46 protein-coding genes are annotated in these 48151 nt (G+C 63.8%); 29 read left to right on the top strand and 17 right to left on the bottom strand.

Annotated features, from left to right (window positions below; translation table 11 throughout):
* Window positions 1–149: 149 nt before the first annotated feature.
* From mreD to GTP55_RS26830, 6 genes are read left to right on the top strand one after another with little or no spacing between them, the layout of a single operon-like run.
* The gene (gene mreD, locus GTP55_RS26855) at window positions 150–662 is read left to right on the top strand and encodes a rod shape-determining protein MreD (RefSeq protein WP_110847477.1); all 513 of its coding nucleotides are present in this window, start codon (window positions 150–152) and stop codon (window positions 660–662) included.
* A gap of 15 nt (window positions 663–677) precedes the next feature.
* On the top strand, window positions 678–2726 hold the full coding sequence (gene mrdA, locus GTP55_RS26850; protein ID WP_161047854.1) for a penicillin-binding protein 2: 2049 nt from the start codon (window positions 678–680) through the stop codon (window positions 2724–2726).
* 13 nt (window positions 2727–2739) lie between these two features.
* On the top strand, window positions 2740–3852 hold the full coding sequence (gene rodA, locus GTP55_RS26845; RefSeq protein ID WP_110847475.1) for a rod shape-determining protein RodA: 1113 nt from the start codon (window positions 2740–2742) through the stop codon (window positions 3850–3852).
* A 37-nt stretch (window positions 3853–3889) separates the two neighbouring features.
* Window positions 3890–5002 (top strand): rod shape-determining protein RodA, encoded by a 1113-nt coding sequence (rodA, locus tag GTP55_RS26840; protein WP_161047853.1) that lies wholly within the window; start codon window positions 3890–3892, stop codon window positions 5000–5002.
* Window positions 4999–6918: a penicillin-binding protein 2 gene (gene mrdA / locus GTP55_RS26835; protein ID WP_161047852.1), complete on the top strand. Its 1920-nt coding sequence runs from the start codon at window positions 4999–5001 to the stop codon at window positions 6916–6918. The genes rodA (GTP55_RS26840) and mrdA (GTP55_RS26835) overlap by 4 nt, the downstream gene beginning before the upstream one ends.
* Window positions 6902–8068 carry a septal ring lytic transglycosylase RlpA family protein gene (locus GTP55_RS26830; protein WP_161047851.1) on the top strand — a complete coding sequence of 389 codons (1167 nt, stop codon included), beginning with the start codon at window positions 6902–6904 and terminating at the stop codon, window positions 8066–8068. The genes mrdA (GTP55_RS26835) and GTP55_RS26830 overlap by 17 nt, the downstream gene beginning before the upstream one ends.
* Window positions 8069–8082: 14 nt before the next feature.
* Here GTP55_RS26830 and GTP55_RS26825 read toward each other — a convergent pair whose 3' ends face one another.
* The 8 genes from GTP55_RS26825 to GTP55_RS26790 all read right to left on the bottom strand — a co-directional run bounded on the left by GTP55_RS26825 (window position 8083) and on the right by GTP55_RS26790 (window position 14648).
* Window positions 8083–8769 (bottom strand): SPOR domain-containing protein, encoded by a 687-nt coding sequence (locus tag GTP55_RS26825; protein WP_161047850.1) that lies wholly within the window; start codon window positions 8767–8769, stop codon window positions 8083–8085.
* Between the two features lie 10 nt (window positions 8770–8779).
* Window positions 8780–9532, bottom strand: coding sequence for a type III pantothenate kinase (locus GTP55_RS26820; protein WP_161047849.1), 753 nt, complete (start codon window positions 9530–9532; stop codon window positions 8780–8782).
* On the bottom strand, window positions 9529–10332 hold the full coding sequence (locus GTP55_RS26815) for a biotin--[acetyl-CoA-carboxylase] ligase (protein WP_161047848.1): 804 nt from the start codon (window positions 10330–10332) through the stop codon (window positions 9529–9531). The genes GTP55_RS26820 and GTP55_RS26815 overlap by 4 nt, the downstream gene beginning before the upstream one ends.
* Complete coding sequence (locus GTP55_RS26810; protein WP_161047847.1) at window positions 10329–11114, bottom strand: SDR family oxidoreductase; 786 nt, start codon at window positions 11112–11114, stop codon at window positions 10329–10331. Before GTP55_RS26810 ends, GTP55_RS26815 begins: the two co-directional genes overlap by 4 nt.
* A 2-nt stretch (window positions 11115–11116) precedes the next feature.
* Window positions 11117–11782 (bottom strand): thiol:disulfide interchange protein DsbA/DsbL, encoded by a 666-nt coding sequence (locus GTP55_RS26805; RefSeq protein ID WP_161047846.1) that lies wholly within the window; start codon window positions 11780–11782, stop codon window positions 11117–11119.
* Window positions 11783–11793: 11 nt separating this feature from the next.
* Entirely contained in the window at window positions 11794–12483 is a 690-nt protein-coding gene (locus GTP55_RS26800) for an SPOR domain-containing protein (RefSeq protein ID WP_161047845.1), read from the bottom strand.
* A 21-nt stretch (window positions 12484–12504) separates the two neighbouring features.
* Window positions 12505–14214 (bottom strand): arginine--tRNA ligase, encoded by a 1710-nt coding sequence (argS, locus tag GTP55_RS26795; protein WP_161047844.1) that lies wholly within the window; start codon window positions 14212–14214, stop codon window positions 12505–12507.
* Between the two features lie 116 nt (window positions 14215–14330).
* Window positions 14331–14648, bottom strand: a complete 318-nt coding sequence (locus tag GTP55_RS26790) for a hypothetical protein (protein ID WP_161047843.1) — start codon at window positions 14646–14648, stop codon at window positions 14331–14333.
* Window positions 14649–14775: 127 nt separating this feature from the next.
* Between GTP55_RS26790 and rsmB the strand changes: the two genes are divergently transcribed.
* From rsmB to GTP55_RS26735, 11 genes are all read left to right on the top strand, one after another.
* On the top strand, window positions 14776–16182 hold the full coding sequence (rsmB, locus tag GTP55_RS26785) for a 16S rRNA (cytosine(967)-C(5))-methyltransferase RsmB (RefSeq protein ID WP_161047842.1): 1407 nt from the start codon (window positions 14776–14778) through the stop codon (window positions 16180–16182).
* A complete protein-coding gene (locus GTP55_RS26780) occupies window positions 16175–16783 on the top strand; it encodes a DUF4390 domain-containing protein (RefSeq protein WP_161047841.1) in 609 nt (202 codons plus the stop codon). Before rsmB ends, GTP55_RS26780 begins: the two co-directional genes overlap by 8 nt.
* Window positions 16784–19078: a sensor histidine kinase gene (locus GTP55_RS26775; RefSeq protein ID WP_161047840.1), complete on the top strand. Its 2295-nt coding sequence runs from the start codon at window positions 16784–16786 to the stop codon at window positions 19076–19078.
* Between the two features lie 61 nt (window positions 19079–19139).
* The gene (locus GTP55_RS26770) at window positions 19140–19856 is read left to right on the top strand and encodes a response regulator (protein WP_161047839.1); all 717 of its coding nucleotides are present in this window, start codon (window positions 19140–19142) and stop codon (window positions 19854–19856) included.
* Between the two features lie 2 nt (window positions 19857–19858).
* Window positions 19859–20278, top strand: a complete 420-nt coding sequence (locus GTP55_RS26765) for a GTPase (RefSeq protein ID WP_161047838.1) — start codon at window positions 19859–19861, stop codon at window positions 20276–20278.
* Window positions 20279–20378: 100 nt separating this feature from the next.
* Window positions 20379–20636: a BTH_I0359 family protein gene (locus tag GTP55_RS26760; RefSeq protein WP_110847458.1), complete on the top strand. Its 258-nt coding sequence runs from the start codon at window positions 20379–20381 to the stop codon at window positions 20634–20636.
* Window positions 20637–20670: 34 nt separating this feature from the next.
* Window positions 20671–21435: a class II glutamine amidotransferase gene (locus GTP55_RS26755; RefSeq protein WP_161047837.1), complete on the top strand. Its 765-nt coding sequence runs from the start codon at window positions 20671–20673 to the stop codon at window positions 21433–21435.
* Window positions 21436–21577: 142 nt separating this feature from the next.
* Complete coding sequence (locus tag GTP55_RS26750; RefSeq protein WP_161047836.1) at window positions 21578–22174, top strand: type VI secretion system amidase effector protein Tae4; 597 nt, start codon at window positions 21578–21580, stop codon at window positions 22172–22174.
* Window positions 22174–22836: a WG repeat-containing protein gene (locus GTP55_RS26745; RefSeq protein WP_161047835.1), complete on the top strand. Its 663-nt coding sequence runs from the start codon at window positions 22174–22176 to the stop codon at window positions 22834–22836. The genes GTP55_RS26750 and GTP55_RS26745 overlap by 1 nt, the downstream gene beginning before the upstream one ends.
* Window positions 22826–23497 carry a PAAR domain-containing protein gene (locus GTP55_RS29670; protein ID WP_202423881.1) on the top strand — a complete coding sequence of 224 codons (672 nt, stop codon included), beginning with the start codon at window positions 22826–22828 and terminating at the stop codon, window positions 23495–23497. The genes GTP55_RS26745 and GTP55_RS29670 overlap by 11 nt, the downstream gene beginning before the upstream one ends.
* An 80-nt stretch (window positions 23498–23577) precedes the next feature.
* Window positions 23578–24858 carry an EAL and HDOD domain-containing protein gene (locus GTP55_RS26735; protein ID WP_161047834.1) on the top strand — a complete coding sequence of 427 codons (1281 nt, stop codon included), beginning with the start codon at window positions 23578–23580 and terminating at the stop codon, window positions 24856–24858.
* Between the two features lie 18 nt (window positions 24859–24876).
* On the opposite strand, the gene GTP55_RS26730 is transcribed toward GTP55_RS26735, so the two are convergent.
* Entirely contained in the window at window positions 24877–25254 is a 378-nt protein-coding gene (locus tag GTP55_RS26730) for an SPW repeat protein (RefSeq protein WP_161047833.1), read from the bottom strand.
* 140 nt (window positions 25255–25394) lie between these two features.
* Here GTP55_RS26730 and GTP55_RS26725 point away from each other — a divergent pair, with 140 nt between their 5' ends.
* Both GTP55_RS26725 and GTP55_RS26720 read left to right on the top strand, forming a co-directional pair.
* On the top strand, window positions 25395–26327 hold the full coding sequence (locus GTP55_RS26725) for an ABC transporter ATP-binding protein (RefSeq protein ID WP_371868454.1): 933 nt from the start codon (window positions 25395–25397) through the stop codon (window positions 26325–26327).
* Between the two features lie 11 nt (window positions 26328–26338).
* On the top strand, window positions 26339–27679 hold the full coding sequence (locus GTP55_RS26720; RefSeq protein ID WP_161047831.1) for an ABC transporter permease: 1341 nt from the start codon (window positions 26339–26341) through the stop codon (window positions 27677–27679).
* An 89-nt stretch (window positions 27680–27768) separates the two neighbouring features.
* On the opposite strand, the gene metH is transcribed toward GTP55_RS26720, so the two are convergent.
* Window positions 27769–31530 (bottom strand): methionine synthase, encoded by a 3762-nt coding sequence (gene metH / locus GTP55_RS26715; RefSeq protein WP_161047855.1) that lies wholly within the window; start codon window positions 31528–31530, stop codon window positions 27769–27771.
* Between the two features lie 143 nt (window positions 31531–31673).
* Window positions 31674–32261 carry a 2-hydroxychromene-2-carboxylate isomerase gene (locus GTP55_RS26710; RefSeq protein ID WP_161047830.1) on the bottom strand — a complete coding sequence of 196 codons (588 nt, stop codon included), beginning with the start codon at window positions 32259–32261 and terminating at the stop codon, window positions 31674–31676.
* Between the two features lie 47 nt (window positions 32262–32308).
* On the opposite strand from GTP55_RS26710, the gene GTP55_RS26705 reads away from it, so the two are divergent.
* Both GTP55_RS26705 and GTP55_RS26700 read left to right on the top strand, forming a co-directional pair.
* Window positions 32309–32767 (top strand): hypothetical protein, encoded by a 459-nt coding sequence (locus GTP55_RS26705; RefSeq protein ID WP_161047829.1) that lies wholly within the window; start codon window positions 32309–32311, stop codon window positions 32765–32767.
* Window positions 32767–33669, top strand: a complete 903-nt coding sequence (locus tag GTP55_RS26700; protein WP_161047828.1) for a DUF2145 domain-containing protein — start codon at window positions 32767–32769, stop codon at window positions 33667–33669. Before GTP55_RS26705 ends, GTP55_RS26700 begins: the two co-directional genes overlap by 1 nt.
* On the opposite strand, the gene GTP55_RS26695 is transcribed toward GTP55_RS26700, so the two are convergent.
* The 4 genes from GTP55_RS26695 to GTP55_RS26680 all read right to left on the bottom strand — a co-directional run bounded on the left by GTP55_RS26695 (window position 33659) and on the right by GTP55_RS26680 (window position 37377).
* Window positions 33659–34339: an FkbM family methyltransferase gene (locus GTP55_RS26695; RefSeq protein WP_161047827.1), complete on the bottom strand. Its 681-nt coding sequence runs from the start codon at window positions 34337–34339 to the stop codon at window positions 33659–33661. The genes GTP55_RS26700 and GTP55_RS26695 overlap by 11 nt on opposite strands.
* A 10-nt stretch (window positions 34340–34349) precedes the next feature.
* Window positions 34350–35648, bottom strand: a complete 1299-nt coding sequence (locus GTP55_RS26690) for a hypothetical protein (protein ID WP_161047826.1) — start codon at window positions 35646–35648, stop codon at window positions 34350–34352.
* On the bottom strand, window positions 35645–36607 hold the full coding sequence (locus GTP55_RS26685) for a hypothetical protein (protein ID WP_161047825.1): 963 nt from the start codon (window positions 36605–36607) through the stop codon (window positions 35645–35647). Before GTP55_RS26685 ends, GTP55_RS26690 begins: the two co-directional genes overlap by 4 nt.
* A 131-nt stretch (window positions 36608–36738) precedes the next feature.
* Window positions 36739–37377 (bottom strand): NAD(P)H-dependent oxidoreductase, encoded by a 639-nt coding sequence (locus GTP55_RS26680; protein ID WP_161047824.1) that lies wholly within the window; start codon window positions 37375–37377, stop codon window positions 36739–36741.
* Between the two features lie 94 nt (window positions 37378–37471).
* Between GTP55_RS26680 and GTP55_RS26675 the strand changes: the two genes are divergently transcribed.
* Window positions 37472–37852 (top strand): MerR family transcriptional regulator, encoded by a 381-nt coding sequence (locus GTP55_RS26675; protein WP_161047823.1) that lies wholly within the window; start codon window positions 37472–37474, stop codon window positions 37850–37852.
* Here GTP55_RS26675 and fmt read toward each other — a convergent pair whose 3' ends face one another.
* Complete coding sequence (gene fmt, locus GTP55_RS26670; protein ID WP_161047822.1) at window positions 37853–38803, bottom strand: methionyl-tRNA formyltransferase; 951 nt, start codon at window positions 38801–38803, stop codon at window positions 37853–37855.
* Window positions 38804–38816: 13 nt separating this feature from the next.
* Complete coding sequence (gene def, locus GTP55_RS26665; protein ID WP_110847440.1) at window positions 38817–39359, bottom strand: peptide deformylase; 543 nt, start codon at window positions 39357–39359, stop codon at window positions 38817–38819.
* Between the two features lie 173 nt (window positions 39360–39532).
* Here def and GTP55_RS26660 point away from each other — a divergent pair, with 173 nt between their 5' ends.
* The 7 genes from GTP55_RS26660 (at window position 39533) to GTP55_RS26630 (ending at window position 48024) form a co-directional block, all read left to right on the top strand.
* Window positions 39533–40636 (top strand): LysM peptidoglycan-binding domain-containing protein, encoded by a 1104-nt coding sequence (locus GTP55_RS26660; protein WP_161047821.1) that lies wholly within the window; start codon window positions 39533–39535, stop codon window positions 40634–40636.
* Between the two features lie 8 nt (window positions 40637–40644).
* The gene (dprA, locus tag GTP55_RS26655) at window positions 40645–41763 is read left to right on the top strand and encodes a DNA-processing protein DprA (RefSeq protein ID WP_161047820.1); all 1119 of its coding nucleotides are present in this window, start codon (window positions 40645–40647) and stop codon (window positions 41761–41763) included.
* Between the two features lie 43 nt (window positions 41764–41806).
* Window positions 41807–42271 carry a Smg family protein gene (locus GTP55_RS26650; RefSeq protein WP_110847437.1) on the top strand — a complete coding sequence of 155 codons (465 nt, stop codon included), beginning with the start codon at window positions 41807–41809 and terminating at the stop codon, window positions 42269–42271.
* A gap of 187 nt (window positions 42272–42458) precedes the next feature.
* A complete protein-coding gene (locus tag GTP55_RS26645) occupies window positions 42459–45119 on the top strand; it encodes a DNA topoisomerase III (protein ID WP_161047819.1) in 2661 nt (886 codons plus the stop codon).
* A 167-nt stretch (window positions 45120–45286) separates the two neighbouring features.
* Window positions 45287–45769: a hypothetical protein gene (locus tag GTP55_RS26640; protein ID WP_161047818.1), complete on the top strand. Its 483-nt coding sequence runs from the start codon at window positions 45287–45289 to the stop codon at window positions 45767–45769.
* Between the two features lie 90 nt (window positions 45770–45859).
* Entirely contained in the window at window positions 45860–46348 is a 489-nt protein-coding gene (locus GTP55_RS26635; RefSeq protein ID WP_161047817.1) for a hypothetical protein, read from the top strand.
* A gap of 137 nt (window positions 46349–46485) precedes the next feature.
* Window positions 46486–48024, top strand: coding sequence for a methyl-accepting chemotaxis protein (locus GTP55_RS26630; RefSeq protein ID WP_161047816.1), 1539 nt, complete (start codon window positions 46486–46488; stop codon window positions 48022–48024).
* The last annotated feature ends 127 nt before the right edge of the window (window positions 48025–48151 follow it).

Genomic DNA, 48151 nt, shown 5'->3' with positions numbered 1-48151 from the left:
ACGGCGACCGCGCCTGCCGCTGCCGGAACGCGTCCTGCTGCCGGGACGCATTCTGCCGCGACGCCGACGACCGCCGTCGCGCCGACCGCGCCTGCTGCTGCGCGCACGACCGCGCCGGCCGCCGCTACCCAACCTAAGGAGCCGGCACGATGAATCGTCCGCACTATATTCTGCTGCCGGTCAGCCCGATATTCATCGCCTTCAGCCTGTTCTGCGCCTTCCTGCTGAACCTGCTGCCGTGGGGCCAGTTCGTCGGCGTGCCGGATTTCGTCGCGCTGCTGCTGGTATTCTGGGGCGTGCACCAGCCGCGCAAGGTCGGCATCGGCACCGCCTTCTTCCTCGGCCTGATGATGGACGTCCACGACTCCACGCTGCTGGGCGAAAACGCGCTGGCCTACACGCTGCTGTCCTACTTCGCCATCATGCTGCACCGCCGGGTGCTGTGGTTCCCGATCTGGACCCAGGCTATCCACGTGTTCCCGCTGCTGGTGATGGCGCAAACGGTGCAGCTGCTGGTGCGCTTTTGCGTGTCCGGCAAAACGCCGGGCTGGTTCTACTTCGTTGAAAGCATGATCGCCGTCGTCCTGTGGCCAGTGGTCACCTGGATGCTGCTGGCGCCACAGCGCCGCGCGGTCGACCGCGATCACACGCGCCCCATCTGACGCAGCGGTTCCGGCATGACTGAAATTAAGGACAACCAGCGCGAACTCCAGCAGTTCCGCCTGCGCCTGACGGTGCTGGGCGGGATGGTGTTCTTCTGCTTCGCGCTGCTGCTGCTGCGCTTTGTCTGGCTGCAGATCGTCAAATACAGCGACTTCGCCGTCAAGGCCGAAGAGAACCGCATCGCTATCGTCCCCATCGTGCCGAACCGGGGCCTGATTTTGGACCGCAACGGCGCGGTCCTGGCGCGCAACTACTCGGCCTTCACGCTGGAGATCACGCCGTCCAAGCTGAATGCCACGCTGGACGAAACCATCGACGAGCTGTCCAAACTGGTCAGCGTCGATATCAAGGACCGCAAGCGCTTCAAGAAACTGCTGGACGAATCCAAGGGCTTCGAGAGTGTGCCGCTGCGCACCCGCCTGACCGAAGAAGAAGTGGCGCGCTTCAGCGCCCAGCGCTTCCGCTTCCCCGGCGTGGAAGTGCAGGCGCGCCTGTTCCGCCAGTACCCGCTGGGCGAAACCGCCTCGCACGTGATCGGCTTCATTGGCCGCATCAACCAGTCGGAGGTCAAGGCCATCGAAGGCACCGACGACGGCCCTAACTACAAGGGCACCGACCATATCGGCAAGGAAGGCCTGGAAAAGAGCTACGAGAAGCAGCTGCACGGCCAGACCGGCTACGAGGAAGTGGAAGTGTCGGCCGGCGGCCGCGCCATCCGCACGCTGTCGCGCACTCCCGCCACCCCGGGTAATAACCTGATCCTGTCGATCGACATCGAACTGCAAAAAGTGGTGGAAGAAGCCTTTGGCGAATGGCGCGGCGCGTTCGTCGCCATCGAACCGGAGACCGGCGACATCCTGGCCTACGTTTCGCGCCCCGGCTATGACCCCAACCTGTTCGTCGACGGCATCGACGCGCAAAGCTGGAATGACCTGAATACTTCGCTCGACCGGCCGATGGTCAACCGGCCGCTGTCCGGCACCTATGCGCCAGGTTCCACCTTCAAGCCTTTCATGGCGCTGGCTGCGCTGGAACTGGGCAAGCGCAATCCGGCCACCGCGTATCCTGATCCGGGCTTCTTCTACCTCGGCGGCCACAAATTCCGCGACGATAAAGTCGGCGGCCACGGTAACGTTGACCTGCGCCGCTCGATCATCGTGTCCTGCAATACCTATTACTACCAGCTGGGTAACGACATGGGCATCGACGCCATCACCCAGTTCATGCAGCCGTTCGGTTTTGGCCAGAAGACCGGCATCGACCTCGATAACGAAAAGACCGGCGTGCTGCCGTCCAAGGAATGGAAGCGCAGCCGCTTCAAGGGCAATGCCGGACGCTGGGTCGGCGGCGACACCATCTCGGTGTCCAACGGTTCGGGCTACAACTCGTACACGCCGCTGCAGATCGCCCACGCCATGGCCAACCTGGCCAACGACGGCGTGGTGATGAAGCCGCACCTGGTCAAGATCGTGGAAGACGGCGCCACCCGCGCGCGCAAGCTCACGGTACCGAAGGAAAGCTACCGCATTCCGCTCAAGCAGGAAAACATCGACATCATCAAGAGCGCGATGGTGGGCGTGAACAGCGAAGCAGGCGGCACTGCGTTCCGCGCCTTCGCCAACGCCGGCTATACCTCGGGCGGCAAGACCGGTACCGCGCAGGTTGTCGGCATCAAGGCCAATGAGAAGTACAACAAGTCGGCGCTGGCCGAACGTCTGCGTGACAACGCGCTGTACACCGCGTTTGCGCCGGCCGACAAGCCGAAGATCGTGATCGCCATGGTGGTGGAAAATGCCGGCTGGGGCGCGGAAATCGCCGCGCCGATCGCCCGCAAGGCGCTCGACTTCTACCTGCTCGGCAAGCGCCCGACCGACAAGGAAACCACCAAGGTGCCGAAGGAAGACGCGGCCGAAATCGTGCCGATCGAAGATCCGGAGGCCGCCGAGGCCGCAGCCGCTGCGGCGGAATCGCGCCGCGAGCCAGCGCCGACTCCCGCGCCGCCGCCAACGCCAGCCGCCACGCCGGCGCCGCAGCCGCTGGCGCCGGCGCGCAAGAAACAATAAGGACCAGACCATCATGCGCATCCACGAGAGACGTTCGCTGTGGCGTCGAATGCGGCCATACTTCACCGTCTTCGACGGCCCGCTGACCATTATCATCATGATGCTGCTGACGGTCAGCCTGGTGACGCTGTATTCGGCCAGTATCGGCATCCCCGGCAAGATGGAAGACCAGGTGCGTAACATCTTCCTGTCGTTCTTCATCATGTGGGTGGTGGCGAATATCTCGCCGCAGATGATGATGCGGATCGCGGTGCCGGCCTACGCCATCGGCGTGTTCCTGCTGGTGTGCGTGGCGCTGTTCGGCACCATCAAACTGGGGGCGCGGCGCTGGCTGCATGTGGGCATCGACATCCAGCCGTCCGAATTCATGAAGATCGTCATGCCGCTGATGCTGGCGTGGTTCTTCCAGAGCCGCTCCGGCCACCTGACCTGGCAATCGTATGCGATTGCCGCGCTGCTGCTGGCGGTGCCGGTGGGCCTGATCGTGCGCCAGCCCGACCTGGGCACGGCGCTGCTGGTGGTGGCGGCCGGCTTCTGCGTGATCTTTTTGGCGGGCCTGGCGTGGAAGGCGCTGATCGGCCTGATCGTGGCCGGCGCGGCGGCGCTGCCGATTATCTGGTCGGTACTGCACGACTACCAGCGCGAGCGTGTCATGACGCTGATCGATCCCACCACCGACCCGCTGGGCAAGGGTTTCCACATCATCCAGTCCACCATTGCGGTGGGTTCGGGTGGAATCACCGGCAAGGGCTGGACCCACGGCACCCAGGCCCACCTGGAATTTATCCCGGAGCGCACCACCGACTTTATCTTCGCCGTCTACTCGGAGGAGTTTGGCCTGGTCGGTAACCTGATCCTGATGGTGCTGTACCTGCTGCTGATCGGCCGCGGCCTGATGATCGCCGGGAACGCGCCCAACTTCTTCACCCGCCTGCTGGCCGGCGCGATCACCATGATTTACTTCACCTACGCCTTTGTCAACATGGGCATGGTCAGCGGCATCCTGCCGGTGGTGGGCGTACCGCTGCCGTTCATGAGCTACGGCGGCACGGCGCTGCTGACGCTGGGCCTGGGCGGCGGCATCCTGATGAGCATACAGCGGCACCGCAAACTGGTGCAGACCTGATGAGCATACAGCGGCACCGCAAACTGGTGCAGACCTGATGGGCCTTGCGGGCGGACGTCCGTGGTGGCAGCGCCTGCGGCCCTATGTGATGGTGTTTGACGCGCCGCTGGCGTTGATCATCGTCGCGCTGCTGTCGGTTGGCCTGGTCACGCTGTACTCGGCCGGCATCGCGATTCCCGGCAAGGTGTGGGACCAGCTGCGCAATATCGCGGCGGCGGTGCTGGTGCTGTGGTTCGTGGCGAACATCCCGCCGCAGATGATGATGCGGCTGGCCGTGCCGGCCTATGTGATCGGCGTGGCGCTGCTGGTGGCGGTGGCGCTGTTTGGCGTCATCAAGGGCGGCTCGCGCCGCTGGCTGTATGTCGGCACGCAGATCCAGCCTTCCGAATTGATGAAGATCGCCATGCCGCTGATGCTGGCCTGGTTCTTCCAGCGCGAGCAGGGACATGTTAGCTGGCGCAGCTACATCATCGCTGCGGTGCTGCTGACGATACCGGCCGGCCTGATCGCGCGCCAGCCGGATCTGGGCACGGCGATGCTGGTGTCCATGGCCGGCGCCTGCGTGATCTTCCTCGGCGGCCTGTCGTGGAAAGCGCTGGGCGCCCTGTTCGCCGCCGGCGCCGCCTCGTTGCCGGTGCTGTGGACCTTCATGCACGACTACCAGCGCGACCGCGTGCTGACGCTGATCGATCCGTATCACGACCCGCTGGGCAAAGGTTTTCACATCATCCAGTCGATGATCGCCATCGGCTCCGGCGGCGTGACCGGCAAGGGCTGGACCCACGGTACCCAGGCGCACCTGGAATTCATCCCCGAACGCACCACCGACTTTATCTTCGCCGTATTTTCCGAAGAATTTGGACTGCTCGGCATCATGCTGCTGATGGTGCTGTACCTGCTGCTGATCTGGCGTGGCCTGAGCATCACGCTGAGCGCGCCGACGCTGTTCACCCGCCTGCTGGCCGGCGCCATCACGATGATTTACTTTACCTACGCCTTCGTCAACATGGGCATGGTGAGCGGCATCATCCCAGTGGTGGGCGTGCCGCTGCCGTTCATGAGTTATGGCGGCACTGCGCTGATGACGCTCGGTCTGGGCGGTGGCATCTTGATGAGCATCCAGCGCCATGCCCGAGAGGTCAGGGGATGACCGAATTCAAAGACACCGAAGTCGAGATGCGCGAATTCCGTCTGCGTGTGACGGCGCTGGGCGGACTGGTATTCCTGTGCTTCGTGCTATTGCTGGCGCGCTTCGTCTGGCTGCAGATCGTCAAGCACAATGATTTCGCCGTGAAGGCGGAAGAGAACCGTATTTCGCTGCTGCCGGTGGTGCCGAATCGCGGCCTGATTTTGGACCGCAACGGCGTAGTCCTGGCGCGCAATTACTCGGCCTACACGCTGGAGATCACGCCGTCCAAGCTGGAGGCGCCGCTGGATGACACCATCGCCGAGCTGTCCAAGCTGGTGACGGTGGAGGTCAAGGACCGCCGCCGCTTCAAGAAGCTGCTGGACGACTCCAAAGGTTTCGAGAGCGTGCCGCTGCGCACCCATCTCACCGACGACGAAGTAGCCCGCTTCAGCGCACAGCACTTCCGCTTTCCCGGCGTGGAAGTGCAGGCGCGCCTGTTCCGCCAGTATCCGCTGGGCGAAAGCGCCTCGCACGTCATCGGCTACATGGGCCGCGTAAGCCGCGCTGAAGCCGATGCGCTGGACGACAGCGACGATGCCGCCAACTATCGCGGCACCGATCATATCGGCAAGGAAGGTCTGGAGAAGAGCTACGAGAAGCTGCTGCATGGCCAGGCTGGTTTCGAGGAAGTGGAGAAGACTTCCGGCGGCCGCGCCGTGCGGACCTTGTCGCGCACACCGGCCAAGGCGGGCAGCAACCTGATACTGTCGATCGACATCGAGCTGCAAAAAATCGTGGAGGAAGCCTTTGGCGACCGGCGCGGCGCGCTGGTGGCGATTGAGCCGGAGACAGGCGACGTGCTGGCCTTCGTTTCGCGGCCCGGCTACGATCCCAACCTGTTCGTTGACGGCGTCGACACGCAAAGCTGGGACGAGCTGAATACCTCGGCGGACAAGCCGATGGTCAACCGGCCGCTGTCCGGCACCTACGCGCCGGGTTCCACCTTCAAGCCCTTCATGGCGCTGGCAGCGCTGGAACTGGGCAAGCGCACGCCGTCGCAGGTGACCTATGATCCCGGCTACTTCATGCTGGGCGGGCACCGCTTCAATGACGACGTGGCGGGCGGGCATGGCTCGGTCGACATGCGCAAGTCCATCATCGTCTCCTGCAATACCTACTACTATTCGCTCGGTCACGACATGGGTATCAACGCGATTCACGACTTCATGCAGCCGTTTGGCTTTGGCCAGCAGACCGGCATCGACCTCGATAACGAAAAGACCGGCGCGCTGCCGTCGCCGGAGTGGAAGGCCAGGCGCTTCAAAGGTGCGGCGGGACGCTGGGTGGGTGGTGATACTATCTCGGTCAGCAATGGTTCGGGCCTGAATGCCTACACGCCGTTACAGATCGCGCACGCTGTGGCCAATCTGGCAAACAACGGGGTGGTGATGAAGCCGCACCTGGTGAAGATCGTGGAAGACAGCACGACCCACGCGCGCAAGCTGACGGTGGCGCAGCAAAGCTATCGCATCCCGCTCAAGCAGGAGAACATCGACTTTATCAAGAACGCGATGGTGGGTGTGACCAGCGAGCCGGGTGGCACGGCGTACCGCGTGTTTGCCAACGCCGGTTACACGGTGGGCGGCAAGACCGGCACCGCGCAGGTCATCACGATTAAAAAAGGCGAGAAGTACAACGCCGCCAGACTGGCCGAACGCCTGCGCGACAATGCGCTGTTTACCGCTTTTGCGCCGGTGGACAAGCCGCGCATCGTGCTGGCCATGGTGGTGGAAAACGCGGGGCATGGTGGCGAAGCCGCCGCGCCAATCGCGCGCAAAGCGCTGGATTATTACCTGCTGGGCAAACGCCCGGCGGAGAAGGACAAGAGCAAAGTGGAAAAACAAGATACGGAGAACGGCGATGCGCCTGCAACGTAACCATCTCCTGCATCTGACGGCCATGACGTCGGCGCTGGTGCTGGTCGGCTGCGGCACGGCGCCGGTGGCGACCGAGCGCACACCACGCCCGGTGCAGTCGCAAGGCCCGGTGATCAAGGCGCCGTCCACCACCAAGCCCGACCCGACGCTGCCGGTGCTGCCGCCGGCGAATTCGGGACGCGGCGGCTACTATCAGGACGACGGTCCCGGTGAATCGCCGCCGCCCAATCTGATGGATACGCCGGATGCCGATGTCCGCAACGATCCGTTGCTGCCGCGTTCCAATCGTCCTTACGTCGTCTTTGGCAAGACCTATACGCCGATCACTGACGATCAGCCATACACGCAGGTGGGCATCGGCAGCTGGTACGGTAAAAAATTCCATGGCCAGCGCACCTCGTCCGGTGAGCTGTACGATATGTACAAGATGACGGCTGCGCATCCGACGTTGCCGATTCCGTCGTACGCGCGACTGACCAATATGGTCAGCGGCGCGGCGGTGATTGTGCGAATTAACGATCGTGGGCCGTTCCATGCCAGCCGCGCCATCGACGTATCGTACACGGCGGCGCTGAAACTGGGCTTGCTGGGCAAGGGCAGTCATGAGCTGAAAATCGAGCGCATCCTGCCGGAAGAAATCGACCGCATACTGGCCACGCGGGAAGGCTTGGGCGGCAGCACCAAGCCGCGCCTGACGCCAACGGCCAAGACGTCGCTGCCATCTGCGCAGCAACCGTCCGCGCCGGTGGCGCCGACGCCGGTCGTCACCGCCAAGATGGTCGATACGCCGCTGGTGCTGACGCCGTCCGCGCCGGGCGGCTCGCCGGTGCCGGTGAGCGCGGCGCCGAAAGACATCGAGTCGCTGATGCTGGCCGAGCGTGCGCCGAATGCCGATGCGACGCCAGGTACGTCAAATACACCAGCGGTGGCGGGCGGTTTCTACTTGCAGCTGGGCGCTTACTCGCGTGCGGAAAATGCTGAAGTCATACGCGGCAAGCTGTCCGGAAAATTGAGTGGACTGGACGTGGTGCAGAGTGGATCGGTGTATCGCCTGTACGGCGGTCCGTTCGCGACGCGCCAGGAAGCGCTGCAGGCGGCGCAAGGGCTGCCGCCGTCACTGGGCATCAAGCCTATCGTGGTTCAGCGATAACCCGCAGCACTGATCTATTTGCAGCTGTGGACTTCCGCGTTCGGGAAGCCGGCGCGGATTTTTTCCAGTTTGGCTTTCAGGTCCGCATCCACGTCGCGGAACTGGAAGGCCAGCAGCTTGCTGCCGCTCATGCGGGGCGCCACGCGGGCGGTGCGCACGCCTTGCTTCATCAGCGCAGCCAGCTGGTTCTGCGCCGCGTTATCGGTCTTGAACACGCCCAGCGAAATCCCCCAGCGCAGCGGCGAATTGTCGGAGATGATGAAGTAGTTCGTCACGCCTAGTGCGCGCAGTTCGCCGGCTTTCTTGTCGGCGCCTTCCTTGCTGCCCTGCGATGGAATATAAACGATATAGCTCGATATTTCGGTGCCCGGCAAGTTGTGGCGCGACTGGCGGTCGCCAAGATCCAGCGCGGCGAGTTGGGTTTCGAAACGGCGCGCGTCGGCCAGCACGAAGCTGGCGATTTCCACGCAAGCCTGCACTGGCGGCGGCACCGGTTTGGCGTCGTTCAGCGCGGCGGCGGTGCTGGCGGCGGCCTTGTTGGCCTGGTCGGCCGAGATGATGGCCAGCTTGCTGGCGTTGAGCTGATTGAGCAGGCGCTCCGGTTCATGCTCGTTGCCGCTGAAGTGGCCCAGATAGCCGCGTCCATACGCAAACAGCGCTGCGTTCACGGCAAGCAGGGACCAGAAAATAAACTTCAGCACAGGACGTTCCTTATTCAGCGCTGCCGGTGGTGGCATGCAAGCCAATCAGCACAATGTTTTCGACGATACGGTACGGTACTTTCAGCATTGGCGCAATGTAGGGCGCCGCGCCGCCGGAGATGATGCACTCCGCTGCCTGATGCGCAGCGCAGGCATGTTCGATGGCGCCGCTCTGCGCGGCCAGGATGCCGCTCAGGATGGCGTCGTCGGTATTGTCGGCGAATCCCTCCGGCAGCTTACCGTCTTGTGCAATCTGCGGCAACTGCGCGGTGTTGCGCGCCAGCGCGCTGGCCATCAGACCCAGGCCCGGCAGGATCATCCCGCCCAGGAACACCCCGTCCGCCGTGACGGCGTCGATGGTGGTGGCGGTGCCGCAGTTGACCACGATGACCGGCACGCCCGGCGCCAGGCGGTGGCCGGCAATGGCGGCGGCGAAACGGTCGCAGCCCAGTTGCGCCGGATTGCGGTAGCCGTTGGTGATGCCGGCCAGCGCCGGCAGCGATTCAAACCATTCCGGCTGCACGTCCGGCAGGCAGCGTTGCAGCACATATTCCACCTGCACGCGCAGGGCGTTGCCGGCGACGTTGGCGATCAGGATGCGGCTGACGCCATAGGTGGCGGCGGCTTCGCACCACGCCAGCTCCAGCAGCGGCATGTCGGCATGGGTGGCGGCGCCGTGGGTGATCCACGCGCCCAGTTCTGCGCCGGCATCGGCCAGTGCCCATTTGACGCGGGTGTTGCCGGCGTCGATCAATAACATCATGGTTGTACTCCGCTTAGTTGAGTTCCGATCAAGCGCAGCGAGACATCGCCGGACAGGATTTCTACGCGGCCGGCATCGGTGTCCAGCAGCAGGCGGCCGATGTCGTCGACGCCGGCGGCGCGGCCTTGTTGCAGCACGGCGCCGTTGTCCAGCAGGACCACCTCCTTGCCCTGCCACGCGTGCAGCGCGTTCCAGCGGTCGACGAAGGGAGCAAATCCGGTGTCGTCGAATTCCGCCAGCACGGCGGCCAGGCGGCTTAGCAGGGCGGACATCAACTGGTTGCGGTCCATCTGCGCCAGCCATGGCGCGCTGGCCACTTCGCGGCCGATCTGCGCTTCCAGTTCGTCCGGCATCAGCAGGTTGATGCCACAGCCGATGACGGCCCAGATGGCGTCATCGGTCTTCTGCGTTTCGACCAGGATGCCGGCCAGCTTGGCGCCGTCGCGCAGCAGGTCGTTAGGCCATTTGATTTGTACCTGCACGCCGAGCGAGGCGATGGTTTCGGCCAGCGCCACGCCGACTGCCATCGGCAGGCCGGACATCTTGTGCAATGGCCCTTTGAACGGCCAGGCCAGCGAAAACATCAGCGCGGCGCCGGGTTTGGACAGCCACGAACGGCCGGCGCGGCCACGGCCTGCGGTCTGGTTTTCGGCGATGCGCAGCAGCGGGCCTGGTAGCGTATCGATACGCGCCAGCAGGTCGGCGTTGGTGGAGCCGGTTTCGGCCACCACTTCGATCGCCACGTGGGTGGCGGAGGTGGCGCAATGCGCGCTGATGGCGGCGGCGGACAAATTGTTCATGATGTTTTGCGGGGTTTGTGCGGCGCCTTGCTGAAGGCCCAGTCGTAGACCGCGTTCGGCAGCATGCGCAGCACTTTGGCGACCACGCTCATCTGCCACGGGATCACGGCGTAGCTGTCGCCGGCGGCGATGACCTGCGCAGCGCGCGCGGCGAATTTTTCTGGCGCCATCAGGAACGGCATCGGATACGGATTCACCTGCGTCATCGGCGTGTCGATGTAGCCGGGGCAGAGGGTGACCACGCGGATGCCGTGCGGTTTCATCTCCAGCCGCAGCGATTCGCAGTAGCTGATGACGGCGGCCTTGGAGGCGCTGTACGCTTCGGCGCCGGGCAGGCCGCGTATGCCGGCCACGCTGCCGATGCCCACCAGCCGGCCAGGCCTGCCTTGTGCACCTTGTGCGCGCATGGCGGCGATGAACGGCGCGAAGGTGGCGGCGGTGGCCACCACGTTGGTGGCGATGATGTCGGCGAAGACTGCGATGTCCTCTGCATATTCGGTCAGCGTGCCGACCGAGATGCCGGCGTTGGCGATCACCACGTCGACGCCGCCGGCGTGCGTGAGGAAGGCCTGTGCGGCGTCGTTAATGGCGGCGTGGTCGCGCACATCCACCGCGTAGGCGCGGTGGCGTTCTGCATGGGGGAGGGAGGCGATCAAGGCGGCGAGGCTGTCGCCACGCCGGGCCAGCAGGCCCAGGGTGGCGCCTTGCGCTGCGTACTGGCGGGCCAGCGCGGCACCAAGGCCGCTGGACGCGCCGGTGATGAAGACGCGCAAAGGCGTCATGCTTACTTCTTCTCTGCTTTGGCTTTGGCGACCAGCACGTCCAGCACTTGCGTTGCGGCCTGGTTCAGCTGTTCTTCGCTGTTGGCGTTGGCGTCGGCCATCGACGGCGCGGTGATGTATTTGCCGTCCACCACCAGATAGGGCCAGAACTCGACGTTGTAGGCGTCCATCATCGACAGCGCCTTGCGCAGGTGGCCGGCCACGCCGAAGCCGCGGTAGGTGTCGATGAACTTCTGCTTGTCCACGCCCTGTTTGGCGACGAAGTCGAAGACCTGCTCATCGCGGTTCAGGCGATTGTGGTTGACGTGGATTTCGTTGAAGGCCTTGGTGTGCAGTTCCGGCGTCAGCACGCCCATGGCTTGCAGCGTGTAGAACATTTTTTCCTGCGGCTGGTCGCTGCCCTGGCGGCCGATGTGGACGCGTTTGAAGACGATGTTATCACCCTGTTTTTTTACCCAGGCATTGAGCGGGGCGTCAAAGCCGGCGCAGTGCGGGCAGGCGTAGTCGAAGAATTCGATGACTTCGACTTTCTTGCCGGTGTCCACCGGCTGCGGCGTGGGCAGCACTTTGTATTCGGCGCCGAGTTTCGGATCGGTGGGCGAAGCGGCGGCGGTGAACGCCACGGCGCTCAGGGTGACTGCGGTCAGGACGAACTTCAGGAATCGCATTGTTACTCCTCTTATTTCTGGTTACGCACAACGGCGACATCGACGCCGCTTTCGGACAGCTTGCTACGTGCCTTGTTCATCGCTTCGACCTGGTTGTAAGGGCCGATGCGCACGCGGTGCAGCACGCCGGTGTCGGTGGAACGGTCCGAGATATTGGCTTCAAAACCCAGCAGGGCCAGTTTGGCGCGGGTGTTTTCGGCGTCGGCTACTTCGCGGAAGGCGCCGGCTTGCAGGTAGTAGATGAATTTGTCGTCACCGCCAGTGTCGGCTGCTGCGGCAGCGGCTTTGGCGGCCGGCTGCGGCGTGACGTTGGCGGCGTTGGGCGCGGCCGGTTTGGCCGGCGTGCCCTGGATCTTGTCGACCACCGCCTGCAGCTGGTCGGCCGCATGCGGCGCCGGCGCGGCTGGCGCCGGCGCCTGGGCAGGCGCTGCCGGCTGCTGATCCTTGGCCAGGTCCTTGGCCGCTTCGCGCGCCGCGTCCTTGTTGCCGTACATAGGCTTGTTAGGATCTGCGACTTGTCCCGCAGTCGGTTCCGTTGCTTTGCTTGGATGGCCTTTGTCCGTGAACGGCGTCGAGCCCTTGGTGATCATGAGCGCCACCACCACCGCGATACTCAGGCCGATGACCAGGCCAATGACGATGCCGATGAAGGTGTTGCCCTGCTGTTGCAAACGTGGCGTGAAGCCGGAACGGAAATTCATTGTGCGGGATGTCCTTCGCAATTACATTTTATTGGGAGCCGAGACGCCGATCAGCGCCAGGCCGTTGCGCAGCACCTGGCGGGTAGCGACCATCAGCGCGATACGCGCCGCCTTGAGCGCTTCGTCGTCGACCAGCACGCGCTCGGCGAAGTAGAAGCTGTGCAGGTTGGCGGCCAGGTCGCGCAGGTAGAACGCGATCTGGTGCGGGCCCAGTTCCGCCTGCGCGCGCGCCAGCGTTTCCGGATACGCGGCCAGCGTCGCCAGCAGCGTCGCTTCGGTCGGCGCGGTCAGCGGCGACAGGTCGACGTTGGCCAGCTCGGCTTCGCTGCCGGTCCACTGTTCCAGCATGCGGCAGATGCGCGCGTGGGCGTACTGCACGTAGTAGACCGGATTCTCGTCCGAAGTCTTCAGCGCGACGTCGACGTCGAACACGAATTCGGTGTCGGCTTTGCGCGAAATCAGGAAGAAGCGCACGGCGTCGCGGCCCTTGGTGATGTCGCCGCCGCCCGACCATTCGATCAGGTCGCGCACGGTGACGTAGGAGCCGGCGCGCTTGGAGATCTTGACCTCTTCGCCGCCCTTCATCACGGTGACCATCTTGTGCAGCACGTAGTCCGGGAAGCCTTGCGGGATGCCCAGGTTGACTGCCTGCAGGCCGGCGCGCACGCGGGCGATGGTGCCGTGGTGGTCGGAACCCTGGACGTTGATGGCCTGGTTAAAGCCGCGCTGGAACTTGACGATGTGGTAGGCCACGTCCGGCACGAAGTAGGTGTAGGTGCCGTCCTTCTTGCGCATCACGCGGTTCTTGTCGTCGCCGTAGTCTTCGGTGCGCAGCCACAGCGCGCCGTCTTCTTCGTAGGTCTTGCCGGAGTTGTTGAGCATCTCGACGGCGGCGTCCACTTTGCCGTCGGCGTACAGCGACGATTCCAGGTAGTAGTTGTCGAACTTGACGCCGAAGGCTTGCAGGTCGATGTCCTGCTCATTGCGCAGGTAGGTCACGGCGAAGGCGCGGATCGATTCGATGTCGTCGATGTCGCCCGAGGCGGTGGCTGGCGAGCCGTCGGAGGCCGAGACGGTTTTCTTGAGCAGGAAGTCGGCGGCGATGTCGGCGATGTAGTCGCCGTTGTAAGCCGATTCCGGCCAGGCGGCGTCGCCCGGCTTGTGGCCGCGCAGGCGCGCCTGCACCGAGTTGGCCAGGGTCTGGATCTGCACGCCGGCGTCGTTGTAGTAGAACTCGCGGGTGACATCGTAGCCTTGCGAGACGAACAGCGACGACAGCGCGTCGCCCAGCGCCGCCTGGCGGCCGTGGCCCACGTGCAGCGGGCCGGTCGGGTTGGCGGAGACGAATTCGATGATGACTTTTTTGCCGCTGCCGGCCTGGGCGGCGCCAAACTGCTCACCTTGCGCCAGCACGGTCTTGACCACGGCCTGCTTGGCGGCGGCGCTGACGCGCAGGTTGATGAAGCCGGGGCCGGCGATGTCGGCGCTGTCGATCAGGCCCTGGCGGGCCGGATCGGCCAGCAGCGCGTCGACCAGTTTGGTGGCCAGCTCGCGCGGGTTCATTTTCAGCTGCTTGGCCAGTTGCATGGCGATGTTGCAGGCGACGTCGCCGTGCGACGGATCGCGCGGACGCTCCAGCACGACATTCGCGGTGACGTCGGTGCCGGCCAGGATCGGGGCGAGGGCGGCCTGGAACAGGGCCGTGATATCTTGTTTTTGTTGGGCTAGCATGCGCTTAAGAATTCATCAGATAGTGGAAACGGCGGGCGCAGCGGCGCCGGCCAAACAGCGGTAATTATACTGTGTTGACCGGCCTGACGGGCGGAGTGTGAGGCAGCAGGGTGTTGCTAATGAATAAACCTTGCCACGGAAAAGGCGATCGTGCCGACCACGGCGGACAACGTGACGGCGGTGCCGATAAACCATTTGATCAGCCGGGTCTCCATTTGCGCCATCTTGATCTCCAGCCTGTCGTCGCCCGCAGTGATTGCTTCATGCAACTTCGCAATGTCTTCTTTCGTAGCATAGTTGGATTTGACGATTGCAAGATCCACTTCCACAACGGCCAGCCGTGTTTCCACACCAGTCAGTTGCGCCTCCACGCCGCCTAGTCTCGCCAGGACCGGATCGTCAGTGCTTGTTTCGGATTTTGGTTGCGTCGCCATCTGCCGATCATACGCCCGCCGGTGGCGGCACGTTTGACCGAAATTAAGGCAATCCCGCTGTCGCCTTGCGTCTGGCGCTAATGTATACTGCGCGATCACGGCCGTCGCCCCACTCTGGAATTAACATATGAACAAGCGTCCAACGCTCTCCTTGAAGTCTGCCGCCAAGCCGGCCGCGCCAAAAATGCGCGCCAGCCATGCGCGGGAGCTGAAACCGGCGTTGCAGACCCACTTCCAGACCAGCCTCAAGCCCGACGCCCTGGCGTACAGCCTGATGGGCGCGGCCAACGCCATTGCCCAGGTGCGCACCGGCACCAATCTGCCGCTGGCGCTGGGCCATGTGTGGTCGCGGCTGCCGGAAATCACGCCGCAGGCACGCGGCGCCATGCAGGACATCAGTTACCGCGCCATGCGCCAGCTGGGCCAGAGCGAGGCGCTGGTCAGCCTGATGGCGCCCAAGGCGCCCGAGCCGCTGGTATCGGCCTTGCTGTCGTGCGCGCTGGCGCTGCTGGCGTCGCCCGACGAGCCGCGCCCCTACGAAGATTTCACCGTGGTCGACCAGACCGTCACCGCCGCCGAGTCGCATCCGGACACCGCCCGCGCCAAGGGCATGGTCAACGCCGTGCTGCGCCGCTTTCTGCGCGAGCGCCAGGCGCTGCTGGACGCGGTATTGCTGCAACCGGTAGCAAAATGGAATTACCCGCAGTGGTGGATCGACGCCGCCAAAAGCGCCTGGCCGCAGCAATGGCAAGCCATCCTGGCCAGCGGCAACAGCGCGCCGCCGCTGACGCTGCGCGTCAACGCCCGCCGCACCACGGTCGAACAATACCTGGCCAAGCTGAGCGCCGCCGGCCTCGGCGCCAGCCAGATCGGCCCGTACGCGGTGCGCCTCGACAAGGCGGTCGGCGTGCAGCTGATTCCCGGCTTTGCCGACGGCGACGTGTCGGTGCAGGATGCCGGCGCCCAGCTGGCGGCGCCGCTGCTGGATGTGCAAGCCGGCATGCGCGTGCTGGACGCCTGCGCCGCCCCCGGCGGCAAGACCTGCCACATCCTGGAACTGGCCGACGCCGACGTCACCGCGCTGGACGCCGACGCCAAGCGCCTGGCGCGGGTCGGCGAGAACTTGCAACGCTTGCAACTGAAGGCCACCTTGCAGGCCGCGGACGCCCAGCACAAAGACTGGTGGGACGGCCAGCCGTACGACCGCATCCTGGCCGACGTGCCGTGTACCGCCTCCGGCATCGTGCGCCGCCATCCGGATATCCGCTGGCTGCGGCGCAAGGCCGACACGCTCCAACTTGCAACACTTTCCGGCAAAATCCTCGACAATCTTTGGCAGATGCTGGCACCGGGTGGTAAATTGCTATTCGTGACATGTTCCTTGTGGCCGCAGGAATCCGAGGCGCAGGCGGCCGCTTTTGCTGTACGACATCAGGCGGTACGGCTGGATGCGCCCGGTCAATTGCTCCCCGCCGGCGGCTCCGGGCAGGATCACGATGGTTTGTTTTACGCGCTGTTCCAGAAAAATGCGTAACCTCTTGAGTACCGGCCCCCACGTGACGCGACGATTGTTTCGATTTCTGCTAGCCTCCTTGCTGCTGACGCTGGCCTTGCTGGCGCTGCTGCCGCAGCCGGCGCATGCCGCCGAGGGCGTGGAAATCCGCCGCGCACTGGTCGAGGCCACGGAAGACGGCTACCGGCTGTCGGCCACCTATGGCTTCGAGCTGAGCCACGAGATGGAAGACGCGCTGCAATACGGCAAGCCGCTGTACTTCTACACCGAAATCGAATTCACCCGCCCGCGCTGGTACTGGTTTGACGAAAAAGCCATCACCGCGCGCCAGACCGTCAGCCTGTCGTACAACGTGCTCACGCGCCAGTACAACGTCGCCGTCAGCGGCAGCGTGCACCAGAGCTTCTCGTCGCTGGAAGACGCGCTGTTCCTGATCCGCCGGCCCAACCGCTGGCTGGTGGCGCCGCGCGGCGCGCTGAAGGTCGGCGAAAACTATACCGTCAAGCTGAGCATGGGGCTGGACCCCAACTACGTGCCCAAGCCGCTCAAGGTCAACGCCCTCAATAATAGTGAATGGCGCCTGGCGTCGGACAAGCGAACCTTTGTCTACAAGGCTGAGTAAGTGAAACGGGCCCTGCGGTATTTATCGCTGGTTGGCGGCGCCATCGTCAGCATCCTGCTGTTCCTCTTGGCCACGGCCTCCGACAATTCCGGCTTCTTCGACCGCTCCTACGCCTGGCTGCTGGGCCTGAACGCGGCGGTGGCGGTCGGCCTGCTGCTGCTGGTGGTGGTGTCGCTGTTCCGCCTGTATTCGCGCTACAAGGCCGGCAAGTTCGGCTCCAAGCTGATGACCCGGCTGGTGCTGCTGTTTGCCGCCATCGGCGTGCTGCCGGGCCTGGTGATCTTCCTGGTCTCGGTGCAGTTTGTCTCCCATTCGATTGAATCGTGGTTCAACGTGCCGGTGGAAGAGGCGCTGAAGTCCGGCATCAACCTCAGCCGCGCTGGCCTGGACCGCGCCATCGGCGAGCTGGGCGCCACCGCCAGCCGCACCGCCGAGCAGCTGGCGCTGCGGCCGTTCGGCTCCGAGCGCGGCACGCTGGCCGCGCTGGTCAAGGAGCAGACCGGCATGCAGAACGCCATCATCGTCGACGCCGACGGCGGCCTGGTGGTCAGCGCCCGCGCCAGCCGGGTCGGCAACCTGAGCGCCGACCTGCCGACCCGCGAAATGATGGCCACGGTCAAGAAGGAGGAACGCTACGGCGCGGCCGAAGGCGGCAATGAGTTGCACAGCGACCTGGTCAGCGCGCCGGTGGCGCCGGCCGAGCCGGTCAACCAGCTGCGGCTGCGGGTGCTGGTGCCGATTCCCGACTTTATCCAGCCCAACGGCACCCACCTGGCGCCGCGCTATCTGCAGCTGATCCAGCTGGCGCCGGCGCCGCTGGCGGCCGACGGCGAAACCATCCGCCGCGCCTACGCCGACTACAAGGAGCGCTTCGACGCCCGCGACGGCCTGCGCAAGATGTACCTGGTGACGCTGACGCTGACCCTGCTCTTGGCGGTGTTCGGCGCCATCGCCAGCGCCTTCCTGATCGCCAGCGACCTGGCGCAGCCGCTGCTGCTGCTGGCCGAGGGCACGCGTGCGGTGGCCGAGGGCGACCTGTCGCCGCGGCCGATCGTCGCCACCTCGGACGAGCTGGGCACGCTGACGCAGTCGTTCAACACCATGACGCGGCAGTTGTCGGAGGCCCGCAGCGCCGTCGAGCGCAACCGCGCGGCGGTGCAGAACGCCAAGGCCCACCTGGAGTCGGTGCTGGCCAATATGTCGGCCGGCGTGATGGTGCTGGACCATGAATTCCACCTGATCAGCTGCAACGACTCGGTCGAGCGCATCTTGCAGCAGGCCGGCGTGACCATGATCGGCCAGCGGCTGGACGACATCGACGGCCTGCAGGAGTTCGGCGGCGCCATCGTGGCCGCGTTCGCCGGCCAGAATGCGCAATCGGCCGCCGGCCGCAGCCTGACGCGGTTACACTGGCAGCGCCAGATCGAGGTGCCGCGGCAGTCGGCCGGGGTCGAGGGCAATGATTTGACGCTGCTGACGCGCGGCTCGCGCCTGCCGGTCGAGGGCGGCAGCGGCTATCTGGTGGTGTTCGACGATATCTCGGACGTGATTTCGGCCCAGCGCTCGATCGCCTGGGGCGAGGTGGCGCGCCGGCTGGCGCACGAGATCAAGAACCCGCTGACGCCGATCCAGCTGTCGGCCGAGCGCATGCAGATGAAGCTGGAAGACAAGCTGATGCCGCAGGATGCCGAGCTGCTCAACAAGGGCACCACCACCATCGTCAACCAGGTGGCGGCGATGAAGCGCATGGTGGACGACTTCCGCGATTATGCGCGCACGCCGCCGGCGGTGCTGGGGCCGCTGGATTTGAATGCGCTGATCGACGAGATCCTGCACCTGTATATCAGCGGCGAGGGCAATGACATCATCCACCCGCAGCTGGCGCCCGGCCTGCCGCTGATAATGGGCGACGCCACCCAGTTGCGCCAGGTAATCCACAACCTGCTGCAGAACGCCCAGGACGCCATGGCGGAGCTGGCGGGCGGTGCACCGCAGGCGCGCATTGACGTGATCACCGAAGCCATTCATTATCAGGGCGCGGACGGCGGCACGCGCACGGCGGTGCGGCTGGCGATCAGCGACAACGGCCCGGGGTTCGCGCCGAAAATCCTGGCGCGGGCGTTCGAGCCGTATGTGACCTCGAAGGCGCGCGGCACCGGCCTGGGCCTGGCGATGGTGAAGAAAATTATCGAAGAACATGGCGGACGGATCGATATCCAGAACCATGGCGATAGAAGTGGCGCGTCAGTGTTGATTTTGCTGTTAAAGTTAGCACCGGCGTCGCAAAATAGCTAACCGCTACGAGTACAAAAATCATTGCCGTCGCACGACGGCGAAATGAGGAAGGCAAGGGAAGATGGCAAACATTCTGGTAGTTGACGATGAAATGGGTATCCGCGAGTTGCTCTCGGAAATCTTGAGCGACGAGGGACATGCAATACAACTGGCGGAAAATGCCCAGCAGGCCCGCGAAGCGCGGGCCCAGGGTGCGCCGGACCTGGTGCTGCTCGATATCTGGATGCCGGATACCGATGGCGTTACGCTGCTCAAGGAATGGCAGCGCGACGGCTTGCTGACCATGCCGGTGATCATGATGTCGGGCCATGCGACCATCGATACGGCGGTCGAGGCGACCCGCATCGGCGCGCTGAACTTCCTGGAAAAGCCGATCGCGCTGCAAAAGCTGCTCAAGGCGGTGCAGGCCGGGCTGACCCGGGCCCAGGAAACCGTGCGCGCGCCGGCCCTGGCGCCGCGTCCGGTGGTGGCGGCGCAGCCGGAAGAAACCCCGGCGCTGGGCGGCTTCGCGGTGCAAAACCCGGCGGCGGCGATTGCGGTGCGCGGCGGCGCCACCGTGGCCGGCGCCGACAACCACATGTTCAACCTGTCGTTCGACCTGCCGCTGCGCGAGGCGCGCGACGCCTTCGAGCGCATGTACTTCGAGCACCACCTGGGCCGCGAAGGCGGCAGCATGACGCGCGTGGCCGAGAAAACCGGCCTCGAACGTACCCACCTGTACCGCAAGCTCAAGCAGCTGGGCGTCGAGCCGGGCAAGCTGGCCAAGAAAAACGCCTGATTGTGGCGGCCACCCCCGACACCGGCGCCGCCCATCACCGGCCGCCGGTGCCGACCTGGCTGGTCACCGGCCCCCGCGCCGGCGCGCGCGAGGCCGCCATTGCTGCCCTCCTGCCGAAGGAAGGGGCCAGCACCATCATTCTGGAGGGTTTGTCGGACGGCAGTTCGGCGTTATCCTTTGATTCCACGGCAGGCCCGGTTCCCTTTGATACCGTGCCGCAAGTGTTGCGTATCGCGCCAGGCTGCCTGCATTGCAGCGGCAATCTGATTTTGCGAGTAACATTAAACCGTGTGCTGCGCCGTCCCCCCGCGCGGTTGTACATCAGTCTGGCCTCTGCCGAGCACCTGGAGCAATTGCGTTCCTGGTTGTCCGAGGCGCCCTACGGGGCCTTGCTGGAACTGCAAGACGACATCGCGGCCTAATCCCAGCCCGCTGATTGGCCTTGAATTGGCCCGTTTTCGACCCCAATTGGGGGTGGAAGGCGGAAACGCAGGTGTTTCGCCCCTTGAGAAAGGAAGCAAAATGAACCTCATCTACAACAGCGAGCAATACAGTGTTGTCGAATTCGGCGTGGACCGCAACCTGGACGCATTGCGGTTCGGCGGCTATGAAATTGTCGACAAAGGTGGCAAACGGGAAATTTTCATTGCCGGCGAACTGGCGAAAAGCTTCCGCCGCGACGTCAACGAACTGATCGCCGGAGAACCGACGATGGCGGAAATCGACGAATTTTTAGGCAGTTACGATGAGTTGATGAGCCAACCGGTGTTGCTGCATTAAACCGGCCGGCACATGGCGTGGGTATAATCACGCCATGTGCCAACTTCTCGGAATGAACTGCAATGTCCCGACCGACATTGTGTTCAGCTTTACCGGCTTCGCCATGCGTGGCGGCCAAACGGATACCCACCACGACGGCTGGGGCATCGCTTTCTTTGAAGGCGCCGGCGTGCGCCATTTCGTCGATCACCAGGCGGCGATCGCTTCGCCGATTGCCGAGCTGATCAAACGTTACCCGATCAAGTCCACCAACGTCATTGCCCACATCCGCAAGGCCACGCAAGGCCAGGTGGCGCTGGAGAATTGCCACCCGTTCGTGCGCGAGCTGTGGGGGCAATACTGGGTGTTTGCCCACAATGGCGACCTGAAGGAGTTCGATCCGCTGCTGAACGGCGCCTTCCGCCCGGTCGGCACCACCGACAGCGAACGGGCCTTCTGCTACCTGCTGCAACAGCTGCGGGCGCGCTTTGGCGACCAGCGGCCGCCGCTGGATCAACTGCGCTCCATGCTCAGTTCGCTGGTGCACGAGATTGCCACGCACGGCACCTTCAATATGATGCTGTCGTCCGGCGGCGAGCTGTTCGCGCATTGCTCGACCAATCTGTTCTACCTGGTGCGCCAGCATCCGTTTGAGACCGCCAAGCTGTCGGACGAGGACGTCAGCGTGGATTTCGCCCAGGTGACTACGCCCAACGACCGCGTGGCCATCATCGTCACCCAGCCGCTGACCACCAACGAACAGTGGACCACCTTCCTGCCGGGCGAACTGAAACTGTTTATTGACGGTTGCCCACAATAAACTCAACCGTACGCCGCACGCGGTATAAATCAGATAAGATTTATATTAATTCACAGCGTCGTCGAGGTTTTTTGTGCCCATTACCGCCACATCCGGAAGTGCCACGGCCACAGTGGTCCCGCATCGGCCATCGTGGGCGGACATGCAAAAGAACTACCCCGCCAGCAGCGTCAGCACGCAGACGCTGTACGACAGCCAGATCGGCGGCAAGTTCGTCAAGCTGTACGCCCAGCCCGGCTATGAAAACACCTGCGCGGTGCGCATGTCGTACGGCCTCAATCGCAGCGGCCTGAAACTGCCGAAAGCGGCCGGCGCCGGCGCCAGCATCCAGGGCGGCGACGGTTACTGGTACTGGCTGCGGGTGACCGACCTGAAGGCGGAACTGGCGCGCCGCTTCAAGGGCGCCGACGAGGAACTCGGCCTGACGGTGATTCCCAAGACGCTGCTGAACAACGATGCCGAGCTGACCGTGCAGTTCAAGGAGCGCGTCAAGCAGGGGCAGGCATTCATCGACACCAAGCTGGCCGGCAAGAACGGCATCGTCGCGTTCGAGGTGAGCGGCTGGGGCGACGCCTCCGGCCACTTCACGTTGTGGGACGGCAGCGCCAAGACGCTGGCCTACGCCGATGGCCACAACGACTCCGGCAACAACGATTTCTATTTCTGGCTGACACAGGTGAATCCGGAGCGCACGCGCCTGATCCAGACGGTGCGGGTCAAGTTCTGGGAGCTGAAGTAATGAAGGCTGTGTTTGCCGCGCTGATGTTGGGGCTGATGACAGTCTCCTGCAGCGCCGCCGAATCCTGCCCGCCGACCGCGCAACAGGGCGACTGGGACGCCGCCTGCTTTGCCGGCAGCGGCCCGCAGCGCCAGGTCAAACAGGAACATTTGGGCAAAATCGCGTTCGACCGCAGTGGCCATGCGGTGATCCGGATCGCCGAGACGTTCGAGATGGTGGCGGTGGACCGGCGCGGCAGAGTGGTAGTGCCGGGAATTTATTATGCCACCGACTTCGACTATCCCAAGCCGCGCGGCCATCTGGCGCGCTTTGCCGATGGCGGCAAGTGCGGTTATTTCGATGTGCGCAACTTCAAAGTCGCCATTCCGGCGCTCTACGACCACTGCATGTCGTTCCGGGAGGACCGCGCCAGCGTGTGCCAGGACTGCACCGTGTATTGCACCGATCCGGATTGCCACGACAGCCTTTTTGTCGATGGCAAGGGATTGCAACTCGATCCGCGCAACCGCGTGCTGCGTCAGTTTGCCTTGCCGACTATCGCGCAGGCTTGCCCGGGCGGGCAGTCGGGCACGCTGAAGCCGAAGGGCGGCGGCAGCTCCTGGCTGGACTGCCCGGAAGACCCCGCATCGCCGTTCAAGATGGAGGCATCGCATGGCCGGTGAAATCATTCGTCAGGGCGACAAGACCAGCCACCACGGCACGGTGGTGGAGGGCTCGCCGTCCGACATTTGCCATGGCAAGCCGGTGGCGTTCATTGGCCACAAGGTGTCCTGCCCCAAGTGCCCCGGCACGCACACCATCGTCGAAGGCGTGGTGACCACCACGCTGTACGGCAAGGGGGTGGCGGTGGCCGGCATGAAAACCTCGTGCGGCGCGGTGCTGATCGCCAGCCAGTTCACTGACGTGGTGGAAAACGCCGGCGGCGGCGGTGGCGGTGCGGCGGCAGCGGCGGCAACGGAAGCGACGGCGCCGGTCGTGGCCACTGCCGCGACCGCCGCAGTGGCAGCGGCGGTCGCAGCCGTTAGCAGCGCCAAGCCGACCGGCAAGGAAAAGAAAGTCACGCGCCTGTACTGGTCGTATGGCGACGACCTGCAGCCGCTGTCGCGCAAGTCGCGTTTTTACGTCGACCTCAACCTGCATGTGGAAACCGAAAACTACGCCGCCGGCGACAGCGTCGAAGTGGACATCGCCAATGACGATGGCAGCGATGTGGCGACCGGCGTGCCCAAGCTCAAGGCCAGGGGCACGGTGGCGGCGGACGGCACCGCTGTCATCAAAAACGTGTTCTCCGGCAAAACGGTGGATATTTCCGCCAGCACATGATCTAAATTCTCCAAGACATCGCCGTTTATTGCTGTCAAAATGGAACGCGCAGCAGACCGCCTTTTGATTTTGGACCCGCGATGATCGATCTCACCCTACATGACAGCGGTCCCCAGAGCTTGCGCGTGCGCGAGTTCTATCTGGGGCGTCAGCCTATTCTGGACCGCAACCAGGCTTTGTTCGGCTACGAGTTGTTGTTCCGCAACGCTCCGGTGGGGCCGGCCCACATCACCAACGACCTGAGCGCTACGGCAGCGGTGATCGCCCACGCGGCGCAACTGGGCATGGAAAAAACCATCGGCGACGCGCTGGGCTTCGTCAATGTCGACGCCAGCGTGCTGATGAGCGATATTTTTTCCTTCCTGCCGCGCGAGAAGGTGGTGCTGGAAATCATTAACACCATGCCAGCCTCGCCGGAGATCGTCACCCGTATCCGCGCGCTGGCCAGCCACGGCTTCCGCTTTGCGCTGGACGATGTGACCGGCGAAACCGCAGACGTGCTGGCGCTGCTGCCGCTGGTCGACTACGTCAAGATGGACATGCGCAATATTCCGCTGTCCACGCTGTCCAAGCTGGCGCCGCGCTTCCGCCAGGAGAAGAAAAAGCTGGTGGCGGAAAAGGTCGAGACCCGCGAGGAATTCAAGAATTGCCTGGACCTGGGCTTTGATTACTTCCAGGGCTATTATTTCTCCAAGCCGGTCATCATGAGCGGCAAGAAGCTGTCGCCGTCGCAACTGGCGGTGATGGAGCTGATGACCCTGGTCACGTCCGACGCCGGCAACCAGGAAATCGAACGCGCCATCAAGCGCGACGTGTCGCTGGCCCTGAACCTGCTGCGGCTGGTGAACACGCCGGCGGTCGGCGCGCGCCAGCGCATCGATTCGCTGAGCCAGGCCGTGACCATTCTTGGCCGCCGCCAGTTGCAGCGCTGGCTACAGATCATGCTGTACGCCGAACCGAGCAAGCGCGGCCACAGCATGACGCCGCTGCTGATGCTGGCCACCACGCGCGGCCGCCTGCTGGAACTGTTGGCAGGCAAGCTGCGCCACAACCAGCGCGAGGTGGCCGATATTGCGTTCACGGTCGGCATCATGTCGCTGATGGATACGCTGTTCGGCATCCAGATGGCCGATATCCTGGAGCAGATCCCGGTCGGCGACGAGGTGCGCGACGCGCTGCTGCAGCGGGGCGGTTTTTACGGCGACCTGCTCAAGCTGGTGGAATGCATCGAGCGAATCGAGGAAATGGATAACCACATCGTGCCGACGCTGCGCGACCTCGCCATGTCCACCGACGAGCTGGTGGAACTGGAAATGGCCGCCTTCGAATGGAGCGACAACGTGGTGCGCTACGCGCTGTAGCCCACCACGCGCGCCGGGTCAGGTGGCATGGCCTGCACCCGGCCAGTGCTTCACCAGCTCCGGATCTGTGCGCATTTCCCACAGCGCCAGCACCGCCACCGCAATGCCGACCACCACCGAGTTCCACATCAACTCGCGGTTGTCCGCCAGGCGTAGCACCCATGGCGACACCGCCACCCAGATCCCTACCAGCAGATTCAGCACCACCGCCCAGAAGTAGGTCTTGTACAGATCAAACGCCGCCAGCAGCACGATCACCGCGCCCGAGATAAACGCCGTCCACGCCTGCACGGACGGCATCGGATAGCCGAACACCCATGGCGTGATGAAAAACCACAGGCCCAGCAGCAGGATCAACTGGTCTTGCCAGCGTTTGACGGATGGATTGTTTGCCATATTGCCTCCCAGAGTAGTCAGACCGCCGGATGGCGGCGTCTTACTTAGTCCACCGGCAGCCGGTAAAAGTTCATCGCAGCTTGCCAATTTGTTATGGCAACGCTATCCTGCAAGTCATATCCAACAGCCCGGAGGTGGCGGTGTTACTGAGCGTGGAGCAAATTTCGAAGGCCTACGGCGCGCGCAAGGCCGTCGATGACGTGTCGTTCAAGGTGCAGCGCGGCCAGACGGTTGGCCTGATCGGTCCCAACGGCGCCGGCAAGTCGACCACGGTCGGCATGATCTGCGGCCTGCTGCGCGCCGACGCCGGCCGCATTGTGCTCGATGGCGACGTCATCGGCCAGGGCGCCAGCGCCGCCAAGCGCAAGATCGGCTTCGTGCCGCAAGACCTGGCGCTGTACGAGGATTTGTCGGCGCTGGAAAACCTCAAGCTGTTCGGCGCGCTGTACGGGCTGAAGGGCACGCAGCTGAAGCAGCGCTGCGAGCAGGTGCTGGCGCTGGTCAACCTGGCCGATCGTGCCGCCGACGCGCCGGCCACGTTCTCCGGCGGCATGAAGCGCCGTCTCAACATCGCCGCCGCGCTGCTGCATGAGCCGCAACTGCTGATCCTCGACGAACCCACCGTCGGCGTCGATCCGCAAAGCCGCAACGCCATTTTCGAGACGCTGGAAGCCTTGCAGGCGCAAGGCCACTCGCTGATCTACACCAGCCACTACATGGAGGAAGTGGAGCGGCTGGCCGACCACCTCGTCATCATCGACCACGGCAAGGTGCTGGCCGACGAGACGCCGGCCGCGCTGTATCACCGCCTGCCGGCCCAGGCGGCGCTGGCAGTGGAACTGGCCAACGAACCGTCGGCGGCGCTGCTGGCCGGCGTGCAGGCGCTGGCCGGCGTGACCACGGTCGAACGCAGCGGCGCCACGCTGAACATCGGCCTGGCCGCCGCGTCGCAGGCGGCGCCGGTGCTGGCCTGGCTGGACGGGCAGGGCCATGCGCTGCTGCACTTCGCCACCGCCCGCACCTCGCTGGAAAACATCTTCCTCAACCTGACCGGCCGCAGCCTGCGCGACTGAGAGACCCCGACATGACTGCATTGATCGCCCTGGTCCGCAAGGATCTGATTCTCTACCTGAAAGACAAGCGCGCGCTGATGCTGCACCTGCTGATGCCGGTGGTGCTGGCGGCGTTCTTCGGCTCGCTGTTCGGCGGCAATGGCGGCGGCGACAGCACCAGCAAGATCGACCTCGGCCTGGTGGTGCAGGACCAGTCCGAGCAAAGCCAGAAAATCGCCGCCGGCCTGAAGGCGGACAAGGTGCTGAACGTGGTGGAGTTGAGCCAGGACGAGGCGCAGGCCAAGGTGCGCAGCGGCAAGCTGCCGGTGGCGGTGGTGATCCCTGCCGGCTTTGGCGAGCAGGCCTCGGCGGCACTGTTCAGCGGCCGCAACAAGCCGCAGCTGCCGCTGTATTACGACCCGTCGCAAGCGACCGTGCTGGCGATGGTCAAAGGCTTGCTGACGCAGCAGGTAATGCAGGTGACCAGCGCGTCCGTGATGAGCGGCAAGAACAGCAAGGCCACCGACCAGTATCTGGCCGAGTTGCCGGCCGTGGCCAGCCGCAGCCCCGAGCAGGCGCAGCTGGGCGATTTTCTCGTCAGCCTGAAGAAGTTCCAGGACCAGCGCGCCGCGACACAAGCCGCGCAGACCGCGCCGGTTGCCGCTGGCGCCAGCGCCAGCGCTGCCAGCGCCGCAGCGGACGACGCCGCAGCGCCCGGCGGCATGACCATGCCGTACACCACACAAGAAGAAGCACTGAGCAGCGGCCCCAAATACAACGGCTACGCGCATTCCTTCGCCGGCATGGGCGTGCAGTTCATCCTGTTCATGGGGATTAACCTCGGCATCAGCATCCTGCTGGAGCAGCGCCAGGGTATCTGGAGCCGCCTGCTGGCCGCGCCGGTGTCGCTGTCGACCATCATCCTGGGCCGCGCCGTCGCCGGCGCCATCATCGCTACCGGCCTGATGGTCGCCATGTTCGTCTGCGCCGTGCTGATCTTCAAAGTGCAGATCACCAGCATGCCAGGCTTCATCGGCATGGCGATCTGCTTCGGGCTGATGACGGCCGCCTTCGGCCTGCTGATCGCCGCCTTTGGCAAAACGCCGGAAGCGGCGCGCGGCATCGCTACCTTCGCCACGTTGATCCTGGTGATGCTGGGCGGCGCGTGGGTACCGTCGTTCGTGTTCCCGCAATGGATGCAGACCGCCACGCTGGTGGTGCCGACCCGTTGGGCGGTGGATGGCCTGGACGCCGTCACCTGGCGCGGCCTGGGTCTGGATGGCGCGGCGCCGGCCATGGCGGTGCAGCTGGGCTTTGCCGCCGTGTTCGGCGCGCTGGCCGTGTGGAAGTTCCTGAAGGATCAGCGCCGCTAACGCCCGTCACTCCGGCGCAGGCCGGAATCCATAAGCCGTGTGCTGGTCCGCGAACTCAGCATGGATTCCGGCTTTCGCCGGAATGACGGCTAGGACAGGTTGGGCGCCAGCCAGCGTTCCAGCTCGGCCTTGTCGACGCCACGGCGCTTGACCATGTCGTTGAGCTGGTCTTCGCCGATTTTGCCGACCACGAAGTATTTCGACTCCGGGTGCGCAAAGTAGAAGCCGGACACGGCCGCACCCGGATACATGGCGAACGAATCGGTCAGCACCATGCCGATTTCTTCGGCCTGCATGGTGTTGAACATCTCGCGCTTGACGGTGTGCTCAGGGCAGGCCGGATAGCCTGGCGCCGGGCGGATGCCAACATACTTCTCGCCGATCATCTCCTCATTGCTGAGATTTTCATCGGCCGCATAACCCCACAGGTCGGTCCGCACGCGCTCGTGCAGATACTCGGCAAACGCCTCGGCCAGGCGGTCGGCCAGCGACTTCAGCATGATTGACGAGTAATCGTCGTGCGCGTCTTCAAAGCGCTTCTCGTACTTCTCGATGCCGAGGCCGGCGGTAACGGCAAACATGCCGATGTAGTCCTTGATGCCGCTGGCCTTCGGGGCGATGAAATCGGCCAGGCACTGGTTCGGCCGCTGCACGCCGTCGACCAGCGGCTTGACGCCCTGCTGGCGCAGGCCGTAATAGGTGAAGTCCACGGTCGCGCGGGTATCGTCGGTATAGATCTCGATATCGTCGTCGTTGACGGTGTTGGCCGGCAACAGCGAGATGACGCCGTTGGCGGTCAGCCAGCGGCCGTCAATCAGTTTCTTCAGCATGGCCTGGCCTTCCTCGTAGACCTTGCTGGCCGCTTCGCCCACCACCTCGTCGGTCAGGATGGCAGGGAAGGGACCGGCCAGGTCCCAGGTCTGGAAGAACGGGCCCCAGTCGATGTACTTCGCGATGGTGCCGAGGTCGACGTTTTTAAATTCGCGGCGGCCGATGAACTTCGGCTTGACCGGCGCAAATGCCAGTTTCATCTTGTTGGCGCGGGCGTCGGCCAGCGACAGGATCGGCAGCGCCTTCTTGTTGGCGTGCTGCTCGCGGATGCGTTCGTAATCCTGTTCCAGATCCGTGATGTACTGGTCGCGCGATTCCGGCGTCAGCAGCGATTGCGCCACCGAGACCGAACGCGACGCATCCGGCACATACACCACCGGGCCGTCGTAGTTGTGGGCGATCTTGACCGCCGTGTGGGCGCGGCTGGTGGTGGCGCCGCCGATCAGCAGCGGAATCTTCAGCATGCGGAAGTGTTCGTCGCGCTGCATTTCCTTGGCCACGTGGGCCATTTCTTCCAGCGACGGCGTGATCAGGCCGGACAGGCCGATGATGTCGGCGTTCTCCACCTTGGCACGGGCCAGGATCTCGGAGGCCGGCACCATCACGCCCATGTTGACCACTTCAAAGTTATTGCATTGCAGGACCACCGAGACGATGTTCTTGCCGATGTCGTGCACGTCGCCCTTGACGGTGGCGATGACGATCTTGCCCTTCGGCTTGGCGACGATGCCGGTGCGTTTTTCTTCCGCCAGCTTCTCTTCCTCGATGTACGGAATCAGATGCGCCACGGCCTGCTTCATCACGCGCGCCGACTTGACCACCTGCGGCAGGAACATCTTGCCCTGGCCGAACAGGTCGCCGACGATGTTCATGCCGTCCATCAGCGGGCCTTCGATCACGTGGATCGGGCGGCCGCCCTTGGCGAACACGGCGGCGCGCATTTCTTCGGTGTCTTCCGTGATCCATTGGGTGATGCCGTGCACCAGCGCGTGCGCCAGGCGTTTCTCGACCGGGGCGTTGCGCCATTCCAGGTTGGCGGCGTCCTGCTTGCCGGCGCCGGCCTTCAGCGTGCCGGCGATTTCGATCATGCGTTCGGTGGCATCGTCGCGGCGGTTCAGCACCACGTCCTCGACGCGCTCGCGCAGTTCGGCCGGCAGATCGTCGTAGACGCCGACCATGCCGGCGTTGACGATGCCCATGGTCATGCCGGCCTTGATGGCGTGGTACAGGAACACGGCGTGGATCGCTTCGCGCGCCGGGTCGTTGCCGCGGAACGAGAACGAGACGTTGGAAACGCCGCCGGAAATCTTCGCGTGCGGCAGGTTCTCCTTGATCCAGCGAGTGGCGTTGATGAAGTCGACCGCGTAGTTGTTGTGCTCTTCGATGCCGGTGGCGATGGCGAAGATATTCGGGTCGAAGATGATGTCCTCCGGCGGGAAGCCGACCGTGTCCACCAGCAGCCGGTAGGCGCGCTCGCAGATTTCGATCTTGCGTTCGAAAGTGTCGGCCTGGCCTTGTTCGTCGAAGGCCATGACGATGACGGCGGCGCCGTAGGCCAGGCACAGCTTGGCCTGGCGGATGAATTCCTCTTCGCCTTCCTTCATCGAGATGGAGTTGACGATGGACTTGCCCTGCACGCATTTGAGGCCGGCTTCGATCACCGACCACTTGGACGAGTCGATCATGATCGGCACGCGCGAGATGTCCGGTTCCGAGGCGATCAGGTTGAGGAAGCGGGTCATCGCCACTTGCGAGTCCAGCATCGCCTCGTCCATGTTGATGTCGATGACCTGGGCGCCGTTTTCCACCTGCTGGCGCGCCACGCTCAGCGCCTCGTCGTACTGCTCGTTGAGGATCATGCGGGCGAAAGCCTTGGAGCCGGTGACGTTGGTGCGTTCGCCAACGTTGACGAACAGCGAGCTGTCGTCAATCGTGAACGGCTCCAGACCCGACAGGCGCTGCGCCACCGGCACGTGCGGCAGGCTGCGCGGCTCGACGGTCGACAGGATCGCGCCGATGGCCTTGATGTGGTCGGGGGTGGTGCCGCAGCAGCCGCCGGCGATGTTGACGAAGCCAGCCTCGGCGAAATCTTTCAGCAGCGCGGAAGTGTCGGCCGGCAGCTCGTCGAAGCCGGTGTCGCTCATCGGGTTGGGCAGGCCGGCGTTGGGGTAAATGCAGACGAAGGTGTCGGCGATCTGCGACAGCTCTTCGGCGTACGGACGCATCAGCGCCGCGCCCAGCGCGCAGTTGAGGCCGATGGTCAGCGGCTTGGCGTGGCGCACCGAGTTCCAGAACGCCGGCACGGTCTGGCCGGACAGGATGCGGCCGGAGGCGTCGGTCACGGTGCCGGAAATCATCAGCGGCAGGCGTTCCTGCGCCGGGTGCGCTTCGTAGAATTTTTCGATGGCGAACAGCGCAGCCTTGCAGTTCAGCGTGTCGAAGATGGTTTCCACCAGCAGCAGGTCGACGCCGCCTTCGATCAGGCCCTTGGTCTGTTCGTAATAGGCGTCCACCAGCTGGTCGAAGGTGATGTTGCGGGCGGCCGGGTCGTTGACGTCGGGCGAGATCGACGCCGTCTTCGGCGTCGGGCCGAGCGCGCCGGCGACGAAGCGCGGCTTGTCCGGCGTGCTGTACTTGGCGGTGGCGGCGCGCGCCAGCCTGGCGGCGGCCACGTTCATTTCGTAGGCCAGGTGGCCCATGTAGTAATCGTCCTGCGCGATCCAGGTGGCGCCGAAGGTGTTGGTTTCGATGATGTCGGCGCCGCCGGCCAGGTAGCGCTCGTGGATCTCCTGGATCACGTGCGGCTGGGTCAACGTCAGCAGTTCGTTGTTGCCCTTGACGAACAGTTCGCGCGCGCCGGAGCCTTCTGGCGCGGCGAAGTTGATGAACTGCCCTTCCGGGCCGCCACGGTAGGCGGTTTCATCCAGTTTGTACTGCTGGATGATGGTGCCCATCGCGCCGTCGAGGATCATGATGCGGCGGGCCAGAATGGCGCGCAGCTGGGCATCGGTCTTGGACATGACGGAACGGGACACGTTGTTATTCATTTAATATCTCTAAGGTCGTGGGGAGGCGCGCCGGAAGGCTGAGGGCGGTCTAAGATTATACGGCATCCCTGAATATGCTTCAGCCAACAGCGGCCTCGCCGCAACAATCTGCTGTTTTAGCTAGCGGCGAGGGCTAGCGCGTCGGCCAGGCGGTCGTTGCCCCAGTACATTTCGGTGCCGACGAAGAAGGTGGGGGCGCCAAACAGGTGCAGGGACTGGGCTTCGTCGTTGCGGGCGCGCAGGCGGGCTTTGTTGTCGTCGGACTGGGCGGCCGTCAGCAGCGCGGCGGCGTCGAGGCCGATGCCGGTGAGGACGGCGGCGATCACCTCCGGGCTGCCGATGTCTTCGTCATGCTCAAAGTTGGCCAGCATGACGCGCGCGCAAAATTCCGCCATCCACGGCTGATGCTCGCCCAGCAGCGCCACCCGCGCCGCCAGCAGCGAGCGGCGTGGAAACGCCGACGGCTGGCGCCACGGCAGCCCGTACTTGGCGCATTCGCGCGGCATGTCCTTCCACACGTAGTCGCCCTTGTCCTTCTGCAGCACAAACGGCGAATTGTCCCAGCCCTGCGCCTGGAAGATCGGCCCCAGCAGGAACGGCTTCCACTGCACGATCACGTCTTTCTGCCGCGCCAGCCGCAGCACGCTCAAATAGCTGTAGTTGCTGGCAAAATCGAACCAGCAGGTGATTTCGGATGCGGGCATAGCAGTCTCCTTTATACTTCCTGATTTGCACAGTTTAGGAAGTGTAGATGAATATCACTTTGACCATGCGATTGATGTGCGCCGCCGGCGCCTTGGGGCTGGCGCTGAATGCGCAGGCGGATAGTCTGGCGTCGTCGGCGTCGAGCGCCAGTTCGGCGTCCAGCGGCAGCGTGTCCGATTCGCTGGCCGGTTCCAGCAACAGCTCGAACAACAAGGGCCACCGGACGGCGGACGCCGATTACCGCATCATCGACATCGCCGCCACGCCAGACCGTGCCGAGCGCACCCGCGTCACCCTGCAGGCCGACGATCCGGCGCATCGCATCGTGCTCGACCTGCCGAACACCACCTTCGACAAGCAGCAGCTGGCCGTGGGCGATGCGATGTATGCGCACAACCGCGTCTACGGCATCGAATTCGGCCGTGCCGATAATCGCCAGCCGTTCTATCTGGTGCTGGCCGATGAGTGGTATGGCGAACTGGCGTCGCGTCCGTTGAGCCTTTGATGCTTTTTCGCGCGCTGGCGCTGGGCTTGCTGATGGCAGCCGCCACGGCTGGCCAGGCGCAGGCCTCGTCTGGCCGCTTCTGCGATCGCTCTCACGAACTGAGCGCGGCCGAGCAGGATCGGCTGCTGCGCTTCGCCGCCGTGCTGCGCGACGAGCTGGCCGCCAGCGACGAGGGCGTGGCGCTGGTCAGCCGTTCCGGCCTCGACCTGTCGCGTTTTCACATCCGCTATTCGCATGGTGCGGTGGCCTGGCGTTCCGAGCAGGGCGCGTGGTCGGCGCGCCAGCTGTATTACGCCTGCGATGAGGGCCGCCCGCGCATCTACGATCAGGGCCTGGCCGGTTTCGCCATGGGCACCGACGATCCGCAACTGGGCTACGTCAGCATCGTGCGGATGCCGCCGCAGGCGGTACTGGCGCTGAGGCCGGCCTTGCTCGATACTTCACGTGCCTTGCACCTGCTCGGCGCGCAATACAGCGCCAATGCCTACGCCTACGGCCTGCAATACCAGAACTGCAATCAATGGCTGATCGAAATGCTGGCCGCCGGCTGGGGCAATCTGCCGGACGGCGACGATTTGCGGCAGCGCGCGCAGCAGTGGTTGCGTGAGCAGGACTATGCGCCGCAGCCGGTTGAGGTCGGTTCACGCTGGCTGATGCTGGCGTCGTACTTCGTGCCGTTGCTGCATCTGGACGATCATCCGGAGCAAGACCGGGCCGCGCTGCAGCTGCATATCAGCCTGCCCAGCACGGTGGAGGCGTTTGTGCGCGACCGCTTTCCCCAAAGCGAACGCGTGGAGATCTGCCATGATGACAAGCAGATCGTCATCCATCGCGGCTGGACGCCGATCGCCGATGGCTGCAAGGCCGACGACGGCGACCGCGTACTGTCGCTCACCGACTGAAGCGGCTTCGCCACACCACACTGCTTGCATGCCGTCCGGGAAACGCCGCCGCGCGGATGTAGCAATCGTCAATGAACCACGCCGTCACATGGAGGAAGCCCCGCGCTTCCAGAAGGTTGCGAATGTCCTGCCGCGCCGGCTGGTGGTTGTGTTCGACGGTGATGACGTTGAACGTGTGGCGGTCGAACGGAAAACTCTTCAGCAATAGCAATTCGGTACCCTCGGTATCCAGGCTCCAGTAGTCGATGACTGGCGGCGCCTCGGCCAGCGCCAGCGCGGTCGCGAGGGTCATGGTCCGTTTGCTGACCAGTGGCGGCATGCCTTCCGCGTCCAGCGGCAGATGTTGGGTCCGTATGGCGTTCGCCATCTGCCCTGGGCCGAATTCGTTGATCAGGCCGCCCAAGGTGCCGGCCGCTTCGAGGAAGGGCAGTTCGGTCTCTCGGTCGTACAGGCAGGCATGCAGGCACATGCAGCGGCGCGTATGGATGAGCTTTTGGTAAAACGCGTCGTTGGGCTCGACACACAGGCCGCGCCAGCCGAATTCGCGTTCCAGCAATACCGTGTTGCTGCTGCGGATGCCGTCGGCGGCGCCGGTGTCGAGGAAAAAACCGTTGCGCTGGCCGTTGAGGAGTTGCAGCACCAGGCGGTCCTGGCCGAACTGGGAGGACATGGCGCGCCTGTCAACGATGGCGGCCGAAGGCAGGGGAACGCCATGCGCTGTTATGCCGGCCCCAGCGCGTTTGCAGGTCGGGACGGCTGCTGAGGCTGCGGTGCAGTTGGTCGTTTTCGCGCTGTCCGTACAGCATGGTGACGTTGATGCGGTGATGTTCGAATCCCGGTTTGAAATGCACTTCGTGGGTACCGTGGAACAGGTCGGAGTTGAACAGCACGCAGCGATTGCGGCGATAAGGGATGTAGGTCGCCCGTGCTTTGTTCTCGCGCAGGAAGGCTTTGATGATGTCGGTGCGGCCGTTGTAGGTGTGGAAGTCCCACGCCAGCGGCGCGTCGACGTCGTACACCTTCATGCCGCCGGTGTCGGGCGACAGGTTGCAGTCGTCCGGCGTCAGCCAGAAGTTGACGTTGACGGCGGCGAAGTCGGCGTGCAGGTTGACATCGGCCGGCAGGTCGTCGGCGTTCTTGAAGCCCCAGATCTGGCGCAGTGGATAGCGCGGCGTGATCACGTGCGGCAGTGCTGCCTGCAACTCTTCGGCGACCTGCAGCAGCAGCGGGCAATTGAAGCCGTCCTGGAAGAATGCGCCGAAGCGGCCGAAGGCGTAGCGGATGCCGGTCCAGACCGTGGCTTGCATGGCGAAGCGGTGCAGGTCTTGCAGTGCTTGCGGCGTTAAAAAATCATCGATTACGACCAGGCCCTCGCCGTGTTCAAGGAAGCGCGCTTCGATGTCGCGCGGATTCCAGCTGGGCGATAGCGCACGCGCCACGCGGCCCACGTCCGGCAGGTGGACGATGCGGTTGTAGGTATTGCCGATCAGCGCGCGCTCGGCGTCACTCATTTCCTTGCGCGCTTCTGATTGGCCGGCGGCGACCAGGCGGTCGGCGAGGTGGTGATAGATGTTGATGGTGGCGTCGAATGTGGCGTCCAGCAGGCCCAACTGGCGCAGGTAGGCGAATTGGCCGGCGTCATGGCGCAGCTTGCTGACGGTGAGGATGTCACGTGGAACGCGTGGCAGGGGTTGATCCGTAGGCAGGCGTTCGGGATGCCAGGGGCTGTGCCAGCGGTAGGCCAGCAGCTTGCCTAACTGGCCCATCAAGGTGAAGTCGCCTTGTTGCATGGCGCGTTCCAGTGCGGACTGGGCCCAGCGGTAGGCCGGGTCGCCGGTGGCGAGTTCCTGCAGCCAGAGCGCGTGGGCGGCGTTGGTGTCGCCGGTGTTTAGCAGCGTGAGCAGCCGACGGCGCCGCTCCGCCGGCGCGGCCTTGTCGGCCGGCGTGGGGGCGGCGGGGAGCAGGTCGGCCAGGCTCATGGCCGTTCACCGGGGGCTTGCTCGGACCAGAAGTCGTCCAGCGCGCCGGAGCGGATCAGGTGGCGGGCATAGCTGGTCAGCGCCTCCAGCGTGATGATGACGTGGCTGGTGCCCAGGAAGCGTTCGGTGTTGAGCGTGGTGGCAGTGGTGATCGGCGAGCGTGTCATGCCGGTGTGTGTGAACGGCGTGGTGCTCGGATGGGTCTTGTCGGTGGTGTCGGTGATGTAGGTTTTCCACGTGACGGCGGTGAGCGTGGAGTTTTGGTCGGTGCCGGTGCTGGCGGTGGCGTCCGTGCCGGTGGCCGTAATGTCGGTCGCATCAGTCGCGTCAGTCGCATCGGTTGCGTCGGTTCCGGTACCGTCGGTTCCTGTGGCATCCGTGCCGGTGCTGTCGGTCCCCGTGCTATCCGTACCAGTAGTGTCCGTACCTGTGCTGTCGGTGGCGTCGGTGCCGGTGCTGTCGGTGCTATCGGTGGCGTCCGTGCTGTCGGTGCCGGTGCTGTCGGTGGCGTCGTCGGTGCCGTCTTCGCCGAAATGGTGCCAGCGGCCGAAGATCACCTGCAGCCAGTTGTCGTCGAGCTGGATGCGGGCAGTGTCGTGCAGCGCAAAATGCGCCAGCGCGGACACTACATGATGTGCGCGCTGTTCAACTACGGCGGCGGAAAAATCCCGCACAAAACGCTGTTGCGTGATGGGCTCTTTGCCGTCGCTGCGCATGGCGTAATCGCGCAGCCAGGAGATCAGGTAATTGTTGGCCAGGCAGGCGTAGATCAGGTAATTCATCGCAGCAGCTTTGTCCGGCGCGATGCGCTTGCCATTGATGTATTCCGAGGCGATTTGCGCGGGGTCGGTGATGAATTGCTCGCGCAGCAGAAAATCCGATGCCAATGCGCGGAACAGGGCGTCAAGGCGCCGTTGCAGCGCTAGTTGTTTCCGCGAGCCACCTTTGTAAGCGTCCATGATGCCTCCTCGATTCCAGTGGATGAGGATCGAGTCTAGGCAGGAAAGTAAAGGGGGTCTATTTAAATGGCGTGCAGATTTGATGAGCGCCAAACAACGGCGGAATATTCTTCCGCCGTGTGGTCCAACGATTAGTTCAGTTCGGTGACGAACTTGTCGTGCGGCCGGCGCACTTTTTTCAGGTTGACCAGCCAGTCGGTATCGGCCTTGCGGTAGCCCACCGGCAGGATCACCACGCTGCGCAGGTGACGCTCTTTCAGGCCCAGGATCTGGTCGACGGCGGCCGGATCGAAACCTTCCATCGGCGTGCTGTCGACGCCTTGTTCGGCGGCAGCCACCAGCGCGACGCCCAGGCCGATGTAGGCCTGGCGCGCGGCGGCGTCAAAGTTGGCCTGTTCGGTACGGGCGGCAATAATGCCGTGCAGCTGCTTGCGGTAGGCTTCCCAGCCTTCGTTGACGAAACCGCGCACTTCGTTGGTGTAGTCGAAGGCGGCGTCGATGCGCTCCGGGGTGATGTTGTCCCAGGCCGCGAACACCAGCAGGTGCGAGGCGTCGGTCACTTGCGGCTGGCCCCACGCCACTTCGCGGATTTTGGCGCGCAGGTCCGGGTTTTTCACCACGAACACTTCAAACGGTTGCAGGCCGCTGGAAGTCGGCGCCAGGCGGATCGCTTCCAGGATGTGGTTCAGTTTCGCTTCGTCCAGCTTTTGGCTGGCGTCGAAGCTCTTGGTGGCGTAGCGCCAGTTGAGGTGTTTAATTACATCGGTCATATCGATACTCCTGGATGTTATATGGCCTGCCTAAGCAGGCTGAGGCGGACCACCTTATAATAAGTTTCAAGTCAACTTGAGGGTCAAGCGAAAAATGAAAATCGGTGAACTTTCCCGAATGTCAGGCATGGCTGCCTCGGCGATACGGTTTTATGAAGAGCAGGGATTGCTGGCGCCGATCTCGCGCACGGCGTCCGGCTACCGCCAGTATGCCAGCAATGCACCAGACCGGCTGAAGCTAATCCAGGGCGCGAAGAAACTGGGGTTTTCGCTGGATGTGATTCGCGACATGCTGGATGAAAACGGCAAATGCTCGATCGAAAAGACCATGCAGCAATCGGCCATTCTGTTGCGGGAGATTGAGGAACAGCAGGCGGCGCTGGAACGGCGGCGGCAATCGCTGCTGATCCTGCGCGCCAATCTGGACAATTACCAGGGCGACAATCCGTGCCCTGGCAATCAGACGGTGAACTGACTAGCTGAAGCGCAGGCCTTCCAGCGGGAAGCCCTTGATGAACTCGGCGGCAGGCAGGCGCTTGCCGCCCGGCTTTTGCAGCGAGGTCAGGCGCAGCGCGCCCTGACCGCAAGCGACCACGATGCCATGCTGGGCATCGGCCGACAGCACCTGTCCGGCAGCGCCGCTGCCTTCCACCACTTCGGCGCCCCACAGCTTGACCACCACGCCGTTGACCGTGCCATGCGCACCCGGGAAGGGATTGAAGGCGCGGATCTTGCGGCCGAGCTCGACGGCGGATTGCGCGAAGTCCAGCGCCGCTTCTTCCTTGCTGATCTTGCTGGCGTAGTTGACGCCTTGTTCCGGCTGCACCACCGCTTCCAGCTGCTGGTGCTGGTATTTGTTGAGCGCCTCGACAATCATCTTGCCGCCCAGCGCCGCCAGCTTGTCGTGCAGGCTGCCGGTGGTGTCGCTGTCCTCGATCGCCACTTTTTCAACCAGCAGCATCGGGCCGGTATCGAGGCCTTCTTCCATTTCCATGATGGTGATGCCGGTTTCCGTGTCGCCCGCTTCGATGGCGCGATGGATGGGCGCGGCGCCACGCCAGCGCGGCAGCAGCGAACCGTGGATGTTGAGGCAAGGCTTGATGTCCAGCGTGCTGCGCGGCAGGATCAGGCCGTAAGCGGCCACCACCATCACGTCGTACGGCGTCGACAGCAGGCGCTGGTGCGCGGCCAGGGCTTCCTCGGCGCGCTGCGGGTCCTTGCTGTCCATGCGCAGCGACAGCGGCTGCAACACGTCGATGCCGTGCGCGACCGCGTATTGCTTGACGGCCGATGGCTGCAATTGCATGCCGCGGCCGGCAGGGCGGTCCGGCTGGGTCAGCACCAGCGGGATTTCAAAGCCGGCCTCATGCAGCGCTTGCAGGGCCGTGGCGGCAAATTCGGGCGTACCGGCGAAGATGACTTTCATTGGGCGGCGGCGATCAGTAGCGACGGCCCTGGGCGCGCAGCTGGGCTTCCCGCTGCATGCCGCGTTCTTCCTTCTGCAGCTTGGCCTTGATGCGGTTGCGCTTCAGCGGCGACAGGTATTCGACGAAGACCTTGCCCAGCAGGTGGTCCATCTCGTGCTGGATGCAGACGGCCAGCAGGCCATCGGCGTCGACTTCAAACGGCTGGCCCTTGACGTCGAAGGCGCGCACCTTGACCTTGGTCGGCCGCTCCACGCCGTCGTAGACGCCCGGCACCGACAGGCAGCCCTCTTCGTAGACTTCCTTGTCGTCGCTGGCCCACAGGATTTCCGGGTTGATGAAGGCGGTCAGCGCGTTCTTTTCTTCGCTGATGTCGATCACCACCACCTGCTCGTGGACGTCGACCTGCGAGGCCGCCAGGCCGATGCCGGGCGCGTCGTACATGGTTTCGGCCATGTCGGCGACCAGCTTGGCCAGCCGCTCGTCAAACACGGTGACCGGCACCGCAACTTTGTGCAGGCGTGGATCGGGGTAACGCAGAATATTTAAAATAGCCATGATAACGAAGTGAAAACTATGTGATTTCCCTGCTAATGCAGCAAGCGCGCGACGGGTGATGGGAGCGCGGTTTCGCTTGCTAGTTCAGGGTTTTATGGGCAGAATTTGATTCAATTTAGCAAGCTTTACTGCTTTGCTGCCGTGCACCTATGGCGCACTTACTGGATCTATTAATGAAAAATTTTAGCACAGTCGGTCGCCGCCTTGTGGTTGCGGTGCTGGTTTTTGCCGCCGCCAGCGCCTCGGCAGCGCCGATGGCCTGCGAATTCCGCGCCGACGCCCCGGACCAGCACGTGGTGGTCAAGGACGATACCCTGTGGGATATTTCCGGTACTTTCCTGCAAAAACCCTGGTGCTGGCCCACGGTCTGGGACATGAACCGCGAGGACATCGCCAATCCGCACTGGATTTATCCAGGCCAGATCATCTGGTTCGACCGTGCCGCCGGTCGCCTGCGGCTGGGGCAGCCCATCGCCGCCAACAGCGGCGTCAACGACCCGGCTGCCGAACGCCTGCGCCCGCGCGTGCGCACCGACGGCGTGGGCGTGGACGCCGTGCCGTCGATTCCGCCGGGCGTGATCGAACCCTTCCTGACCCAGCCGCTGATTATCGAAGATGACGAATTGAAGGGCGCGCCGCGCATCGTCGCCACGCAGGAGGGGCATGTATTTCTCGGCAAGGACGACAAGGCCTACGTACGCGGCGAGCTGGGCGGCAACAGCGCGTTCCAGGTGTTCCGCCCCGGCGCGCCGCTGAAAGATCCGGTCACCCAACAAATCATCGCCTACGAAGCCTTTTATCTAGGCACGGTGAAATTGCAGACCGAAGCCAAGCCAGGCGCCGGCAGCGATGTGCACACTTTCACGGTCACCACCGCCACCCAGGAAATCGGCAAGGGCGACCAGCTGCGCGCCGTGCCGCCCATGCCGGTGCGCAATTACGTGCCGCATCCGCCGGCGCAGCCGGTCGCGGCGCGCGTGCTGTCGGTGTACGGCGGCGTCACCCACGCCGGCCAGAACCAGATTGTCAGCATTAATCGCGGAAAGCTTGACGGACTCGATATCGGCGCGGTGCTGCAGCTGTACCATGCGGGAGCAACTGTCAGCGATTCCACGGCCAAGAAAGGCTGGTTCGGGCGCGAGCAGCAGGTCAAGCTGCCGGATGAGGAAGTGGGCAGCTTGTTTATCTTCCGCACGTTCAAGCATGTTTCCTACGGCTTGATCATGCAGGTGACGGCGCCAGTGCAGGTCGGCGACGTCGCCAGGTCGCCGGAGTAAGCTGCGCCGTGCAAGCCACGGATTCCCCTGCCGAAACGACGCCGCCAGCGCTGGCCGGCTGGCTGCGTCTGCAACAGACCGACGGCGTCGGCCTGCTGACCGCGCACAGCCTGCTGGAATACTTCGAGACGCCGGCCGCCATCTTCGCCGCCAGCCGCGCCAGGCTGCTGGAGATCGTCAAGCCACGCCAGGCCGATGCCTTGCTGGCGTCGCCGCCGGCCGATCTGGGGGCCCAGGTGGACGCCATGCTGGCGTGGCAGGCGCAGCCGGGCAACTATCTGCTGCCGTTCGACCATCCCGCCTATCCCGAGTACCTGCGCAATATTGTCGGTGCGCCGCTGCTGCTGTTCGTCAAGGGCCGCGTCGAGTTGCTGCCGCAGCGCTCGGTGGCGGTGGTGGGCTCGCGCAACGCCAGCCGCCAGGGGCTGCTGAACGCCGAGCACATGGCGCAGGCGCTGTCCGAGGCCGGCCTGACCATCGTCTCCGGCCTGGCGCTCGGCATCGATGCGGCGGCCCACGTCGGCGGCTTGAACGGCCCCGGCAGCACCATCGCCGTGCTCGGCACCGGCGCCGACCGCATCTATCCGGCCCGCAACGGTGCGCTGGCGCGGCGCATTGCCGAGGAGGGTTGTCTCGTCAGCGAATATGCGCTGGGCACGCCGCCGTCGCGCGACAGCTTCCCGCGCCGCAACCGCATCATCAGCGGGCTGGCGCGCGGGGTGCTGGTGGTGGAGGCGGCCGCCAGGTCCGGCTCGCTGATCACCGCCGGGCTGGCGATCGACCAGGGCCGCGATGTGTATGCGGTGCCCGGTTCGATTCACGCCACCCTGTCCAAGGGCTGCCACCAGTTGATCCGCGAGGGCGCCAGGCTGGTGGAAAGCGCCGCCGATGTGTTGCAGGCGATGCAGATGCTGGCCGACGGCGAGGCCGGCGCCCGCCCGGCGCTGGACGACAGTTTCGTCGACCGCGTGCTGCTGGCGATGGGCGACGACCCGGTCCAGGCCGACGTGCTGGCGGTCCACCTGGGCCAGCCGGCCGGCGAATTGCAGGGACAGTTGCTGGCGCTGGAACTGGCCGGGCTGCTGGAACGCTTGCCGGGCGGCATGTTTCAACGGCTGCGTGGCTGAACAGCACTTGTCTCCGATTCGTGTTAACTGATAGAGTAGAGCCATGTTCGACGTCCTTGTTTATCTCTACGAAACTTATTACCGGCCCGATGCGTGCCCGGAGCCGGCCGCATTGGCCAAGAAGCTGTCGGCCGTCGGTTTCGATGACGTCGAAATTTCCGAGGCGCTGGTGTGGCTGACCGACCTCAACGCCATCGCCGGCGTCGAGCAGGCGCTCACGGCCGCCTCCACCGGCACCCGGTTCTACGTCGAAGAAGAGCAGGACGCGCTGGGCGGCGCCGCCATCGGCTTCATCCAGTTCCTCGAATCGGCCAAGGTGTTGTCACCGCTGCAACGCGAAATCGTCATCGAGCGCGCCCTCGCGCTGGAAGAGATGCCGGTCTCGCTGGGCAAGCTCAAGGTCATCGTGCTGATGCTGCTGTGGAGCCAGGGCAAGGAACCGGACGCGCTGATGTTCGACGACCTGTTCGGCTCGGACGAAGACCAGGCCCCGCGCCTGCTGCATTAATTCCCCTCAAATAAATACTTTCGTGCAACAATTGGCCGCGTCGACGCGGCATGCTTGCGGTGCGTACGGCAATCCGCTTATTATTTGCGCTTTGATAAGACTGTGACGCAAACGTGCAGATTGCTGCGCGATCCATGTATGATGCGCATCTGTCCTCCCCTCAAGTGTTACAAACGAGATACTAAATATGAGCAAAACCCTCATCATCGCCGAGAAACCGTCTGTCGCGAATGACATCGCGAAGACGCTGGGCGGCTTCACCAAGCACGATGAGTACTTTGAATCCGACGAGTACGTGTTGTCCTCCGCCGTCGGTCACCTGCTGGAAATTGCCGTCCCGGAAGAACACGACGTCAAGCGCGGCAAGTGGAGCTTCGCCCATCTGCCGATGATTCCGCCGTATTTCGCGCTGAACCCGATCGCCAAGACCGAGGCGCGCCTCAAGGTGCTGAACAAGCTGATCAAGCGCAAAGACGTCACCACCCTGATCAACGCATGTGACGCGGGCCGCGAAGGTGAACTGATCTTCCGCCTGATCGCGCAGAACGCCAAGGCCAAGCAGCCGGTCAAGCGGCTGTGGCTGCAATCGATGACGCCGGGCGCGATCCGCGACGGCTTCACCCATCTGCGCAGCGACGAAGAGATGCTGCCGCTGGCCGACGCCGCCCGCTGCCGTTCGGAAGCGGACTGGCTGATCGGCATCAACGGCACCCGCGCCATGACCGCGTTCAACTCGAAAGAGGGCGGCTTCTACCTGACCACCGTCGGCCGCGTGCAGACGCCGACCTTGTCGATCGTGGTCGAGCGCGAAGAAAAGATCAAGAAATTCGTCTCGCGCGACTTCTGGGAAGTGCGCGCGGAATTCGTCTGCGCCGCCGGCGTCTACGAAGGCCGCTGGCTGGACACCAAGTTCAAGAAGGACGAGAACGATCCGGAAAAGCGCGCCGAGCGCCTGTGGAGCAAGGCTGCGGCCGACTCCATCGCGGTTGCCGTGCGCGGCAAGCAGGGCAACGTCACCGAAGAATCCAAGCCGACCACCTCGATGGCGCCGGGCCTGTTCGACCTGACCAGCCTGCAGCGTGAGGCCAACTCGCGTTTTGGCTTCTCGGCCAAGAACACGCTGGGCCTGGCCCAGGCGCTGTACGAAAAGCACAAGGTGCTGACCTACCCGCGTACCGATTCGCGCCACCTGCCGGAAGATTATCTGGACACCGTCAAGCAGACGCTGGACTCGGTCAAGGATAACAACAACTACCACCAGTTCGCCAAGCAGATCCTGGACAAGGGCTGGGTCAAGCCGAACAAGCGCATCTTCGACAACACCAAGATCTCGGATCACTTTGCGATCATCCCGACCACCATCGCGCCGAAGAATTTGTCCGAGCCGGAACAGAAACTGTACGACCTGGTGACGCGCCGCTTCATGGCGGTGTTCTTCCCGGCCGCCGAGTTCCAGGTCACCACCCGCTTTACCGAAGTGTCGGGCCACACCTTCAAAACTGAAGGCAAGGTCATGACCAATCCGGGCTGGCTGGCGATCTACGGCAAGGAAGCCGACGACGGCGACAAGGACGCTCCCAACAACAAGACGCTGGTGGCGGTGGCCAAGGGCGAGAAGGTGTTGACCGACAAGGTCGACGCCAACGGCCTGGTCACCAAGCCGCCGGCACGCTACACCGAGGCGACGCTGCTGTCCGCCATGGAAGGCGCCGGCAAGCTGGTGGAGGACGACGAGTTGCGCGATGCGATGGCCGGCAAGGGCTTGGGCACGCCAGCCACGCGCGCCGCTACCATTGAAGGTCTGCTCTCCGAGAAGTATCTGCTGCGCGAAGGCCGCGAGCTGATGCCGACCGCCAAGGCATTTCAGCTGATGACGCTGCTGCGTGGCCTGGGCGTCAACGAGCTGACCGCGCCGGAGCTGACCGGCGAGTGGGAATACAAGCTGTCGCAGATGGAGAAGGGCAAGATCTCGCGCGAAGAATTCATGCGCGAGATCGCCCAGATGACGCAGGTGATCGTCAAGCGCGCCAAGGAATACAACAACGACACGATCCCGGGCGACTACGCCACGCTGACCGCGCCGTGCCCGAACTGCGCGCACGTGGTCAAGGAAAACTATCGCCGCTTCGCCTGCACCCATTGCGAATTCTCGATGAGCAAAACGCCGGGCGGCCGCCAGTTTGAAATCGCCGAAGTGGAACAGCTGCTGCGCGACCGCACCATCGGCCCGCTGCAAGGTTTCCGCTCGAAGATGGGCCGTCCGTTCGCCGCCATCCTGCGCATCGTCAAGGACGAGGACATCAAGAACTACAAGCTGGAGTTCGACTTCGGCCAGAACGACGATTCGGAAGATGCGGAACCGGTCGACTTCACCGGCCAGACGCCACTGGGCCCGTGCCCCAAGTGCAACGGCAACGTGTACGAGATGGGCCTGGCCTATGTGTGCGAAGCTACCGTCGCCAAGCCGAAGGCGTGCGATTTCCGCAGCGGCCGCATCATTCTGCAGCAGGAAATCCTGCCGGAACAGATGGCCAAGTTGCTCAACGACGGCAAGACCGACCTGCTGCCGGGGTTTGTCTCGCAGCGCACGCGTCGTCCGTTCAAGGCCTTCCTGGTAAAGGGCAAAGACGGCAAGATCAGCTTCGAGTTCGAAGAGCGCAAGGCGAAAGCGCCGGCTAAAGGCAAGGCGGCTGCGGCTGCGGCCGAAGACGGTGCGGCGGAAGAGAAAAAAGCGCCGGTGAAAAAGGCGGCGGCGGTCAAGAAGGCTGCGGCAGTCAAGAAGCCGGCGGCGAAGAAACCAGCCGCAAAAAAAGCAGCGCCTAAAAAAGTCGCTGCAACTGCGGAGTAAAACAGAACGGGACACGCAAGTGTCCCGTTTTTTTATGGCGTGAGACTCGATACAACTGGTAACTTTTCTTACTGAAGTGTGGTCGTCTTCGGCTGAGGCGGGCGCGTTGAAGGTACAAGAACGCTGATCAACAGCGGTCTGCCAACCCACAGTAAAGGAATCACGCCATGAAAACCAACACCCTGATGATCACCGCCGGCCTGTTTTCGATGATCAGCGCAGCCGCCTTCGCGCAGACGCCTGTGGCCCAGGTCCAGCACGACAATGCGCAGATCCGCCAGGACACCAAACAAATTCATCAGGACACCCGCGAGATCAAACACGACAACGCCGTGATCGCGGTGAAGAAGGATGAAGTGGCCGCCGGCAAGCAGCAGCTGCATGCCGAGAAGCAGGAAAGCAAGGCGCTGGCGCACGCCGAGCACCAGGAGCTGAAGCAGGGCAATCTGGCCGGCGCCGCGCAGCTGGACCAGGCGCGCCGCAACGAGCAGGTGGCCATCAAGCAGCAAAAGCAGGAAATCCGCCATGACCAGAAAGTGATCGCCCATCACGCCGTCGACAAGCACGCGACCCAGGTGGCGCGTCAGGAGGACAAGGTCGACCGCCGCCTCGACACCGCCAAGCGTGATCACGACGCCAACAAACTCTGATTGTCATTGGGACCAAAGCCGGACGCCGTCAGGCGCGCCGGCTTTTTAACGCTTGCGCGCGGCCGCACAAGCCACTATATTGATCCCATCATGACCCTCGCTCTCACCACCGTCACCTCCAATGCGGCTTATCAGCCGTATGTGCCGACGGTCGGCCAGAATTCGACCGCGGCTGCGGCCTTGTCGTCGCAGGCGGTCAGCTTGTCGGCGCAGTCGGCGGTGGTGGCGTCGCTGGGCGGCTCGACTGGCGCGACAGTGTATTCGGCCAGCGGGTTGCTGAGCAGCCTGACGCAGGCGGGCACGCAGGAAGAAGCGGTCAGCGTGCCGGTCGACGGCAGCAAGGTCGACACCTCCAACAGCGCGCAGTTCGCGCAAGATCAGGGCATCGTGTCGACGCTGGCCACCAGCTCCACCGGCGCCGGCGTCTACACCGGCAGCGGCACGGCCAGCGACGGCCTGTCCGATCAAGCCTCCGCCAACTGGGCGGACCTGCTCAAAACCAATCCCAATCTGGCGGGCACCGTCATCTCCAGTTCGTTCGACATGGGCATCGTCAGCACGCTGCACCTCACCGCTTAGTCAAACCTGAGCATTAAAATAATTGCCGTGCTAAACTATTGATTCTTCAGGGCAATCCATTTTCTGTTGCCTGAATCGTTGTTTCAATAGTAGCAATCTTCTTTGCATTTCAACATTGCCATTACGGCACGGTAACCATGAATAATTTCAAAATCGGCACGCGCCTGGCCGCAGGCTTTGGCTTGGTATTGGCAATGATGATCCTGATGACCTTGATCGGCATCCGTCATATGCATTCGGTGGCTTCGGCCACGCGCGACATGATGCAGCAGCCGCTGGCAAAAGAGCGCATGATCAGCGACTGGTATCGTTTGATCCACACCAGCGTGCGCCGCACGTCGGCCATCTCGAAGAGTACGGACCCGTCGCTGGGCCCGTTCTTCGCGGAGGACACCAAGCTGTCCACTGCCGAGATCAACGGCCTTCAGCAAAAGGTCGAGCCGCTGCTGGAAGGCGACGACGAAAAGGCGATGTACAAGGACATGCAGGCCAACCGCAAGCTGTACGTGGCCTCGCGCGACAAGATCGTGGCGCTGAAAAAGGACGGCAAGCTGGACGAGGCGGCGGAAGAGCTGGAACAGCGTTTCACCCCTTACGGCAAAGCCTATCTGGGTTCGCTGGGCGGTTTGCTGGAACATCAGCGCAAGAGCATGGACGGCGAGGCGGAGCGGATCGAGGCGCTGTATGAAACCAACCGCACCTTCATGGCCATCTTCGGGCTGGTGGTGCTGGCGCTGGGGGTTTTCTGCGCCTGGCGTTTGACGCGCGGCATCACCGTGCCGCTGGGCCAGGCGGTCGAGATCGCCGAGGCAGTGGCGCACCGCGACCTGACCTCGCACATTGAAGTCAACAGTACCGACGAAACCGGCCGCCTGCTGCAATCGTTGCAGAAGATGAATGATGGCCTGATCAGCATCGTCACCGAAGTGCGCAACGGCACCGAGAGCATCTCGACCGCCTCCAACCAGATCGCCGCCGGCAACCTGGACTTGTCGGGCCGTACCGAAGAGCAGGCCTCCAGCCTGGAGGAGACCGCCTCGTCGATGGAAGAACTGACTGCGACCGTCAAGCAGAATGCCGACAACGCGCGCCAGGCCAACCAGTTGGCGGTGAAAGCGTCGGAAGTGGCGCAGCGCGGCGGCGGCGTGGTGGCGCAAGTGGTCAGCACTATGGATGCGATCAACGGTTCCTCGCGCAAGATCGCCGACATCATCAGCGTGATCGATGGCATTGCCTTCCAGACCAATATTCTGGCCTTGAACGCGGCGGTGGAAGCGGCCCGCGCGGGCGAGCAGGGCCGTGGCTTCGCGGTGGTGGCGTCCGAAGTGCGCAACCTGGCGCAGCGCAGTGCGGCGGCGGCCAAGGAAATCAAGACGCTGATCGACGATTCGCTGGACAAAGTGGATGCCGGCAGCATGCTGGTGTCGCAGGCCGGCAGCACCATGACCGACGTGGTCGACAGCATTCAGCGCGTGACCGACATCATGGGCGAAATCACCTCGGCCACGCTGGAGCAGAGCAGCGGCATCGAGCAGGTCAATCAGGCGATCGGCCAGATGGATCAGGTCACGCAGCAAAACGCCGCGCTGGTGGAAGAAGCCGCCGCCGCCGCCGCCTCGCTGCACGACCAGGCCGACGCGCTGACGGCCATCGTCGCCGTCTTCAAACTGCGTTAACAATCCGGGGTCAGATACCGTCTTGAATAGCAAGCCCTTTCGCCAGGTAATTGGGGTCAAAGGGCTTGTTTGTTTTGATGACGCCGTAAATGAAATGCGCCAGCTTATGCATGACGGCGCCGATGAC

Source organism: Duganella margarita (assembly GCF_009857535.1).
GTDB classification, from domain to species: Bacteria; Pseudomonadota; Gammaproteobacteria; order Burkholderiales; family Burkholderiaceae_D; genus Rugamonas; species Rugamonas margarita.
Note: the sequence above shows the minus strand (reverse complement) of the source record. Positions and strands in the feature narration are given on the sequence as shown.

Bases quoted from the DNA above. Each gene is read 5' to 3' on its own strand.
- mreD (WP_110847477.1), top strand. From the start codon at position 150: ATGAATCGTCCGCACTATATTCTGCTGCCGGTCAGCCCGATATTCATC.
- mrdA (WP_161047854.1), top strand. From the start codon at position 678: ATGACTGAAATTAAGGACAACCAGCGCGAACTCCAGCAGTTCCGCCTG.
- rodA (WP_110847475.1), top strand. From the start codon at position 2,740: ATGCGCATCCACGAGAGACGTTCGCTGTGGCGTCGAATGCGGCCATAC.
- rodA (WP_161047853.1), top strand. From the start codon at position 3,890: ATGGGCCTTGCGGGCGGACGTCCGTGGTGGCAGCGCCTGCGGCCCTAT.
- mrdA (WP_161047852.1), top strand. From the start codon at position 4,999: ATGACCGAATTCAAAGACACCGAAGTCGAGATGCGCGAATTCCGTCTG.
- GTP55_RS26830 (WP_161047851.1), top strand. From the start codon at position 6,902: ATGCGCCTGCAACGTAACCATCTCCTGCATCTGACGGCCATGACGTCG.
- GTP55_RS26820 (WP_161047849.1), bottom strand. From the start codon at position 9,532: ATGATGTTATTGATCGACGCCGGCAACACCCGCGTCAAATGGGCACTG.
- GTP55_RS26815 (WP_161047848.1), bottom strand. From the start codon at position 10,332: ATGAACAATTTGTCCGCCGCCGCCATCAGCGCGCATTGCGCCACCTCC.
- GTP55_RS26810 (WP_161047847.1), bottom strand. From the start codon at position 11,114: ATGACGCCTTTGCGCGTCTTCATCACCGGCGCGTCCAGCGGCCTTGGT.
- GTP55_RS26805 (WP_161047846.1), bottom strand. From the start codon at position 11,782: ATGCGATTCCTGAAGTTCGTCCTGACCGCAGTCACCCTGAGCGCCGTG.
- GTP55_RS26800 (WP_161047845.1), bottom strand. From the start codon at position 12,483: ATGAATTTCCGTTCCGGCTTCACGCCACGTTTGCAACAGCAGGGCAAC.
- argS (WP_161047844.1), bottom strand. From the start codon at position 14,214: ATGCTAGCCCAACAAAAACAAGATATCACGGCCCTGTTCCAGGCCGCC.
- GTP55_RS26790 (WP_161047843.1), bottom strand. From the start codon at position 14,648: ATGGCGACGCAACCAAAATCCGAAACAAGCACTGACGATCCGGTCCTG.
- rsmB (WP_161047842.1), top strand. From the start codon at position 14,776: ATGAACAAGCGTCCAACGCTCTCCTTGAAGTCTGCCGCCAAGCCGGCC.
- GTP55_RS26780 (WP_161047841.1), top strand. From the start codon at position 16,175: ATGCGTAACCTCTTGAGTACCGGCCCCCACGTGACGCGACGATTGTTT.
- GTP55_RS26770 (WP_161047839.1), top strand. From the start codon at position 19,140: ATGGCAAACATTCTGGTAGTTGACGATGAAATGGGTATCCGCGAGTTG.
- GTP55_RS26760 (WP_110847458.1), top strand. From the start codon at position 20,379: ATGAACCTCATCTACAACAGCGAGCAATACAGTGTTGTCGAATTCGGC.
- GTP55_RS26755 (WP_161047837.1), top strand. From the start codon at position 20,671: ATGTGCCAACTTCTCGGAATGAACTGCAATGTCCCGACCGACATTGTG.
- GTP55_RS26750 (WP_161047836.1), top strand. From the start codon at position 21,578: ATGCAAAAGAACTACCCCGCCAGCAGCGTCAGCACGCAGACGCTGTAC.
- GTP55_RS26745 (WP_161047835.1), top strand. From the start codon at position 22,174: ATGAAGGCTGTGTTTGCCGCGCTGATGTTGGGGCTGATGACAGTCTCC.
- GTP55_RS29670 (WP_202423881.1), top strand. From the start codon at position 22,826: ATGGCCGGTGAAATCATTCGTCAGGGCGACAAGACCAGCCACCACGGC.
- GTP55_RS26735 (WP_161047834.1), top strand. From the start codon at position 23,578: ATGATCGATCTCACCCTACATGACAGCGGTCCCCAGAGCTTGCGCGTG.
- GTP55_RS26730 (WP_161047833.1), bottom strand. From the start codon at position 25,254: ATGGCAAACAATCCATCCGTCAAACGCTGGCAAGACCAGTTGATCCTG.
- GTP55_RS26720 (WP_161047831.1), top strand. From the start codon at position 26,339: ATGACTGCATTGATCGCCCTGGTCCGCAAGGATCTGATTCTCTACCTG.
- metH (WP_161047855.1), bottom strand. From the start codon at position 31,530: ATGTCCAAGACCGATGCCCAGCTGCGCGCCATTCTGGCCCGCCGCATC.
- GTP55_RS26710 (WP_161047830.1), bottom strand. From the start codon at position 32,261: ATGCCCGCATCCGAAATCACCTGCTGGTTCGATTTTGCCAGCAACTAC.
- GTP55_RS26705 (WP_161047829.1), top strand. From the start codon at position 32,309: ATGAATATCACTTTGACCATGCGATTGATGTGCGCCGCCGGCGCCTTG.
- GTP55_RS26700 (WP_161047828.1), top strand. From the start codon at position 32,767: ATGCTTTTTCGCGCGCTGGCGCTGGGCTTGCTGATGGCAGCCGCCACG.
- GTP55_RS26695 (WP_161047827.1), bottom strand. From the start codon at position 34,339: ATGTCCTCCCAGTTCGGCCAGGACCGCCTGGTGCTGCAACTCCTCAAC.
- GTP55_RS26690 (WP_161047826.1), bottom strand. From the start codon at position 35,648: ATGAGCCTGGCCGACCTGCTCCCCGCCGCCCCCACGCCGGCCGACAAG.
- GTP55_RS26685 (WP_161047825.1), bottom strand. From the start codon at position 36,607: ATGGACGCTTACAAAGGTGGCTCGCGGAAACAACTAGCGCTGCAACGG.
- GTP55_RS26680 (WP_161047824.1), bottom strand. From the start codon at position 37,377: ATGACCGATGTAATTAAACACCTCAACTGGCGCTACGCCACCAAGAGC.
- GTP55_RS26675 (WP_161047823.1), top strand. From the start codon at position 37,472: ATGAAAATCGGTGAACTTTCCCGAATGTCAGGCATGGCTGCCTCGGCG.
- fmt (WP_161047822.1), bottom strand. From the start codon at position 38,803: ATGAAAGTCATCTTCGCCGGTACGCCCGAATTTGCCGCCACGGCCCTG.
- def (WP_110847440.1), bottom strand. From the start codon at position 39,359: ATGGCTATTTTAAATATTCTGCGTTACCCCGATCCACGCCTGCACAAA.
- GTP55_RS26660 (WP_161047821.1), top strand. From the start codon at position 39,533: ATGAAAAATTTTAGCACAGTCGGTCGCCGCCTTGTGGTTGCGGTGCTG.
- GTP55_RS26650 (WP_110847437.1), top strand. From the start codon at position 41,807: ATGTTCGACGTCCTTGTTTATCTCTACGAAACTTATTACCGGCCCGAT.
- GTP55_RS26645 (WP_161047819.1), top strand. From the start codon at position 42,459: ATGAGCAAAACCCTCATCATCGCCGAGAAACCGTCTGTCGCGAATGAC.
- GTP55_RS26640 (WP_161047818.1), top strand. From the start codon at position 45,287: ATGAAAACCAACACCCTGATGATCACCGCCGGCCTGTTTTCGATGATC.
- GTP55_RS26635 (WP_161047817.1), top strand. From the start codon at position 45,860: ATGACCCTCGCTCTCACCACCGTCACCTCCAATGCGGCTTATCAGCCG.
- GTP55_RS26630 (WP_161047816.1), top strand. From the start codon at position 46,486: ATGAATAATTTCAAAATCGGCACGCGCCTGGCCGCAGGCTTTGGCTTG.